Consider the following 56,438-nt stretch of genomic DNA (forward strand, 5'->3'; position numbering starts at 1 on the left):
AGGGGTGACCGGGAGCGGTTCGCATCACCGGGTGGGAAGCGATCCGCCCGTCGAAACGGGGGCCGTGCGGCTGCTGATGCCGATGATCGACGGACACCGCCGGCCCCATGGCCCCTACACCGTCGCCTCCGCACTGCTGCACCACCTCGTGCCGGGCGTCCTGGAACGTTCCCCGGAACTGGTCGCCGCCCACGACATCGAGATCAGGGCGGCGGCCCCCGGGCTGCGTCGCCTGGTCCCCGCCCGGCGCGTGAGCGTCGACGCGGCACTGCCCGAGGACGAGCGCATCCTCGTGCCCGCGCCCCGCCGCACGCTGCGGCTGGCCAACGGGCTCGCCGAGTTCGTCCGCGAGGCCGTGACGCCGGGACGCACCCTGGTCGTGTGCAACGGCGCCGAGACCGACCCGACGGACGCCGAACTGCTCGACGTCATGACCCGCCGCATCCCGCCCGGCGTGCTCACCGTCGTCGTGTACGAGGGCGGCCCCGAGCCGGCGCCGGACACCCGCGGCCCTGCCGAGCTGTGGCAGGTCGTGGACCGGTGCGTCCACGAGGGGTTCCTGCACGCCGTGGCCGAGCTGGGCCCGCGCGGGCTGGAGGCGGCCGAACCGGGAGGAGAGCTGTGGTGGCGCTTCGCGCAGCGCACCGCCACGGCGCTCGGCGGCCTCGGCCGTAGCGAGGAGGCGCGGGAGGTGTGGGCGCGGGCCCGCAGGTGCAGCCAGGACCCGGCGGTCCACGCCGCCGCCGCGTACGGCCTCGCGATGCTCGACGCCCGGCACCCCGACCCGGCGCGGCGCGACCTCGGCCGGGCGCGGGAGTGGGTCAACGAGGCCATCGCCATCTCGACGCTGCTGCCCGACCCGTTCGAGCGGGCGTTCAAGCTGGGCTTCGACCGCAACGGGCTGGCGCTCGTGGAGCTGCGCGAGGGGCGGCCGGAGGCGGCGCTCGCGCTGGTGGAGTCGGCCCTGGAACTGGCCGGCGAGCTGGGGGAGCGGCATCCGCTGCACCGCCTGGTGCTGCACGCCAACCGTGGCCGGCTGCTCGCCGGGCTCGGCCGTACGAAGGAGGCGCTCGCCGAGTACACCGCGGCCATCGCCCTCGACCCCGGCTTCCCCGACCACTACCTCGACCGGGGCAACCTGCTGGCCCGGCTCGGCCTGCCGGACGAGGCGCTGGCCGACTACGAGAGCGCCATCCGGGCCGGCCCGCCGATGCCCGAGGCGTACTACAACCGCGCCGAGCTGCGGATCTCCCGCGACGACACGGAGGGCGCGCTGGCCGACCTCGGGCGCGTGCTGGAGCTCGACCCCGGCTACGTGGACGCGTACATCAACCGGGCCGGGCTGCTGGCCGCCCTCGAACGCGACGAGGACGCCTGGGCCGACGTGCGCGCCGGACTCGCGCTGGCCCCCGGCGACCCGCACCTGCTCGTGGTCCGCGGGCAACTGGAGACGGCCGCCGGCCAGCTGGAGGAGGCGCGCGCGACGCTCGACGCCGCCATCGCCCGGGCGCCGTGGCTGGCCGCGGCGTGGGGCAACCGCGGGGTGCTGCGGTTCGCGCAGGGCGACGCCGAGGGGGCCGTGGACGACCTCGCCCAGGCGATCGGGCTGGACCCGCACCCCGACCTGTACGCCAACCGGGCGGTGGCGCTGCGCTCGCTCGGCCGTACGGCGGAGGCGGAGGCGGACGAGGAACGCGCGGCGGGAGGGTGAGAACCGGGCGGCCACCCGTGGCGGGGCTGGCAGCATGGCGGCATGACCGGCATGACCGAAAGAAGCGCTCCCGGACGCGGAGCCCGCCGTGCTCGCGCGCGGGTGGGCCGGGCGGCGGCGGTCTTCGCCGCGCTGGGCGTGCTGTGGTGGGCCAGCGTCCGCATGGCGTGGACGGCCGTCGGCTGCGACGACTGGGGGTGCCTCGCGCCGGTCTCGGGCCTGGTGGTCCTGGTGACGGTCGCGGTCCTCGCCGGCGGCGGGTGGGCCCTGGAGCGCGTGGCGGTCCGTCCCGGCCGCCGGACGGCCGCGGTGGCGGCGGGCGTGCTGGTCTCGCTCGGGCTGCTCGGCCAGGTGCTGCCGTCGTGGGCCTGGCCGCCGGCGCACGCGGTGCTGTCGGCGGCGGCGTTCGCGGCGGCGGGCGCGGCGGCGGCCTTCCTCACGGCGCCCGAACCGCCGGGACGCTGGAAGCTCGCGCTGGTCCTGGCGCTGGCGGTCCTGCCGCCGGTGATGCTCGTCCTCCTGTGGACGACCGCCTCGTGACGCGCCTTCGCCGACGACCGGCGACGGATGGACTGACGTCCGGCGACGAGGGGACTACGGTAGGGCGCGTGGGCTTCGACGAGCTGCTGCGAGAACTCCAGCCGGGCGCCGGCGCGCAGGCCGCCGGCATCAGACGCGGTTACGGGGGGCCGCCGCCGCGCTCCCTGGCCCTCACCTCGGGCCCGGACCGGCTGCGCTGCGCCTCCCTGCTGAAACCGCTGTACGCGTGGGCGACGGCCGAGCTGGTCGGCGACCACGAGCGGTGGCGCCGCCACGCGGAGCCGGCCGTGGTCGTCTCCTCCAACGCCGACACGCTCGCCCTGTGGCTGTCCGCCGGCCCGCGTGCCGTGCTCGACGGGATCCACCGGCGTACCGGTGTCCGCTGGGCGCCGCCGAACGGCGACCCGTCGAGGTTCGGATCCGTGGAGGTGTCCGCCGCCGAGGTCGCCGCCGCGTACGTGGAGCTGGCCCAGGCGGCCCTGGCGGGCGAGCCGGTGGCGGGCGCGATCCTGGAGTGGATGCGGCTGGTGGGCGGCGACCAGACGTTCGGCGCCAGGGAGGCGCTGGCGGCGCCGGAGGCGGCGGTCAAGTGCGGCTGGTACGGCGGGATGGACGAGACGTTCCTGCGCACCCACGCCGTGGGCGTGCTCACCCCGGAGGCGAACCGGGTGGTGGTCGTGGTCGGCATGACCGCGCAGCCGTACACCGACGAGCTCGAACGCGACATCTACCAGGCTCGGGTGGCCGAGGGGCTGCCGGTCGAGGCGGAGCACGAGAAGGCGGGCGGCGCACTGCTGCGCGGCCTGCTGCGCACCACCTTGACCGAGCTGGGGGAGACGCCGGACGGCTGAGCCCGGAAGGCGAGGCCGGAAGGGCGCGCGGCATACTCGCCCTGCGGTGCCCGGCGGGTGCGCGGCGCCGGATCCCTGGTGGTGGCGCACTGCCAAGACTCCCGGCGACGCGTGAGCGCTGGATTCCCGGGGAGCCGGGTGACGTGAAAGGGATCCTGGTGGGCCCGGTGACGTGAACGGGGTCGCGGCGGGGTCCGGTGACGTGAAGGAGAGCGCGTGAAGCTGACGGTGCTGGGCGGATGCGGGGCGTGGCCCGCCGCCGGTCAGGCGTGCAGCGGCTACCTGGTGGAGCACGACGGGTACCGGGTGCTGATCGACCCCGGCTACGCCGTACTGCCCAGGCTGCTGGAGTCGACGGCGGCCGAGGACGTCGACGCGGTGCTCGTCAGCCACGGCCATCCCGACCACTGCGCCGACCTCAACCCGCTGCTGCGCGCCCGGGCGCTGGGCGACAGGCCGCCGGCCGCGCTGCCCGTGCACGCGCCGCCCGGAGCGCTCGACATGGTGCTCGCCCTGGACCGGCCGGGCATGCTGGCGTCCAGCTACGTGCTGTACGAACTGGCGCCCGGCGCGCCGGTGGAGCTCGGCCCGTTCCGGGTGGACATCTGGTCGTTGCCGCACCACGTCCCGAACGCCGGGCTGCGGCTCACCGCCGGTGGCCGGGTGCTCGCCTACACCGGCGACACGGGACCCGCCGCCGAGCTGATCGACCTGGCCCGCGACGCCGACCTGCTGCTGGCGGAGGCCACCTATCCCGAACGGGTGCCCGAGGAGGACGCGCCGTTCCTGTCGAGCGCCCTGGACGCGGGCCGTACGGCGTCGCGGGCCGGCGCGGCCCGTCTGATGCTCACGCACCTGTGGCCGGACACCTTGCCGGAGCCGGCTCTGGAGGCCGCGGCCAAGGAGTACACGGGCGAGCTCACGGCGGCCGCCGGCGGCCTCACGATCTCCTTCTGACCGAACTGCACAGCGTGCAGCCCCAGGGACCTCCCCCGATCCCCGGCCGTTTCGCGCATGTCAGCCCTCGACGCAAGGACAACCATGAACATCGGCCTCCCCGAACTCATCCAGCTCCTGGTGATCGTCGTCGCGGTGTTCATCCTCGTCCGGCTGGTGACCCGCCGCCGGAAGTAGCCGGCGCTCGATCCGGTTCTTCTGTGCCGGCCTGCTGTCCACGGCCGCGGCGCCGGGACGCCGTCGCCGGGCACGGCCCGCCGATGCCGCTGCCGGGGCGCCCTCCTCGGCAGGCGGCGCGACGACGTGTGCCGGGCGCATGCCTCTGACCGCCCCCGCTGCCAGGCGGCGGCCTTGCGCCATCGTGGCTGTCAGCCGTCCTCCTCCCCGCCGGCGGTCTCGGCCGGCTCCTCGTCCAGCACGAGGGTGAGCAGGCCGGGGAAGCGGCCCTCGAACTCGTCCCGGCGCAGCCGGTTGAGACGGCGCGCGCCCTCGTCGCGCTGCTCCAGCAGCCCGACGTTGCGCAGCACCGCGAAGTGGTGGCTGAGCGTCGACTTCGCCACCGGCAGGTGGGTGAACGTGCCGCACGGCCGGGTCCAGTCGGGCACCTCGGCCAGCTCGCGCACGATCCGGCGGCGGACCGGGTCGCCGAGAGCGTCGAGGGCCGCCTGGAGCGACACCTCCGCGGGTGAGGTGTGGGTCAGGCTTCTCGACCTGCTGGACGCGGAGGTGTTCGACGAGCGTCGAACATTGGTGTAGTGTTCCATCTCGATCGAACATCCTAGTCCCCTGGAGGGCTCATGGACACCGGACACGTCGGCGTGTGGCACCCGCTGATCAACAAGGCGCCCGCCGGTGACGCTCGCGCCGCCGCCGCGGAGATCGAACGGCTCGGCTACGGGTCCGTCTGGCTCAACGAGGCGCCCGGCAGCAAGGAGCCGCTGGCCAACGCCGGTGTCCTGCTGGCCGCCACCACCCGCCTGGCCGTGGGCACCGGCATCGCCAGCCTCTGGGCGCGCGACGCCACGGCCATGGCCGCCGGAGCCGCCACGTTGGGCGACGCCTTCCCCGGCCGCTTCCTGCTGGGTGTCGGAGTCAGCCACAGCACGGTCGCCGGGCGGCGCGGCCACGATTACAGCAAGCCCTTGACGACGATGCGCGCCTACCTCGACGGCATGGACGAGGCCGCCCGCGACCTGCCGCAGGCCGGCGCGCCACGCGTCCTTGCCGCGCTACGCCCGCGCATGCTGGAGCTCGCCCGCGACCGCGCCGACGGGGCGCACAGCTATTTCGTCCCTCCGGAGCACACGGCCGCGGCCCGCGGGATTCTCGGCCCCGACCGGCTGCTCATCCCGGAGCAGGCCGTCGTCCTGGAGACCGACCCGGTGCGCGCCCGCGAGATCGCCCGCGCCCACATGGCCTACTACCTGAACCTGCCCAACTACACCAACAACCTGCGCGAGCTCGGCTACACCGACGAGGACCTCGCGGGAGGGGGCAGTGACCGGCTCGCCGACGCGATCGTGGCCTGGGGCGACGCCGCCGCGATCGCCGCTCGGGTCCGCGCCCACCTCGACGCCGGCGCCGACCACGTCGCCATCCAGCCGATCGCCTCCGGAGCCCCCGACCTGGCCGACGCGCTCACCCAACTTCGCCTGCTCGCCCCTGCCCTGGGCATCCAGCCGGCGGTCAGCGCCCAACCAGAGGGTGGCGCTCTCACGGTGGCCAGGGTCTGAGCGGTTGTCCACGCCCGAACGGCCATCAGGCTGACGGACCGCTGGGGTGAGAGCGGGGGCCGAGAGCGGGGGCCGAGAGATCGCGTTCCGGTGTGTGTCGCGGCGTTTCGGGGCGACGTGGCGGTCAGGGCGTGACGGCGTTCCGGGGCGTCCGGGGAGGAGCGGCGGTCGGGGCCTATGCGGTGGCCTGACCGTTGAAGTTTGCGCCGCCGTCCTGCGTGGGCGGGGCACGGCGGCGTTCCGGTGTCAGCGTTTCATGGCGCCGTCCGCGATGGCGTCCGCGGCCTCGCCGATCGCCATGCCGACGATCTCCAGTCGCCGCACCAGCTCGCGCTGCTTGAGGGCGTCCGCGGTGATCTCACCGGAGAAGATGCGGGAGATCTCGTACTGGTACATCCGCCGGATCTGCCCGCCCATCTTCTTGGCCTCCAGGGCGTCGTGCACCACGGCCGAGGGGCGGGAGGCGAGGTCACGCACCGCGTTCTCCAGCGCGTCGATCCCGGCGATCACCTGGTCGAGGAGGGGGCTGAAGCGGATCTGGTCCGGCACGCGGTACAGGTGCGACTCCCGCACGAAGTCGCGCAGCGAGTCCAGCACGTCGTCGATGGAGCGGGAGAGCCGGAACAGGTCCTCCCGGTCGATGGGGGTGACCAGGGCGTTGCGCAGTTCGTCGACCAGGCGGCGGCGCTCCTCGTCGCCGAGGTGCTCGATCGTGCGCATCTGCTCGTGCGCTCCGGTACGGCCGACCTCGCCGCCGATCATGGCCATGGCCAGCCAGGCACCCTGCTTGGTCGCTTCCAACTGGCCGAGCAGGGCCTCCGTCAGCGCGCTGTCCATCCGGCCGGTCATGAGATCGCGGATGCGCCGAAGTCGCTTCATCACACTCCTCCCACGGCTCTCGCCGCATCAAAGCTCGTCAGGGTTATGCCCGCAGGGGCGTGGATGATCTGTGGATTCGGACGGGGCGGACAAGGCTGAGGCGTCGGCGGACGGGGTCAGGTCGAGGAGAGGATGAAGGCGACGATTCCGGCGAGCAGGGCGCTGGCCGGGAGGGTGAGCAGCCAGGCCACCACGATCTTGACGGCGGCGTACCAGCGCACCCGCCCGCCGCCCGTGGCCACGCCGGCCCCGATGAGGCCGCCGGCCACGGACTGCGTCATGCTCACCGGCATGCCGAGCAGCGCGCAGGCGATCACAGCCGTGCCCGAGGCGAGCTCCGCCGAGACGCCGTGCAGCGGCCGGGAGGCGATGATCTCCTGGCCGAGCGTGCGGCCCGCCCTGGGCAGGCCGTACAGCGCGCCGAGCCCGAACAGGACCGCGACCAGCGACGTGTACGGCAGAGGCGCGCCCGAGAAGCCGAGCGCGATCATGAACACCGCGAGCATCTTCTGTCCGTCGTTCGCGGCGTAGGCGACGGTCTGGAGCAGGAACCCCGCCCAGTGCCAGCGCCCCAGCCCCCGCGCGCTGGACCAGCGCACCAGCAGCAGCGCGGCACCCCACGCCACCAGGCCGCCGACGAACGGCGCGGCCAGGCCGAAGGCCAGCACCAGCGCGACCGCACCGGCCGAGACGGGCAGCCCCCAGCCGATCCCGGCCCCGGTGAGTCCGCCCACGACGGCCAGGGTGAGGCTCGTCGGACGGCCTTTCGCGCTCAGCACGGTCACGACGGTGAGGGCGGCGAGCACGGCGACCGTCATAGCGGTCCGCCCGCCGGGTTCGTCGAACGTGGCCAGCCGGTGCACGAACGTCCGCGCCACCGCCTGGGTCGCCAGCGGCACCAGCGCCACCATGACGACGAGCGCCAGGATCCCGGTGGCGGGCCTCACCGTGGGCAGCTTGAGTCCCGTGGCGAGGAGGGCCCCTCCGTCGTTCATGCCGGTGACGAGCGCGAACAGGCAGGCGACGGCGACCAGTACGGCGAAGTCCAAGGGTGAACGTGCCTCCGTTCCGGCCGGCGCGCGCGACCGGCGTCGCGGGGCGCATCCCCATGATCGGCTCGATGATGGATGAACTTCCATTCTGCTGGAGAACGGGGTTCGATGGGACTACTGGGGCGCAGGCCCTCGCAAGGGGTATCGCCGTGGGCAAGGGGCATCCGCCGTGGTACGGAGTGACGGGTACGCTCGTTGGACGCGCGAATCGCGCCGAGCGTTGAGCCCCAGCCGCCGAACGGCCGGGTGGGGCCGGCCTGCGGGCGGTAACCTGCCCGGGTCGGCACCCGGGCAGGAACCTGCCCGGGCCGGCAGCGACAGCGCCCACCGTCCCACGTCCGCGAAAGTAATGACATGAGCCCAGCCGAGTACGTCCTGACCCTGTCGTGTCCCGACCGGCCAGGGGTGGTGGCCGCCGTCTCCGGGCTGCTGGCCGGGCACGGATGCAACATCACCGAGAGCCAGCAGTTCGGCGACCAGGCCGCGCGGCGCTTCTTCATGCGCGTGCAGTTCACCTCGCCGTTGGCCGAGGACGAGGTGCGGGCCGCGTTCGCGGCGCTGGCGCCGGAGTTCGGCATGGAGTTCGAGCTGCGCGACAGGGCCCGGAAGCCGCGCGTGCTCATCATGGTCAGCAAGTTCGACCACTGCCTCAACGACCTGCTCTACCGGGTGCGCAAGAAGACCCTGGACATCGAGGTCGTGGCCGTCGCCTCGAACCATCCGGACCTGCGCCCGCTCACCCAGTCGTACGGGATCGACTACCACCACCTGCCGATCACCCCGGAGACCAAGCCCCGGCAGGAGGCCGAGGTGCTGGCCCTGGTGGAGCACTACCAGGTCGATCTCGTGGTGCTGGCCCGCTACATGCAGGTGCTGTCGGAGGACCTGTGCGCCAAGCTGGCGGGCCGGGCGATCAACATCCACCACTCCTTCCTGCCGTCGTTCAAGGGCGCCAAGCCGTACCACCAGGCGCACGACCGGGGCGTGAAGCTGATCGGCGCGACCGCGCACTACGTCACGTCCGACCTGGACGAGGGGCCGATCATCGAGCAGGAGGTGGCCCGCGTCAACCACAGCCACTCGCCGGAGGACCTCGCCGCCATCGGCCGTGACGTGGAGTGCGTGGCGCTGGCCAGGGCCGTGCGCTGGCACGCCGAGCAGCGGGTGCTGCTCGACGGCCACAAGACCATCGTCTTCCCCCGCTGAGACCGGAGGCCACAGGCCCGGCGCGTGTCCCGTCATGACCTACGCGCCGTACGCCTGGTACACCCCGCCCGGTGCGGCAGTCCGGGCAGGGGCGTCGCGGCTGAAGCCCGGTGTGGCGGCTACAGCCCGGTGTGGCGGGCCAGGAAGGTCAGGGTGTCGGCCGACAGGTCCACCGTACGGCTGATCGAGCGCGCCCCGTGCCCCACCTCGGTCTCGTTGCGCAGCAGCACCGGCCGGTCCGACGCGGAGGCGTGCTGCAGCGCCGCGCACATCTTCCACGCGTGCAGCGGATGCACCCGCGTGTCCGACTGGAACACCGTGAACAGCACCGCCGGGTACTCCACGCCCTCGCGCACGTGGTGGTACGGCGAGTACGCCCGCAGCCACCCGAACTGCTCGGGGTCCTCGGCCGAGCCGTACTCGACGTTCCAGGTGGCCCCCAGCCCGAACAGCTCGTAGCGCACCATGTCGAGCAGCGGCGCCGAGCAGGCCACGGCCGCGTACAGGTCGGGCCGCTGCGTCAGGGCGGCGCCGACGAGCAGGCCGCCGTTGGAGCCGCCGGAGATGGCGAGCTGCTCGCGCGTGGTGACGCCGGTGGCGATGAGGTGCTCGGCCGCCGCGTGGAAGTCGTCGAAGACGTTCTGCTTGTGGGCGAGCATGCCGGCGCGGTGCCAGTCCTCGCCCTCCTCGCCGCCGCCGCGCAGGTTGGCGATGGCGTACACGCCGCCCGCCTCGACCCAGGCCAGGATGGAGGCGGAGTAGCCGGGGGTCATCGACAGGCCGAAGCCGCCGTATCCGTACAGGATGGTGGGGCGCGGTCCCTCGGCGTCGACCGGGGAGATGACGAGCATCCGCACCTCGGTGCCGTCCTTGGACCGGTAGACCTCCTGGGAGGTGCGCACCGCCGGCACCTGGACCGCGCCCGGGGAGGCCGCCCACAGCGTGGTCTCGCCCGTGCGGGCGTCGTAGCGCTGGATGGTCGGCGGCGTGGTGTTGTCGGTGTAGCCGAACCACGCCTCGAACCCGCCCTCGGGCCGCTCCGACAGGCCGCCGATCGAGCCGAGGCCCGGCGTGGGCACCTCGCCCAGGCGCTCGCCCGTGGCCAGGTCGTGCACCGAGATCTCGCTGATGGCGTGGCGCGTCCAGCTCACCAGCATGACCGGGCGTTCCAGGTCGTCGAGGATGGCGTAGTCGGACAGCACCGCCTCGGGGTCCTCCGGGATCAGGTCGCGCCACCCGCCGGCCCCGGGCGTCGCCGGGTCGGTCACGCAGACGCGGCCCCGGGGCGCGTCGCGGTCGGTGTGGACGTACAGCCGCCCGTCGCGGCCGAACGTCAGCCCGGTCTGCGCGTCCACGCCCTCCTGGACGACCACGAGCTCCGGCCGCTCCGGCGGCGAGGCGGTCAGGTCGGCGACCCACAGGTCGTTGCGCGGGGCCGTGCCCTCGTGGGCGGAGACCTGCAGCCACCGGCCGTCGCGCGAGACCGAGACGCCGTAGTAGTTGGTCATCTTCAGGCCCTGCCCGAAGATCAGGACGTCGTCCTCGGTGGACGTGCCGACCCGGTGCAGGTAGACGCGGCGGTGGAACTGCGACTCGTTCTCCGGCACCTCGGTGCTGGGCAGCCGGCGCACGTAGTAGAACGCCTCGCCGCCCGGGAGCCAGGCCACGGGGGAGTAGCGGCAGCGGTCGATCGGGCCCTCGACGCGGGAGCCGGTCGCGACGTCGATGACGTACAGGACCGACTCCTCGGTGCCGCCCACCGAGATCTGGTACGCGAGGAGGCGCCCCTCCTTGTCGGGCTGGACGGCGTCGAGCGTGGTCAGCCCGGACGGGTCGAGCTCCATGGGGTCGATCAGCGCCCGCTCGGTGCCGTCGGGCTCGGCGACGTAGTAGACCGCGTGCTCCTGGTCGGGCGTGCGGCGGCTGAAGAACGCGCGCCCGCCGCGCCAGGCCGGGGTGCCCACCGAACCGGACCTCAGCAGCTCGCCGATGCGCTCCCGGAAGCGCTGCGGCTCGCTCTCCCGCTTGAACAGGTCGGCCTGAGCCAGCAGCCACCCTTGCGTCTCGGGGCTGTCGGGATCCTCCAGCCAGCGGTAGGGGTCGGGGACGGGCGTCTCGTGCAGGACGTCGACGGTGTCCGCACGGCGCGCGGTGGGATACGGCTCTCGCGTCATGCCCCGAACCCTACTGCGAAGGAACGCGCGTAAAGTCCGGGTGTTACGGGCATAAAACGTATCGTGCGTCCCTCTGGTCATTCCGGGCTGGAGGTTATGGGGTGGCGGGGACCACGCGGGAAACGCCAAACTGGGTGACAGGACGGTGCCGTGGTGTTCATCCGCTGGACCGTCCGGCGGAGGTCCACGTGACGGAAGCATCCATGCCCCAGGAGGGGCCGACAGCAGGGACATGCCATGGCATGTCCCCTTTGATACGCGCGCGGCGGGATGAGGCCCGATGATGCGCCAGGTCCTGCTGCTGAATGCCACCTACGAGCCGCTCACCACTCTGTCGCTGCACCGGGCCATCGTGCTGGTGCTGCGGGAGAAGGCCGAAGTCGTGCACCGAGACGGGCGGGGCGCGGTCCTGCGCTCGGCCAGCCGTACGCTGGACGTGCCGTCGGTGATCCGGCTGAGGCGATATGTCCGCATCCCTTACCGATCACGCATTCCCCTGACCAGGGCGGCGCTCATGCGCCGCGACGACTACCGCTGCGCCTACTGCGGCCAGCGGGCCGAGACCATCGACCACGTCATCCCCCGATCCCGTGGCGGGGCGCACACGTGGGAGAACTGCGTGGCCTCGTGCACCACGTGCAACCACCGCAAGGCCGACAAGTACCTGGAGGAGCTGGGGTGGACGCTGCGCGTCACCCCGGCGGTGCCACGGGGCGCCCACTGGAGGCTGATCGGCGCCTCGCTCGTCGGCGACCCCCAATGGGCGCCCTACCTGGAAGAGGCCGCGTAGCCCAGGGGCCCGCACCCCCGAGGTGCGGGCCCTTCGCTCATCGGCTCATTCGGCGGGCAGCTCGTCGGTCCATTCGGCGTCGATCGTGGCCCCCTCGCCGGTGGTGGTGAACGCGAGACCTCCGGTCAGGGGCGCCCAGACGGGCGTGTTGCGCACCCGCGCCGTCTCCGGGTCCACGACCACCTCGCGGTCACCGCCATGCATCGGGATCCGCAGGCGCCGCCCGTCGTCGGTCTCGCCGAGGTCGGTGACGCCCGGCCGGGAGGCGAGCGCACGATAGGCGGCGGCGCGGACCTGGGGGGAGACCGGCGCCTCGCTGACCAGCGAGACCAGTGTCTCCACGGTGAAGCCGTCCAGGTCGCTCTCGCTCGGCGCTCCCGCGCTGGTGCGCACGTCACCGTCGGCGATGGCCGACCGCAGCCGCGTGTAGAGGGCGTCCTCGTCGACGGGCAGTCCGCGCAGTTCGTCGAAGCTCATGCGCAGCGGCCCCACGATGAACGGCTGCGACTTGGTGGTGAAGCGGAAGAGCTTCCCCTCGCCCTTCAGGCCTTTGCCCTTGATCCAGAACTGCCCGTCCCGGCGGTACCAGTACTCACTCGGCGGCCGGCTGCCCACGGTGACCGTGATGTGCCAGTACGTCCCCGAGCCCTCCGGGGTGCGCTCGGCGGTGGTGGCGGCGACGAGCAGCACGTCGCGCGCGGTCGTGACCGCGGGCGGGGGCCCGCCGGGACGGGCGACGGCGACCACGACCGCGGCGGCGACGGCCGCCGCGGCCACCGGGACCAGCAGCAGGCGCGCCCGCCGCCGGGGGGCACGACCGCTCATCGCGGCGTGGAGCTGCCGGCGGCGCCGGGCGACGACCTCGGGGGACGGCTCGGGCTTGGCGAGCACGGTCCGGATCTCGCGCAGGTCATCCATGGTGGTCCTCCTTGGCCATCGCGTGGTGGATCTTCTTGCGGGCCCGGCTGAGCCGGGACCCGACGGTTCCGTAGGAGACGCCGAGCGCGTCGGCCACCTCCTGATGGGTCAGCTCCGCCAGGTAGACCAGCGTCACCACGTCACGCTCGCCCCGGTTGAGCGTGGCCAGTGCGCCGGCCAGGCGGGGCGCCATGCGCTGCGCCGCCACGGACTCCACGACCCGGCCCTCATGGCTGTCGGCGGGAGGCTCGGCGACCGTACGGGCCAGCGCCCGGTAGTGGCGCGCCTCCTTGCGCCGGTGGCGGGCGATCAGGTTCGTGGCGATCCCGAACAGCCAGGGCCGCAGCCCTCCGCGCGCCGGGTCGAAGCGCCCGCGGTCGCGGAAGGCCAGGCAGAACGTCTCCGCCGCGATGTCCTCACCGGCCTGCACGTCCACGCGTCCGGCCGCGTACAGGTACACCTCGCGGAAGTACCGGTCGTAGACGGCCGTGAACTCCTCCGCGTCCAGCCGGAAGCGGGCGACCAGATCATGGTCGTCCACCTCCGCGCGCGTCTCGGTCGACACACTCTCACCCTCCTGTGAACGGTTGTCATCCTCCCTTCGCCGGACCCCGGCGGAGCTTTCCCGCCCGGCGCCGAAACCCGGATGCCCGTGGCGCCGCCGGATGGCAGGATCCCGGGCATGTGGACCTTCACGACGGACGTCGCCGAGTACGCCGCGGCCGCGGAGCCGTTCCTGCTGGCCGATCCCGTGCGCAACACCGTCCCGCTGACCGTGCTGGCCAACATCCGCGACGGGATGCCGGCCCAGGGCGCGGTCTTCGGCTGGTGGACGTCCTGGGGTGAGGTGTGCGGCGCCGCGTTCCGGACGCCGCCCCGCGCGCTGGTGCTCGCCGACATCCCGGTCGAGGCGGCGGCCGCGCTCGCCGAGGAGTACGACGGCGAGATCCCCGGGCTTGTCGGGCCGCGCGCGGCGGTCGACGCGGCCTGCGCGGCGCTCGGCCGCTCCGGTGACGTCCGCGCCGAACGCCTCTACCGGCTCGGCACGCTCAAGCCGCCCGGGACGCCGGGGCGGGGCCGGGTGGCCACGGGCGGCGACCTGCCGCTGATGGTGGCGTGGCTGGACGCGTTCGGCGCCGAGGTCGGCATGGACCTCGGTGACACGGTGGAGGCCGCCACCCGTCGGCTGACCCGGCGTGAGCTCGTGGTGTGGGAGACGGACGGCGTGCCCGTCTCGATGGCCGGGGTGTCGCCCGCGATGGGCGGGGTCTGCCGCACCGGGCCCGTCTACACGCCGCCGGCGTGCCGGGGACGCGGCCACGGCTCGGCCGTCACCGCGTACGCCAGCCGCCTGGCCCTCGACGAGCGGGGCGAGGAGGTGGTGCTGTTCACCGACCTGGCCAACCCGACGAGCAACGCCATCTACCAGGCCATCGGCTACGAGCCGGTGGGCGACTACGCGCACGTGACGCTGGCCGGCTCGTCGTAATCTGTGCTCATGCCACGCTACGAGTTCCGCTGCCGCGCCTGCGGCTCCACCTTCGAGGTGTCCCGTCCCATGTCCGCCTCCGGTGACCCGGCGACCTGCCCGGAAGGCCACGACGACACGGTCAAGCTGCTGTCGACCGTGGCCATGACCGGCGGCGGCTCCGCCCCGCGCCCGGCGGCCGGAGGCGGCGGCGGGTGCTGCGGAGGCGGCTGCTGCTCCTGACCCGGAGTCGCGCCCGGCCGTCGGCAGGGGCCTGCTGACCTGCGCATATGCTGGTGCGCTCAGGGCAGCGTGCACAGGCTCCGGCGCACCGGCCGGGCGCCGCGCACAGTTCGGCGGGAGGAGGGCTGACCTATCGTGCGGCCACACGTCGCGCCCTTCTCCGAGGAGCTGCTCATGACAGCCGTCGAGCAACGCACGCTGCCCATCGGGGCGGCCTTCGACCGAATGCCGTTCACCCGCCGGCACGCGCTCATCGCCCTGGCCCTGTTCATCGCGTTCGTCATCGAGTCGTGGGAGCAGCTCGCGCTCATCTACGTCTCCGGTGACCTGAGCACGCGCTTCGGCATCGACGAGGGAGGCGTCGGCATCGTGCTCTCAGCCGTCGCGTTCGGCATGATCCCGGGCGTGCTCGTGTGGGGGCCCGTCGCCGACCGCGTCGGGCGCAGGCCGGCCGCGTTCTGGTCGCTGCTGGCCTACGGGGTGTGCGCGTTCGCCTCGGCCTTCGCGCCGGGCACGGCCGCGCTGGTGGGGATCAGGGTGCTGTCCGGCCTGGCCCTGGCGGGCGTCTACACCATCACCTTCCCCTACTTCCTCGAACTGCTGCCCACCCGGCACCGCGGGCGCGCGGCGGTGTACCTGTCGATCGGGTGGCCGATCGGCATGCTGGCCGCGATCGGCGCCTCGGTGACGCTGGGCGACCTGGGCTGGCACGTCGTGGTGCTCGCCAGCGCGGTGGCCGGGCTGTGGGCGTTCGCCGTCCGGGCCTGGGTGCCCGAGTCGCCGTACTGGCTGGCGGCGCGCGGCCGGCAGGACGAGGCGCGGGCCGTGCTGCGCACCCTGGGCAGCCCCGACGCCGACGCCGCGTTCACGGTGGCGACCACGCGGGTGGGCCGCCCGCTCGACCTGCTCCGCGGCGGGCTCGCCCGGATCACCCTCGTCATGCTGGCGCTCAACTTCGTCTTCAACTGGGGGTACTGGGGGCTGCAGACCTGGCTGCCGACCCTGCTGCAGGGCAAGGGGCTGAGCCTGTCGGCCTCGCTCGGGTTCGCCGCGCTCAGCGCGCTCATGATGATCCCCGGGTACGTGAGCGCCTCCCTGCTCACGGGCCGGTTCGGCCGCAAGCGGGTCTTCCTCGTCTACGTCGTCGCGGCGGCGCTCGGCGGTTTCTGGTTCGCCACCGCCGACACCACGTTCGAGCTGTACGCGGGCAACTTCGTGCTGTCGTTCTTCAGCCTGGGCGCCTGGGGCGTCTGGAACACCTGGAACGGCGAGTTCTTCCCCACGGCGCTGCGCGGCACCGGCTACTCCTGGGCCACGGCCGCGCAGCTCGTGGCGACCACCGCCGCGCCGTCCGTCGTCGGGCTGCTGCTGGCCCGGGCCACCGGGTTCACCGCGGTCATGCTCATCATCAACGCGTTCATGGTCGTGACCGCGCTGCTGGCCCTGCCGCTGCCGGAGACCGAGGGCCGGGAGCTCGAATGATCGTCGGCGTCGCGCTCGCCCGGCCCGCCCCCGTGGTGGTGGCCGTGCGGGACGGCGCCCTTCTCCGGTCCGCGACCGCGCGCGCCGTCACCGGGACGGCGCGCGCGGTCTGCGTGGCCGCCGACCTCGACACGGTGCCGCTGGCGCCGGTGGCCGCGATCCGGGTGGGCGGCCCCTGCCCGCCGGCGCTCGGCCCGGCTGCGGGCCTGGGCGGTGGCGCGGCGGAGTCCACGGAAGCGGTGGGTCAGGGTGATGTCGCGGAGGCGGCGGTCCGTCCGCCCGCGGCCGTGATCGTGCGCGGCGGGCACAGCCTCACCGGCCGGCCGCTGGCCCCGCTCGACCTCGACGCGGTCCGCCGGTTCGCGGCCGGGTGCGGGCTGCGCGACTTCGCCGTCACGGCCACCGGCTCTCCCGTCCTGGCCGATCACGAGCTGGCCGTCGCCGCGGCCGTCGCGGCCGAGGTGCCGGGGGCGCGGATCACGCTGTCGTACGAGTTCGGCCGGCCGGGACTGCGCGAGCGGGAGCGCAGCGCGATCCGCAACGCCGCGCTCGGCCCCGGCGCCGGCCGCCTGGCCGACCGGCTGGCCCACGACTTCCCCGGGGCGCCCCTGTACTTCGCCCGCTCGGACGGCGGGCTGGTGTCCGCCCACTACTTCCGCCGCTACCCGGCGGCCTGTGACGGTGGACACGCCGTGAGCCTGGCCGCGGGCCGCACCGCCCTGGCCGGCGCCCCTGGGGAGGCGGAGGTGTCCGACGACGTCGTGGCGGCGTACGGGGCGACGCTCGGACGGCCCCAGGCGCGGGTGGAGCGCATCGTGCAGGCGCGCGGGCGCGCGGAGCTGGACCGGGCGCTCGCGGACGTCGGCGACGAGGCGCTGACCCGGGCGGTGAGCGCGGGGGCGGCGCCCGGCTCGGCCAGGATCACCGAGACGACCGTGAACCCGCTGTCCTACCTGCCCGACGGCCTCTACCGGGTGAGGGTGACCGCGGAGGGAGGCCCGCCATGAGTGCGCGTGACCCTCGCGCCCGAAGCGGGGCCCGGAGCAGGCGCCACGCGAGGGGAGGTCGCGGGTGAGCCGCCTGATCGGGCCGGCCGAGCTGGACCTGCTGGCGGCGGGGGCGCGGCTGCTCGCCACGGGGGCGTCCGAGTCGTCGTCCGCGCTGGTGCGCGACTGGGCGGCGTCCGTGATCGGGGCAGGCGTGGAGCTCGTGGCGGCGGGCGAGCTGGATCCCGGCACCTGGTGCGCGGCCGTGACCCTGGTGGGCTCCACGACGGCCCTGTCGGAGCAGCTCCCGCGCGGGGACGAGCCGGCGCGGGCCGTACGGGCCCTCGAAGGGCGGCTGGGCCGGCGGGCCGGGGCGGTGGTGGCGCTCAACCTGGCGGCCGAGAACGCTCTGATGCCGCTCGTCGCCGCCGCGGCCCTGGACGTGCCGGTGGTGGACGGAGACGGCACCGGCCGGGTGTTCCCGCTGGTGGAGCAGTCGACGTACACGCTGGGCGGGGTGAGCGCGGTGCCGCTGGCCATCGCCGGCGCCTCGGGGGAGCTGGCGGTGCTGGAGACCGCCCCCGACCGGGTCGAGGAGCTGCTGCGGCCGGTCGTGCTGGCGATGGGCGGCTGGGGCGTGGCGGCCTGCTATCCGATGGAGGCGGGCGAGCTGGCCCGGGTGCTGGTGCCGGGCACGGTGAGCCGGCTCCTGGAGGCCGGCGAGAAGGGGGCGCCGCGCGAGGTGGCCGCGCCGTTCGGCGTCCGTACCCTGTGCCGGGGCCGGATCCTGGCGGTGGAGGGCAGCAGCGGACACGGCGGCGAGCTGGCGATGCCGTCGCTGCCGTCGAGCATCGTGGTGCAGGAGCTGGAAGGGCTGCGCCGCCTGGTACGGCTGGAGGCGCACAACGAGATCGTGCTGGCCCTGGCCGACGGCGCGGTGGTCGCCAGGGCGCCCGACCAGATCTGCATGATCGCGTGCGGTGACGGGCTGGTCGTGGACGTCGACAAGGCCGAACCGGGGCTGGAGGTGGAGGTCATGACCGTGACGGCCGCGCCGGTCTGGCACACGGAGGCGGGACTGGCGCTCGGCGGTCTGCGCGCGTTCGGGATCCGGCTGTGAGCGGCGGGTTGCGTGCGGAAGGGGGCCGGCTGTGAGCGGCGGGTTGCGCGCGGACGGGGGCCGGCTGTGAGCGCGGCCGGGTTTCCCGGGCGGCCCGGCGCCGGCTGGGAGGCCCCGGTGACCGTGGCCGAGCTGGTCGAGGGCGGTCCGCTGGCCGGGGCGCGCATGTACGGCGCCGGACGCGACCCGGTGCGCCAGGTGCGGATCGTGGACGAGCTGGCGGTGTTCGGCACGGTCGCCCCGCACACGGCGGTCGTGCTGATCGGCGCGGCCGCGGCGGGCGGCTGGGCCGTCGAGATGGCCGTGCGCCGGGCGTGGGAACAGGCGGCGGCCTGCGTCATCGCGCCGTCCGGAGGGCTGGACGAGGGCTCGGGCGAGGCGCTGGCGGAACGGCTCGGCGTGACCCTGGTCTTCGTCGACGAGGACCCGCTGGTCACCGCCGTCCACGTCGCGTCGGCCGCCTCCCGGCCGGAGGCGGCCCGCACGCAGCTCGTCGCCCGCTGCGCGACGCGGCTGGCCGGGGACCGCCCGTCCGTGCGGCGCGTGCTCGGGGTGCTCAACGCGGAGCTGCCCGGCACCTCGGTCGCCTTCCTCGACCCGTACGGCGACCACCTGGCGGGCAGGCGAGCCACGGGCCGGGGGCGGGACGGCTGGACCGTCGAGGTGGACGTGGCCGACGCCGACGGCGCCACGCTGGGCAAGCTGGTGGCGGGCGGGTCGTCCCGTTCGCCCGGGTGGCCGGCGGTGGTGCGCACGGTGCTGGAGCTCGCGCTGGCGCCGCTGGCGGCGTGGGCGGCCACCGAACGGCTCCGCGCCTGGCAGGACTTCACCGTCCAGGAGGCACTCGCCGAACGCCTCCTGACCCTCCCTCCCGAACCCGCGCATCACGGGCCGGTATCCCGTCAGGCGGCCCCTCATCAGGTCGCTTCCCGTCAGGTGCCCCCTCACGAGGTCGCACGGCAGGAGGCTGCACGTGAGGAGGTCGCCCGTGAGGTGGCCGCGCGTGAGGTGGCCGCGCGTGAGGTGGCCGCGCGTGAGGAGGTCGCGCGTGAGGAGGTCGCAGTCCGTGAGCCCGGCATTCGCGAGGGCGTCTCTCACGATCCCGCGTCTCACGATCCCGGGTCTCACGACCTCGCGTCTCACGAGGCGGCGTCTCACGGGGCGGCCTCTCGTGAGGCTGGGCTTCCTCGTGGGGCCGGGCTTCCGGGGCGGCGCGGGGGTACGTCCTCCCCGACCCCTCGGGAAGAGCCCTCCGGGGCCGAGGAGGGCGCGTACGAGCAGGTGACAGACGAGGTGCGGGCGGCGGCGGCCGCGCTCGGCTGGGCGGTGCGCGGGCCTCTCACCGCCTACCTGGTCCGCCCGGCCGGGGGACGGCCCGACGCCGTCCGCGCCCGCGCCCTGATCGCCGCCGCTCTCGGCCCCGTGCCGGTGGTGCGCCGGGGCGAGGGATGGGCCGGCTGGTCGGGGGTGTCCCCGGACGAGCTGGCCGTACGGCTGCGGCGGTGCGTCGAGTCGACGCCGTGGCCGTGCGCCGCCGGAGCGGGCGCCCCCGTCGGCGGGCTCGGCGCGGCGGAGGAGTCGCTGCTGGGCGCCGAGGCCGCCGCCTTCGTGGCGGGACCGGGGACGGTCGCGCGCGCCGACCGGATGGGACCGGCCGAGCTGCTCGGCGCCATCCCGGCGGACGCGCTGCGGGCGCCCGCGTCGGTGGTGCTGCGACCGCTGCTCGCCGTGGACCGCGATGGCACGCTGCTGCGCACGCTGGCCGCGGTCCTCGACGAGGGCGGGGCGCTGAAGGCGGCCGAACGCCTGGGCGTCCACCGCAACACGGTCACGACCCGCATCGAGCGGATCAGGGCCGCGGGCTTCGACCTGGAGGACGCCGCCACCCGCCTCGCCCTCCAGCTCGCCTGCCGTGTCCTGCTGCCCTGATCCCCGGCGCGACGTGATCGTCCACAGGCGGCCTCACACCCGCGCGCCGCAGGCGGGAAGGAGATCTCGCCTTCCCGCCGGTCAGGAGCCCGCCGGTCAGGAGGCGTGGGTGCTCGTCGCGGTCGCGGCGCCGTAGCCTCCGCCGCCGCCCGACTCGCAGCGCAGCACGTCCCCCGCTGTCACGGGCAGCGCGTTCACCTTGAGCATCCGGCGCTCGTCCGCCCGGCCGGGGTTGAGGGTGACGCTCGGCGGGGCGCCCGCCTCGCCGCCCGCCAGCCCCCACGCCGGGGTGACCGACCGCTCGAACCACAGCGACAGCGAGGTGTCGGCGCAGAACTCGTACTCGCGGACCACGCCGTCGCCGCCCCGCCACCGGCCCGCGCCGCCGCTGCCGGGCCGCACCTCGTAGCGGGTGACCCGGACAGGGAAGAGCGTCTCCAGCACCTCGATCGGCATGTCGCGCAGCGAGCCGTTGACGTTGTTGATCAGACAGGTCTCGCCGTCGCCGCCCTCCCAGGCGCCCCAGCCGCCGACCGTGGCCTCCTGCGAGACGTACAGCTTGCCGGTGCGCGGGTCGGTGCCCGTGAACTGGACGATCATGGAGTCGCCGTACGAGGCCGCGGCGGCCCGCTCCGGCATCACCGGCGCCAGCGCCTTGACCACGAGGTCGATGAGCAGCCCGAGGTGCGAGTAGTAGTACTGGCAGGCGGCGGGGGAGCGGGCGGCCAGCATGGACCCGGGCCGGGTCTCCACCGTCAGCGGCCGGAACGAGCCGCCGTTGAGCGGCACGTCGCCCGACACGAGCAGCTTGTAGCCCACCCGCACGGCGGCCACCGCCTGGGCGGCGCCGCAGTTGACCGGGCCGAGCGCCTGGTCGGCGCAGTCGGTCAGGTCCACGCGCATCGACTCGCCCGTCACCGTGATCGTGACGTTCACCGGGAGGGGCGTGGCGAGGTCGATGCCGTCGTTGTCGAGGTGGCCGCCGGCCCGGTACACGCCGTCGGGGATGGCGGCGATCGCGGCCCGCTCCATGCGCTCGGTCTGGGCGAAGATCTCGTCGCGGGCGGCCATGACCGTGCCGAGGCCCCACCGGGTGACGATCTCGCTCAGCCGCCGCTGCCCCATGAGGACGCAGCTCACCTGGGCGCGCAGGTCGCCGAGCGTGGCGTGCGGGAAGCGGACGTTGGCCCCGATCACCTCGTGCAGGTCCACGCAGGGCCGCCCGCCCTCGTACACCTTGACCGGGCCGAGCCGCAGCCCCTCCTGGAAGATGGAGGTGGAGTCCATGGAGCCGCCGGGGTCCTTCGAGCCGACGTCCAGCCAGTGCGCCCGCGACGCCGCGAACCCGGCCAGCTCGCCGCCCACGAAGATCGGCCCGTACACGGTGACGTCGTTGAGGTGCGTGCCGCCGATGTAGGAGTCGTTCAGCACCCACACGTCGCCCTCGCGCCAGACCTGCGGCCCGTGGCGGCGCTCGGTCTCGCGGGTGCACACCTCCAGGTTGCCCAGGAAGATCGGCAGGCCGGACGACTGCCCGAGCACGTTGTGGTCGCGGTCGAGCAGCGCGACCGCGCAGTCCTTGGCCTCGTAGATGACCGGCGTGTAGGAGCTGCGGATGAGCGTGGTGTTCATGTCCTCCGCCGCCTGGACGAGCGCGCAGCGGATGATCTCCGTGGTCACGGGGTCGATCACTGGTCCACCTTCACGATGAGGAAGCCGTTGTCGTCGACCGTGGCCAGGCACCCGGGCGGGACGACCGTCGTCGCGGTCTCCTCCACCACGATGGCCGGCCCGGTCAGCTCTCCGTCGAGGTGCGCGCGGCGCAGCACCGGCGTGCGATGCACGGCGCCGTCGAACACCACGTCCCGTACGGCCGGCGCCGCCTCCCCGGTGACGTCCGGGGCGCCGGCCGCGGCGCGCGGGAAGGAGCCGAGCCCGGTGCTGCGGACCATGACGAACTCCACCGGCGCCTCGGGCGTGGCGTGGCCGTAGCGGCTGGTGTGGGCCTCGGCGAAGCGGGCCGCGATCTCGGTGAGGAAGCCGGGCGCGGCCGGTTCGCCGGCATCGCGCAGCGGGATGGTCAGCGTGTAGTCCTGGCCCTCGTAGCGCATGTCCACGGCGTGCTCGACCCGGCGCCGCTCCGCCGGCACGCCCTGCTCGGCCAGCGCCTCCAGGGCCTCGGCCTCCAGGGCGGCGAGGCGGCCGGCCAGGTCGGCCCCGTCGAGGACGTCCTGCGGCCGGAAGTACGGGTGCGTCAGGTCCCGCCGCACCTCGGCCTCCAGCATGCCCCACGCGGAGAACGCGCCGGGGAAGCGCGGGATGACCACCTCGGAGATGCCCAGCTCGCGGGCGATGAACACGGCGTGCATGGCGCCCGCCCCGCCGAAGGCGACCAGCGAGAACTCCCGCGGCTCCACCCCGTGCTCCACCGTGAGCGTGCGGATGGCCTGGGCCATCTTGGCGTTGGCCACGGCGCAGATCCCCTCGGCCAGGTCGAGCGGGTCGAGGGCCAGCTTTTCGGCGAGCGTGGCGACGGCGGCGCCGGCCGCCTCCACGTCGAGGTCCATGAGGCCGCCCGCGAACCACTCCGGGTCCACCCGGCCCAGCACCACGTTGGCGTCGGTGACCGTGGGCCGTGTGCCGCCCCGGCCGTAGCAGGCGGGCCCGGGAACGGCGCCGGCCGACTCGGGGCCGACCCGCAGCGCGCCCGCCTCCGCGTACGCGATGGAGCCGCCGCCCGCGCCGATCGTGTGCAGGTTGACGATGGGCATCAGCACGGGATGGCCCTCGATGCGCGCCTCGGCGCTGACGTCGGGACGGCCGTCGACGACCAGCGACACGTCGAACGACGTGCCGCCCATGTCCACGCAGATCGCGTTGCGGCGGCCGAGCAGCCGGGCCGCGGCGACACCGCCCATGGTGCCGCCCACCGGCCCGGACAGCAGCGTCTGCAACGGCCTGCGCATGGCGTAGGCGGCGTTGACCAGCCCGCCGGACGACTGCATGACGTGGACGGGCACGCCCAGCCCGCGCTCGGCGAAGCGCCGCTCGATCTCGGCCAGGTAGCGGCGCACGACGGGCCCGGTGTACGCCTCCAGCACCGCCGAGGAGGTGCGCTCGTACTCGCGCCACTCGCGGGCCACCTCGTGCGACAGCACGACCAGGACGTCCTCGCCCAGCTCGGCCCGCAGGATCTCCCCGGCGCGCACCTCGTGGCGCGGGTCGGCGTACGAGAACAGCAGGCACACGGCGACCGCGTCGAACCCCTCCTCGCGCACCCGGCGGGCCGCCCGCCGCACGCCCTCCTCGTCCAGCGGGACGAGCTCCTCGCCGCGCCAGTCGAGCCGGCCGTCCACCTCGGCCACGTCCTCGGCGGGGACCAGCGGGGCGGGCTTGCGGTAGCGCAGGTCGAACATGCGGTCGCGGTTGCCGCGGGCGATCCGGTAGACGTCGCCGGCTCCCGTGCTCGCCAGCAGCAGCACCCGCGCGCCCTTGCGCTCCAGCAGGGCGTTGAGCCCCTGGGTGGTGCCGTGCACGAAGTACGAGATCCGCGAGGGGTCGTCGACGACCCGGCTGAGGGCGGCGAACACGCCCTCGGCCAGGTCGTGGGGCGTGGTGGACGCCTTCGACGCCACGACGGACCCGGTCGTCTCGTCGTAGCGGACGACGTCGGTGAAGGTGCCTCCGATGTCCATGGCGACGCGATAGCTCATGCCGTGAACGGTATGCGCTCGGCGCCGCGCCGGCATGTGCGGCGTGCACAGCCGGACGCGGCCCGCGGTGCGCCGCGCTCAACGGCGGGCTTGATGCCTCGGCCCTGCCCGCCGGGCTCGGCGCGTCGGGAGCTACGCCGCCCTGGCGCGCTTGCGGCGCTGGAACGGCAGGAAGCGGTCGGCCAGGTGGGGGCGCGACGGGGTCAGCGTCGGCTCGACCGCGAGGATGCGGTCGAACCGGAACGCCCGGATGGCCCGGCGCATCCGGCACACCCCGACGAGATACCAGTATTCGCGGTGGACCAGGCACGTCACCGGCTCGACGTCGCGGACCGTCACGTGGCCCCCGGCGTCGCAGTAGTGGAGGCGGATCATCATGCGGCTGGTGATGGCGTCGGCGATGAGCCGGGCCCGGGAGGCGACCTCCACGGGCAGCGGGTCGGTGAGCGTCGAGAGCGTGGTGGCGATGACGTCGTCGTCGAGCTCCAGGTGCTCGAGCGCGTGCTGCAGGCCGCGCCTGGCGGTGACGGCCTGGGGGCCCGTGCCGAGGTGGGCCAGGGAGAGGGCGAGGGCGGCGATCTCGGCGGTCGTCAGCGGGCGGGTGGTGGGCTTCACGACTCTAGCCATACCCCCACGATAGAGAGCGCCACCGACAATTTTCGAAAGCGTGTACGCAAGGAAGGGGACACTGACCCCCGGGACAGCCGCGCCCGGCACCCCTCGGACGGGGGCGCCGGGCGGCGGTGAGCGGAGGTCAGCGGGAGAGCTGGGTGAGGTCGCGCGAGGCGCCGGTCGAGGCGGACGTGGTCATCGCCGCGTACGCCTGGAGCGCCACGCTGACCGGCCGGTTGCGGTCGCGCGGGCGGTAGCCCCCGAGGTCGGCCAGCAGCTTCTCACGCCGCGCCGCCAGCTCGGCCTCCGGCACCCGCAGCTCCATCGTGCGCGCCGGGATGTCGATGTCGATGATGTCGCCGTCCTCGACGAGCGCGATCGCGCCGCCCTCGGCGGCCTCCGGGGAGGCGTGGCCGATCGACAGGCCGGACGTGCCGCCGGAGAAGCGCCCGTCGGTCACGAGCGCGCACGCCTTGCCCAGCCCCTTGCCCTTGAGGAACGAGGTCGGGTAGAGCATCTCCTGCATGCCGGGGCCGCCCTTCGGGCCCTCGTAGCGGATGACCACCACGTCGCCCTCGCGCACCCGCCCGCCGAGGATGCCCTCGACGGCCTGCTCCTGCGACTCGAACACGACGGCGGGCCCGCTGAAGCGCCAGATCGACTCGTCGACGCCGGCCGTCTTGACCACGGCGCCGTCGCGGGCGATGTTGCCGTAGAGCACGGCCAGGCCGCCGTCGGCGGTGTAGGCGTGCTCGCGGTCGCGCACGCAGCCCTCGGCCCGGTCGAGGTCGAGGGAGTCCCAGCGGTTGTCCTGGGAGTACGGCTTGACCGTGCGGACGTTGCCCGGCGCGGCGTGCCACAGCTCGACGGCCTCGGGCCGCACCTCGGGCGAGCGCGGGTCCCACTGGGCCAGCAGCTCGCCCAGCTTCAGCCCGCTGACCGTGGGCAGGTCGCGGTGGAGCAGCCCGGCGCGGTCGAGCTCGCCCAGGATGGCCGGGATGCCGCCGGCGCGGTGGACGTCCTCGACGTGGTACTTGCTCGTGGCGGGCGCCACCTTGCACAGGCAGGGCACGCGCAGTGAGATCTCGTTGATCTCCTTGAGGCTGAAGTCGACGCCCGCCTCGCGGGCCGCGGCCAGGATGTGCAGGATCGTGTTGGTCGAGCCGCCCATGGCCACGTCGAGCGCCATCGCGTTCTCGAACGCCTCGCGCGTGGCGATCGAGCGCGGCAGCACCGACTCGTCGTCGTCCTCGTAGTAGCGCCGGGTGATCTCGACGAGCTGCCGGCCGGCGTCCTGGAAGAGCTGCTTGCGCGCCCGGTGGGTGGCCAGGATCGTGCCGTTGCCGGGCAGTGCCAGGCCGATGGCCTCGGCCAGGCAGTTCATCGAGTTGGCGGTGAACATGCCGGAGCACGACCCGCACGTCGGGCAGGCCTGCTCCTCCATCTCCAGCAGCTCGGCGTCGGAGACCGAGTCGTCGGCCGCGGCGATCATGGGGTCGACCAGGTCGAGCTTGCGGCCGGGCGTCTTGCCGGCCTCCATCGGGCCGCCCGAGACGAAGATCGTCGGGATGTTGAGCCGGAAGGCGGCCAGCAGCATGCCCGGGGTGATCTTGTCGCAGTTGGAGACGCAGATGAGCGCGTCGGCGCAGTGGGCGTTGACCATGTACTCGACCGCGTCGGCGATCAGCTCGCGCGAGGGCAGGGAGTAGAGCATGCCGCCGTGGCCCATGGCGATGCCGTCGTCGACGGCGATCGTGTTGAACTCGCGCGGGATCGCCCCGGCCTCGCGGATCGCCGCCGACACCACGTCGCCGACCTCGCGCAGGTGAACGTGGCCGGGGACGAACTGGGTGAAGCTGTTGGCCACGGCGATGATGGGCTTGCCGAAGTCGCCCCCGGCTACACCGGTGGCGCGGAGCAGGGCCCGCGCGCCGACCATGTTCCTGCCGTGGGTGACCGTTCGTGACCTGAGGGCCGGCATTGTGCTACTCCCATCGCTTTCCGATCCTCACATCGTACGGCCATCGCCCGGCTGCTGAGACAGCGCGTCCAGCACTCGGACATTCCTCTCCCGCCTCCTGGGACGCCGCGGAATCGGCACCGGCACGGCCCGCACCCCCAAATCAGTCAAAAGTCGGCGTAAGCTATTCTTTGTACTGACCGGTCAGTTCAAAGAAGGAGGGACCGTCGTGATCGTCGCCAAGGGCCTGTCCGTGGAGGGGGTGTACGCCGGCGTCTCCTTCGAGGCCGGGGCCGGCACCCTCACCGCCGTCGCCGGTCCCGCCGGCAGCGGCCGCACCAGCCTGCTCCTCACGCTGGCCGGGCGGATGAAGCCCACGGCGGGCACTCTTGCCGTGGCCGGGCACGTCAAACCTCGCGCCATCCGCAAGGTGGCCGCCCTGGCCCTCGTGGACGGCGTCACCGACCTCGACCGGTCGCTGACGGTGGGGGAGCACCTGCGCGAACGCGGGCGCGGCCCGTACCCGAAGCTGCTCAAGCAGGCCGGTCTGGACGCGGGCGAGCGGACGCTCGTCCGCGAGCTCGACCGGGAGGGGCAGGTGCGGCTCGGCGTCGCCCTCGCCCTGCTCGACGACCCGAAGGTCATCGTCGCCGACAACGTGGACGCCGGCCTGCCGCCCGACCGGCAGGAGGCGCTGTGGACCCTGCTCGCCGGGCTCGACCGCGCCGTGGTCGCCTCGTGCGTGACCCCGCCCGCCCGCTACGACCACCTCGTGGAGCTGTGATGAGAGGAATGCTGCGGTCGAGACTGCCCCGGATGGCGCTGGCGGCCGTCGTCGTGCTGCCGCTGCTGTACGCGGGCCTGTACCTGTGGTCGTTCTGGGACCCGCAGGGCAACCTGGACCGCGTGCCCGTCGCGCTGGTCATGGAGGACCGGCCCGCCACGGCCGGGAACAAGAACCTGCACGCCGGCCAGGACCTCGCCGAGGAGCTGCGCGAGCGGCACGTCTTCAACTGGCACGAGGCCACGCCCCAGCAGGCCGCCGACGGCGTCAGGGACGGCAGCTACTACCTGTCGCTGACCATCCCCGCCGACTTCAGCTCCCGGCTGGCCTCGCCGTCGGACGACGCCGCCACCCCCGCGCCCGCCCAGCTCGGCGTCCGCGTCGACACCGGCCGCAGCTACATCATCGGCAGCATCTCCGACGCCGTGTTCAACGAGGTGCGGGCCGCCGCCGAGCGCACCGTCGTGCACGACTACTTCGACCGGGTCTTCATCTCCATCGGCGACATCCACGACAAGACCACCGAGGCCGCCGACGGCGCCGACAAGCTGCACGCGGGCACGGTGAAGGCCGGCGACGGCGTCTCCAAGCTCAACTCCGGCCTGGGCACCGCAGAGAGCGGCGCCCGGCAGCTCTCCACCGGTCTCGACACCGCCGGGAACGCCACCGCCCGCCTGCGCGACGGCTCCGCCAAGATCACCGACGGCATCACCCAGGCACAGCGCGGCATCGGCGCGCTGCGCGGCGGCCTGACCAAGCTGCGCAGCCAGGGCACCGTCCCGCTGCGGCGGGGCGCCCGCGAGGCGTCGAACAAGGTCCACGCCCAGACCCGTACGGTCGACCAGCTCGCCGACAGGTACGTCCCCCTCCTCAACCAGTACGGACCCGAGGTGGCCCGCGCCGCCGAGCGCGTCGCCGACCAGGCCGACAAGCTCCAGGACCCCGAGGCCGCCGAGCTGAGCGCCGCCGCGCGCGACCTGGCCGCCACCGCCCGCAAGATCGCCCAGGTGGCCCCGCAGCTCGGCCCCCGGGTGAGCCAGGTCAGGAAGCAGGTCGACCAGCTCGACGCCGGCCTGGCCAAGCTCGCCGCCGGAGCCGCCAAGATCGACAGCAGCGTCGGCAAGGCCGGCCAGGGCGCCGACAAGCTGTACCAGGGCGCCACCCGGCTGCGCTCCGGCTCGGCCCAGGTCACCAACGGCCTCACGCAGCTCGGCGGCGGGCTGACCCGGCTCGGCGACGGCGCCGACCGGCTCACCTCCGGCGTGGACCGGCTGCACGACGGCGCCGGCCGGGTCGACAAGGGACTGTCGAAGCTCGCCGAGGGCTCCAAGGACCTCGCCACCGGCCTCGGCGACGGCGCCAGGAAGATCCCCGACTACGACGCCCAGGAGCGCGACGCCCGCGCCGACATGATGAGCGACCCCGTGCGCCTGGACAAGGACGTGGACAACGAGGTGCCCAACTACGGCACCGGCTTCGCCCCGTTCTTCCTGCCCCTGGCGCTCTGGGTGGGTGCGATGATCGCGTACATGGTGCTCAAGCCCCTCAACCAGCGGCGGCTGGCCGGCACGACGGGCGCGGTGCGGATCGCGCTGTCCGGCTGGGTCCCGGCGCTCGCGCTCGGCGCGGCGCAGGTCGGCGTGCTGGCGGCCGTCCTGCGCTTCGGCCTCGGCCTGCAGGCGGCGAACTGGGCCGGCGTGATCGGCCTGCTGCTGCTGGCCGCCGCGGCCTTCCTGGCGGTGGTGCAGGCGGTCAACGCGCTGCTCGGCCCGCCCGGCCGGGTCGTCGCGCTGGCGCTGCTCATGCTCCAGCTCACCTCCGCGGCGGGCACGTACCCGATCGAGACGTCGCCCGGCTTCTTCCAGACGATCTCGCCGTGGCTGCCGATGAGCTGGGTCGTGGCCGCGCTGCGCCGGCTGATCAGCGGCGGCGACCCGACCGTGGTCTGGCAGGCGTGCGGCGTGCTCACCGCGTTCCTCGTGCTGGGGCTCGCGCTCACCACGCTCGCCGTCGAGCGGAGCCGCACCTGGACGGTCAAGCGGCTGCACCCGGAGCTGTCGCTGTGAGCCGCCAGGACACCCGCTCGAAGGTGTTCGCCGCGGCCGTGGACCTGATCGCCGAGCAGGGCTACACCGCCACGACGGTCGAGGCCATCGCCGAGCGGGCCGGCGTGGCCAAGGGCACCGTCTTCTACAACTTCGGCAGCAAGGAGGCGCTGTTCGGCGCGCTGCTGGAGCACTCCATCGGACGGCTGGCCGACGCCCTGGCCGCCGCCGACACCGGCGCGAGCGCGCTGGAGGCGCTCGACTCGGTCGTCCTCGGCCAGCTCCGCTTCTTCGAGGAGCACGGCCCGCTCGCGCGGGTGCTGCTGGCCGAGATGTGGCGGACCGCCTGGCAGCAGGCCGTGGCGCAGCTGCGCGAGCGGGCGCTCGGCGTCTACACGGGCGTGCTGCGCCGGGCCGTGCAGGCCGGCGAGGTCAGGGCCGACCTCGACGTGGAGACCGCGGCCACCGCCGTGTTCGGCATGGTGCTCACGGTCTCCATCGAACGGCGCGCGCTCTACCCCGACCGGCCCGTGGAGCGCACCCACGCCACGCTGGTGGAGCTGCTGCACGGCCGGATCAGGTGAGAGCGGTCGCGGGGACGGTCAGTCCTCGCCGTAGCGCGGCGGCAGCACCTCGGCGGCGATCTCGTACAGGCGCTGGATCTCCTCGTCGGTCAGCGCCCGCTCGCGCTTGGTGATCCACTTGCGGGCGCGCCCGCCCTCGTAGACGTCCACGCCGCGGATCGTCATGATCTTCCAGGGCACGGCCGGGCCGTAGATGGCCAGGGAGGGCACGACCTGCACGTCGCGGCCGTACGCCTTGCTGATCAGCTCGCTGGCCGCCGACGCCTCCATCTTCGCCTCGGCGAGCCGGGCCTTCTTGTCGAACGGGCCGTGGAAGAGCTTCTTGCCCATCTGCACGCGGACGGGCAGCTGCTTGTCCCACTTCTCGGAGTCGACCGCGTACACGCCCGTCGGCCCGACGACGAGGTGGTCGATCTGCGCCTCGGTGTCGGGGATCGCCCGCGCGTGCAGGGTGCGGTAGCCGTTGCGCTCCAGCTTGCGCAGCTGGGCCTCGGTGCGCCGCTCCGCGACGGAGGCGCGCCGCCAGGCCGGCACGGTCGAGTGGGACCGGGCGCGGTAGACCGCGTCGGCGATGGCCGCCACGATGCCCGCCGTGACGCCCAGCCGCCAGTCGTTCAGCAGGAAGCCCGCGACCAGCGCCACGGCCACCGTCAGCAGCGCGCGGTTGCGCAGGTTGCGGTAGCGGGGCTGCTCGATCAGGCTGCGCAGGGGCACGCGCACGACCGGTACGGACGCGGGGTCGGCCTGGCCGGCGCCGGTCCGCGCGGCACCGGCCGGCTCGGCGTCCGTGCCGGTGTCGGCGTCGGTGTCGGGTCGGTCGCTCACCCAGATGGGCGACGTGCTGTGACCGTCATCACGCTGGTGGTCGGAGTCCACGCGACTCACCGTAGCCGGTGGCGATCGTCGATTCCTAGTGTTGCCCCGTCCATAGTTTTATGGCTCAGGTCACCGTGTCCTGCGCCGGATTTCCGGGTATCTATTACGTTCTTCGCCGCAGATCCCTAGTGTGCGTAACGTGCGAGACCTTCACGAGCTATCCGCGCTGGAGCAGGCGCGGGCCGTGCGCGACCAGGTCGTCTCACCGGTCGAGCTCGCCCGCCACTACCTCGACCGGATCGAACGCATCGACCCGCGTGTGGGCGCCTACGTGACCGTGACCGCCGAGCGGGCCCTCGACCAGGCGCGGCACCTGGAGAAGGAGCTGCCCGACGGGCCGCTCGCCGGGGTGCCGATCCCGGTCAAGGACCTCAACCTGGTCAAGGACGTGCCGATCATGTTCGGCTCGGCGACGTACCGGGAGTTCGTCTCGCCCGTGGACGACACGGTCGTCGAGCGGCTGCGCGACGCCGGGACGGTCATGCTGGGCAAGACCGCCACGCCCGAGTTCGGCCTGCCGTGTTACACCGAGACCGCGCTCTCGCCGCCGGCGCGTTCGCCGTGGGACCCCGCCACCTCCGCCGGCGGGTCGAGCGGCGGCGCGGCGGCCGCGGTGGCGGCCGGCCTCGCGCCCGCCGCGCAGGGCAGCGACGGCGCCGGCTCCATCCGCATCCCCGCCTCCGTGTGCGGGCTGTACGGCATCAAGCCGACGCGCGGGCGCATCAGCTTCGCGCCGATCATCCCCGACCTCGCGGGCCTGTCCACGAACGGGCCCATCGCCAGGACCGTCGCCGACGCCGCCGCGCTGCTCGACGTCATGACCCACAACACCCCCGGCGACCACTACCTCGCGCCGCCGCACGAGGGCACGTTCCTGGAGGCCGCCCGCCGCGAGCCCGGCCGCCTGCGCATCGCCCGCCACGCCGACCCGGTCGTGCCCGGCGCCGTCGTGGAGCCCGAGGTGCTCGCCGCGTACGAGGAGGCGAGCGCCACGCTCGCGGCGCTGGGCCACGAGATCGTCGACATCGTCCCGTCGTACGGGCCCGACCTGGTGCCGCATTTCGTCACCCTGTGGTGCTCCTTCGCCTGCATGCACCCGGTCGCCGACGACAAGGCCGGGATGCTGCGGCCGCTCACCGCCTGGCTGCGAGAGCGCGGCTTCGCCACCCCCGCGCCCACCTTCCTGCAGGCGCAGGCGGCGCTCCAGCTCGCCACCCGCGCCGCCCTGGCCGCCACGGCCGACTACGACGCGATCCTCACCCCGACCGTCACCCAGCCGCCCCGGCCGGTGGGCTGGTTCGAGGACGTGGACGGGCCCGAGGAGACGTTCGAGCGGATGAGCCGGTTCGCGGCCTTCCCGGCCCTCTACAACGTCACCGGGCAGCCGGCGGTGAACCTGCCCCTGCACTGGACGGACGGCGGGCTGCCGATCGGCGTCATGCTGGCCGGGCGCGTCGGCGGCGAGGACACCCTGATCTCGCTGTCGGCCCAGGTCGAGGCGGCGCGCGGCGGCTTCTGGGGAGAACGCCGCCCGCCCCTGTGGTAGGAGGCCCGGGAGGGGTCTGGCCGGGGCCGGGAAGCCGGTCTACGGTCGAGGGGTGAACAGCGCGCTGGGAAGCATGGGCGCACTCTTCGGGGTGTCGCTGGGGCTGTTCGTCCTGATCAGCCTGATCGTGATGGCGGCGGGGCAGGGCGCGCCGCGCGGGCAGGAGCCCGGGCCCGTGTGGCTCGGCGGCCCGGGCCGCGGCGAGCACGGCGTGAGCACCTCCGGCATCGTGCTCGTCGACCGGACGCCCGCCTGGGCGCCCGGCACCGCGACCGACTGGGTGGCCGCGGCCCGGACCGCCGAGCCCGGCCGGCGCACCGGCGGCGCCTGCGCGGGGTGGTGACGGCGATGCGCGGGCTCAGCACGGCGCAGGCCGACGACGTCAGGCGGGCCCTGCGCGCCGCCGAGCGGCGCAGCGGGCTCCGTTTCGGCCTCTTCCTCGGCCCGCCCGCGGGCGGCCGGCGGCACTTCGCCGAGCGCCTGCACGCCGCGCTCGGCGACGAGGCCCCCGACGCGGTCGTCGTCCTCGTGGACGTCACCGGGCGGGCGCTGGAGATCGTCACGGGTGAACGCGCCCGGCGGCGGCTGCCCGACGGCGCCTGCCGGCTGACCGCCATGTCCATGGCCACCGCGTTCGGTGCGGGCGACCTGGTGGGCGGGCTGCTGTACGGCATCGCGGCGCTGGGGGAGCAGGCCGCCACGGCAAGGAGATGACCGCGCAGGGAGGGCCGGAAGAGATGACCGCGCCGGGGCGGCGGGCCTCAGACGGCGTCGGAGGGCATGCGGTCGAGCAGGGTCACGACGTGCTCGCTCACCCCGGCCAGCAGCGTCGAGGGCTCGATGGGCGCCTCGGCCACGGCCGCGAACAGCGACGGCAGCCCCGGCAGCGGGAACCCGTCGTCCTTGGAGGCCGCCGCGCCGATCGCGTTCTTGTCCAGGGCGACGCGGCTGCGCTCCCAGGCCTCCAGCACCTCCTCGGGCGACGGCACGCCGAACCCGTGGCCGACGGGGGCCGCGTGGCGCAGCCGTACCAGCGGGGTGTCGGCGAACGCCAGCGCGGTGCGGGCCCGCACGGACAGGCCCGCGCGCGGCTCCGGCGGGATCCAGTGCATCGCCGTGCAGGGGTTGCGGCACGTGGCGACGCACACGGCCAGCGCGCCGGCGACCTGGCTGTGCTGCCGGTCGAAGTACGCGCGCCAGCCCTCGGCGGGCTCGATCGAGACCCGCAGGGTCCGGTTGGTGGCCGACTGCTCGGACTTGGTGTGGTCGCAGTCGCGGTCGCCGATCACGCCGAAGCGGCTGCCCGGGGCGCTCAGCCCGTCGGGCCAGCGCGCCGGGTCGCCCGCGTGGCCGAGGTGGGGCTCGAAGGCCAGCAGCGGGAGGTACTCGCTGGCGATGTGCACGGCGGCGATCATCGGGCTCAGCTCGCGGCGCTGCCAGCGCACGGCGATGACCTCCAGCAGGAGCCCGTACGCCGGACGCAGCGACTCCAGCGCGCCCCGCGGCTGCTCGCGCGGGGTCTGCGGCATGTGGCACGCCCGCGCCCGCCGCCTCAGCTCCGCCGGGACCGACCGCGCCTCGGCCGCGAAGTCCTCGGCGTCGAGGGAGAGCAGCCGGTGCCCGAACTCGCACACGTCCGCCACCTCCGCCGAGGGGGCGAGCGCGGCGAGGTCGGCGAACGCGTGACGGCGGGCCAGAGCGACGAGCAGATCGTGCGTGGACTTCACCCGATCACCCTCTCACGCGCCGGACCGTTCCCCGGCAAAGCGGACGTCACCGTCACGAACGTCTTGCCGCGCTGTGCCCGCGCCGCCCGCACGGGTGTTTTGTCGTGCTGTGCCCGCACCGGCGTCTTGCCGCGCTCTGCCCGTGCCGCCCGCACGGGCGTTTCCCGGGCGGCTCCCCGCGCCTGCCGGACCTGTGCCGACGGACCGGACGGACACTGCGCGGGCCCCAGGACCACGCGCGACCCAGGGGCACGCGACCCAAGGGCACGCACGACTCAGGGGCAGGGGGAGCGGACGCACTGGATGTCGCCCGGATCGCGGGTCAGCGTCGGATCCGGGGTCGGCTCCTGCGGATCGGGCGTCGTCGGCTCCACGGTCGGCTCCGGCTCACGCGTGGTGGGCGTCGCCGTGGGAGCCGTCGTGATGGGGCTCGCGGTGGGCGTGGCCGCCGTCGGCGAGGCCGTGGGCGTGACGGGGGTGCGCGTGCCGCTCGGCCGCGGACCGGCGGTCGTCTTGGCCGGCGGCGCCGAGTGGCGCCGGGGCGCGGGCGGCTCGGCCGCGCTCGTCGTACGGCTGTGCGTGGTGGGCGCCGGCAGGACCGTGCCCGGGTCGGCGGCGCTCTCCTGACGCGTCCAGACGGACCCGGCGACGGCCATGGTGACCGTGACGGCCGCCGCCACCGACGCCAGCGCGCTCAGCAGCCCGCGACGGCGCCGCGACGAGGGCCGCGAGCCCGGCTCGGCCAGCGCGCGGCGCGCCGCCGCGGCCAGCTCGGCGGCCGACCGCCAGCGCATGTCGGGCGCCTTCTCCAGCGCCCGCTGCACCACCTGCCGCGGCCCCGCGGGCACCTCCGGCGGCAGCGCCGGCACCGGCGCGTGGAGGTGCTTGTAGATGATCTGTACGGGCGTGTCGCCCTCGTACGGCAGGCGCCCCGTCAGGCACTCGTAGGCCACCACGCCCAGCGCGTAGACGTCGACCGCGGGCGTGACCTCGCTCGCGGTGGCCAGCTCGGGAGCGCAGTAGCCGGCCGAGCAGAGCATCGCGCCGGTCGCGGTGAGCTGCCCGGCCGAGACGGAGTGCGCGATGCCGAAGTCGGTCAGCGCCACCCGCCCGTCGGGCCTGACCATGAGGTTGGCGGGCTTCACGTCGCGGTGGACGATGCCCTGCTCGTGGGCCGCGGCCAGGGCGTCGGCCACCTCGGCGACGAGCCGCATCGTCTCGGCCGGGGAGAGCGCCCTCGCGCGCAGGATCCGGTCGAGCGACTCCCCCTCGACGAACTCCATCACCAGGAAGCTGACCCGCCGCCCGCCGACCTCGCACGTGCCGTAGTCGTAGACGTCGACCACGCCCGGATGCCGCAGCGTGGCCATGGCGCGCGCCTCGTTCTGGAACCGGCGGGCGAACGCCGGGTTCTCGGCCAGCGCGGGCATCATCACCTTGACGGCGACGGTGCGGCCGAGAACCGTGTCGGCGGCACGCCAGACCTCGCCCATGCCGCCACCGCCGACGCGGTCGGCGAGCACGTAGCGGTCGTTGAGCGTGGTCCCGGAGCCGAGCACGCCATCGAGGCTAACACCGGCAGGCCCATGACCTGGCCGGAATCCGCGACGCAGCCCGGCCTCCCGGACGCCGAGGGCCCCGGCGCGCGAACGCGCCGGGGCCCTCGGACAACCGGAGATCAGGAACCGGACGACGCCGATTCCGCGCCGGTCCCTACGACGCCGATTCCGCGTCCATCCCTACGACGCCGATTCCGCGTCCTTGGCGCGGTTGCGCAGGGCGCGGCTCACGCCGTCGGCGCCCTCCAGGATCAGGCGGCGCAGCGCCTGCGGCGGCTGGTGCTCGGCGAGGTAGCGCTCGGCCGCCTCCACCGTCTCCTGCTCGATGAGCAGCGCCGGGAAGCACCCCACCGCGAACGTCGACGCCTGGTCGAAGGTCCACTCCTTGTAGATCCGCCCGACCTCCGCGAAGTACTTGTCGCGGTACGCCTCCAGCAGCTCGACGTGGTTCGCGTCCTGGAAGCCGTTGATCGTGGTGCGGGCGATGTGGTTGGCCAGCTTGCCCTCCACGATCCGCTCCCACGCGGCCGCCTTCGCCTCGGCCGTCGGGACGGCGGCCCGGCACATCGCCGCCGAGCGCTCGCCGGTCGCGGTCGGGTCGCGGCGCAGCTCGGCCTCGATGTCGGCCTCGCCCAGCACGCCGCCCGACACCAGCGCGTGGACGAGGGTCCAGCGCAGGTCGGTGTCGACGGTCACCCCCTCGGGCACCGCCGAGCCGTCCAGGATGCCGCCGAGCAGCGCGAGGTCGCCCTCGGAGGTGGCCACCGGCGCGAACGCCTGCAGGAACGCGAGCTGCTGGTCCGAGCCCGGCTCGGCGCCCTCCAGCAGCGAGCGCAGCTCGGTGGCGAGCAGGGCCAGGCCCTCCGCCCGCCAGGCCGGGTCGGCGTACTGCTGCACGGCCAGCCGCGCCTGCCGCAGCACGGCCTGCAGGACCGTGATGTCCTTGACCGTGGACACGCCCGACACCACGAGCCGCACGTAGTCGCGGGTGGACATCTCGCCGTCACGCGTCATGTCCCAGGCCGCCGACCAGCACAGCGCGCGCGGCAGCGACTCGGTGAAGCGGGCGATGCCGCCGTCGACCAGCGTGCGCAGCGACCGCTCGTCCAGGCGGATCTTGGCGTACGTCAGGTCGTCGTCGTTGATCAGCACCAGGTCGGGCTGCTCCTCGCCGACCAGGTCCGGGACGGCCGTGCGCGCGCCCACGACGTCGAGCTCGACCCGCTTGACCCGGGTGAGCGCGTCGCCGTCCAGCTTGTACAGGCCGATCGCGACGCGGTGCGAGCGCAGCGTCGGGTAGTCGGCCGGGGCCTCCTGGAGCACCTCGAAGGTGTCGTAGCGGCCGTCCTCGGTCAGCGTGAAGGAGGGGCGCAGGGTGTTGACCCACGCGGTCTCCAGCCACTCCTTCGACCAGGACGACAGGTCGCGGCCGGAGGTCCGCTCCAGGGCGTTGAGCAGGTCCTTCAGCTCGGTGTTGCCCCAGGCGTGCTCGTTGAAGTAGTCGCGCACGCCGGCCAGGAAGTTCTCCAGCCCGACGTAGGCGACGAGCTGCTTGAGCACCGAGGCGCCCTTGGCGTACGTGATGCCGTCGAAGTTGACCTCGACCGCCTGCATGTCAGGGATGTCGGCGGAGATGGGGTGCGTGGACGGGAGCTGGTCCTGGCGGTAGGCCCAGGACTTCTCCACGTTCGCGAACGTCGTCCACGCGCCCTTGCCCCAGCGCGTCGCCTCGGCCTGCGCGAGCACCGACATGTAGGTGGCGAACGACTCGTTCAGCCACAGGTCGTCCCACCAGCGCATGGTGACGAGGTCGCCGAACCACATGTGCGCCATCTCGTGCAGGATCGTCTCGGCGCGCCGCTCGACCACCGCGTCGGTGACCCGGGAGCGGAAGACGTAGTCCTCCAGGAAGGTGACGCACCCGGCGTTCTCCATCGCGCCGGCGTTGAACTCCGGCACGAAGAGCTGGTCGTACTTGCCGAACGGGTAGCGGAAGCCGAACACCTTGTGGAAGAAGTCGAAGCCCTGCCGGGTGACCTCCAGGATGTTGTCGGCGTCGAGGTGCTCGGCGAGCGAGGCGCGGCAGTAGACGCCGAGCGGGATGCCGTCGTGCTCGGAGGTCACCTTGTGGTACGGCCCGGCCACGAGCGCGGTGATGTACGTGGACATGACCGGCGTGGGCGGGAACTCCCACCGCTTGGCGGCCTGCACCGACCCGTGCCGGCCGTGCTCCTCCGCCAGCTCCTCCACCTTGGCGGCGGCGGCGTTGGAGACGACCTCCCAGTCGGCCGGGGCCAGCACGGTGAGCTGGAAGGTGGCCTTGAGGTCGGGCTGGTCGAAGCACGCGTACATGCGGTGCGCGTCGGCGGTCTCGAACTGGCTGTGCAGGTAGACCTTCTGGTCGACCGGGTCGACGAAGCGGTGCAGGCCCTCGCCGGTGCGCATGTAGGCGCAGTCGGCGTCGACGCGCAGCTCGTTGGAGGCGGCCAGGCCGGGCAGCGGGAAGCGGCCCTTCTCGGCGTCGTAGGCCGAGACGTCGAGGTCCTCACCATTGAGGGTGACGCGGCGTACCCGGGCGCCGTGCAGGTCGATGAAGGTGGACGCGCCGGGTTGCGTGCCGGTGAAACGGACGGTGGTGATGCTCTCGAACCGCTCGTCCCCCTCGGTCAGATCGAGGGCGACCTCGTATGACTCGACATTCAGCAGCCGGGCGCGCTCGCGAGCCTCGTCCCGAGTCAGGTTGCCTGCCAAGTTGTGCTCCTTTTCACCACTCCGTCGGGGTTGTCGGTATCCTGTCATGCTGGAATAGGCACCGACGCACCCAGGTTATGGCCCCACATGACTACCAGGACTCCTGTCGATCTGTGGTTCGATCCTTCCTGTCCGTTCGCCTGGGCCACGTCCCGCTGGCTGATCGAGGTCGGGGACGTCCGCTCGATCGAGCCGCGCTGGCGTCTCATGAGCCTGAAGCTGCTCAACCAGGACAAGGACGTCCCTCAGGACTACAAGGACCGCACGGTCCGCGCCATGGGGCTCGTCCGCGTGATCGCCGCCGCCCAGCAGAAGTACGGCGACCACGTCACCGGCACGCTCTACACCGAGATGGGCACCCGGCTGCACAACGAGGGCCGCTCCAAGCAGGCCGACTCCTACCGGGAGATCGCCGAGGAGTCCCTGGTGGCCGCCGGTCTCGACGCGGAGCTCGTCTCCGCCATGGACTCCGATGAGCACGACGAGGCCATCGCCGCCTCGCACGAGGAGGGCATCGGCCTGGTCGGCGACGACGTCGGCACCCCGATCATCCGCGTCGGCGCCAACGCCTTCTTCGGCCCCGTCATCACCCGCGTCCCGCGCGGCGAGGAGGCGGGCCGCCTGTGGGACGGCGTGCTCCTGGTGACGGCGTTCGAGGACTTCTTCGAACTCAAGCGCACCCGTACGCGCTCGCCGCGCTTCGACTGAGTCCCGTCAACCGGTCCGAGTCAACTCCGGTCAGGCCGGCAGCGGTGCCCGGGGGCGGTTTCCTTACCTCCCGGGCACAAGTTCGTACGCTTCTGACGAACTCCCGTCATCCGCGTGGCCTCGCAATGCCGATGGAGGCGCGCCACCATGGGGCCATGCGCAAGCTCTACATCGGCGGCGCCTGGACCGCGTCGGTCTCGGGCGAGGCGATCGACGTCGTCAACCCCGCCACGGAGGAGATCATCGACCGGGTTCCCGCGGGCGCGCCCGCGGACGTCGAGGCCGCGGTCATGGCGGCGCGCGGGGCCTTCCCCGCGTGGTCGGCCGCCGGTCCCGAGGACCGCGCCAAGGTCCTCGCCGCCGCGGCCGAGCTGCTCGAACGGCGCTCCGCGGACGTCGCGGAGACCATCGCGACCGACATGGGCGCCCCGCTGCGCTTCGCGCTCAAGGTGCAGACGCTGATGCCCGCCGGGGTGCTCGCCTCCTACGCCCGGATGGCCGCGAGCCACCCGCGCGAGTCACGCGTCGGCAACTCCCTGGTGCTCAGGGAACCGGTCGGCGTCGTCGCCGCGATCACCCCGTGGAACTACCCGCTGCACCAGGTCATCTGCAAGGTGGCCCCGGCGCTCGCGGCAGGCTGCACGGTCGTGCTCAAGCCGAGCGAGGTGGCGCCGCTGGCCGCGTACGCGCTGGCCGAGATCCTCGACGAGGTCGGCCTGCCGCCCGGGGTGTTCAACCTGGTGAGCGGGCGCGGCCCGGTCGTCGGCGAGGCCATGGCGGCGCACCCCGAGGTGGACATGGTGTCCTTCACCGGCTCGACCGCCGCGGGCCGCCGGGTCGCCGCCCTCGCGGCCGAGGGCGTCAAGCGGGTCGCGCTGGAGCTGGGCGGCAAGTCGGCCAACATCATCCTGCCCGACGCCGACCTGACCAAGGCCGTCACCGCGGGCGTGGCCAACTGCTTCGTCAACTCCGGCCAGACCTGCACGGCCTGGACCCGCATGATCGTCCACCGTGACCAGTACGACGAGGCGGTCGGCCTGGCCGTCGAGGCGGCCCGCACGTACACGGTCGGCGACCCCTTCGACGACGCCACACGCCTCGGCCCGCTCGTCTCGGCCGCCCAGCGCGACCGCGTCGTCCGCTACATCAACCGCGGCCAGGAGGAGGGCGCCCGGCTGGTCACGGGCGGCACCGAACGGCCCCTGCCCCGCGGCTACTACGTCGAGCCGACGGTCTTCGCCGGGGTCGAGCCGGGCATGGCCATCGAGCAGGAGGAGATCTTCGGCCCGGTGCTGTCGGTCATCCCGTACACCACCGAGGACCAGGCCGTCCGCATCGCCGACGGCACCCGCTACGGCCTGTCGGGCGCGGTGTGGGCGGGCACGGAGGAGCGCGCCGTCGCCGTGGCCCGCCGCCTGCGCACGGGGCAGGTCATGGTCAACGGCGGCCGGTTCAACCCCTCGGCCCCCTTCGGCGGCTACAAGCAGTCCGGCCTCGGCCGCGAGCTGGGCGAGGCCGGACTGGAGGAGTACTTCGAGCTCAAGAGCCTTCAGCTCTGACCCGTCCGCGCGGGTCAGAGCATCAGCCCGCCGGTGGCCAGGAGGTTCTGCCCGGTGATCCACCCGCCGTCCGGCCCCGCCAGGAACGCGACCACCGAGGCGATGTCGTCCGGCCGGCCCAGCCGGCCCAGCGCCGTGAACGCCGTCGCCCGCTCCAGCGCCTCCGGCGGGTTGCTGCCCCGCAGCATGTCGGTGTCCGTGGCGCCGGGCGAGACGGTGTTGGCCGTGATGCCGCGCGGGCCCAGCTCGCGCGCCGCCACCTTGGCGAACTGCTCGACCGCCGCCTTGCTGGCCGCGTACAGGCCGACGCCCGGCGCGGCCATCGCGGTGTTGAGGGTGGAGATGTTGATGATCCGGCCGCCGTCGCGCATGACGCGGGCGGCCCACTGGATCGCCAGGAACGTGGCGCGGGTGTTGACGGCGAACACCCGCTCGTACGTCTCGTCCGTCACCTCCGTGAGGAGCCCCTGGCCGGTCTCGGCCGCGTTGTTGACGACGATGTCCACGCCGGGCAGCAGCTTCTCCGCCTCGGCGAACAGCGTCTCCAGGTCGTCGCGGCTGGCCTGGTCCGCCCGGACGGCGTGCGCCCCCGTCTCCTCGGCGACCCGCGCCGCCGCCTCCGCGTTGCTGTGGTAGCTGAAGACCACCTCGGCGCCGTCGGCGCGCAGCCGCTCGACGATCGCCCTGCCGATGCCCCGGGACCCGCCCGTGACCAGTGCGCCCTTGCCGGAAAGCTGGATCATGGGGCCAATCTATGCCTTCGACATGATCTTGCGCGCTTCGTCCCTGGGCAGCCGGTCGACGTACAGCCTGCCGTCGAGGTGGTCGGTCTCGTGCTGGAAGCAGCGGGCCAGCGAGCCCCGGGCCTTGATCCGCACCGGGCGGCCGAGCCGGTCGAGCCCCTCGACGGTGACCCCGGCGGCCCGGGCGACCGGCGCGTAGATGGGCTTGCCGCTCTGCCGGTCGGGCACCGACAGGCAGCCCTCCTGGTCGAGGACCTCCTCGGGGTCGTCCACGGTCAGCACCGGGTTGATCACGTGCCCCTTGCGGCCGCTGATGTCGTAGACGAACAGCCGCCGCGACACGCCGATCTGCGGGCCGGCCAGGCCGACGCCGTCCACCGCGTACATCGCCTGGAACATCTCGTCGATCAGGCGGCGCAGCTCCTTGTCGAAGCCCTCGACGGGCTCGGCGGGCGTACGCAGGACCGGGTCGCCGATCGCGCGGATCTCACGCATGGACGCTCAACTTCCGTAAGGGGCGGTCATGGTTGGCAGTCCTTACTGTAGCGAGTGGCCGCGCCGCCCACATCTCCTCGCGGCGGCCTGTGGAAGACTGGTCGCGTGCGCGTCTACATCGGTGCCGACCATGCCGGCTATGAGCTCAAGAACCATCTCGTGTCGTGGCTGAAGGACCACGGCCACGAGGTGACCGACTGCGGTCCCTTCGTCTACGACGCCGAGGACGACTACCCGGCGTTCTGCCTGCGGGCGGCCGAGGGCGTGGCGGGCGACCCGGCGAGCCTGGGCGTGGTGATCGGCGGATCCGGCAACGGCGAGCAGATCGCCGCCAACAAGGTGCGCGGCATCCGCGCGGCGCTCGCCTGGAGCGAGGAGACGGCCAGGCTCGCCCGCGAGCACAACGACGCCAACGTGGTCAGCGTCGGCGCCCGCATGCACTCCACCGAGGAGGCGACCAGGTTCGTCGAGGTCTTCCTGGCCACGCCGTTCTCCGGCGCCGAGCGGCACAGCCGCCGCATCGCCCAGGTCGAGAGCTACGAGACGATCGGCCAGCTCCCCTCGCTGCCGTAGCGCCGGGCGGCCGGGACCGCCCCCGGGGCACCGCGTCCGGCGGGCGGCCGGGCCGCTATGTCCGTCGCCGGGGCTCGCGCCTCGGCATCTCGTCACGCAGGGGCCGCCGGTCGGCGGCCTCCTGCTGCTCCTTCGACGGTCGTGACACGTCGCGGGCCCGCATCGCGGTGACCGCCGTGATCTGCAAGCTCTGCAGCGCCATGCCGTCGAGACTACGTCAGAAGGTCAGCCCCGCCCACGCTCCGGGCTCCAGGCCATGGCGGTGGCAGGCTCCCGCACCGCGCCGGGCGTGCGCTCCCGCGCCGGGTCGTGCGGCGTCCCCGGGACGAAGGGCGGCGACGCTCACCCCGCGCTCGCGCACGCCGGCGAGCCGGCGGCGCGTCAAGGAGGATCATCCGTCCGCCGTGGGAGCGGCCGAACGGGCACGGCCACCCAATAACCGCTGGATGATGATCAAGGCGTTGGTCAAGTGGGCTGCCCAAACCGGGGTCAGACCGATACAGTCACACGCATCATGAGTTCCCGACCGGCGCCGCTGATCCCGCCACGGCTCCGCGCGCTCCTGGTACGGGTGCCGCTGCTGGTGCCCGCTGTCCGATTCCTTCGCCGCACCCTGTCCCGCGACCGCAACCTGCTCGTCACCCTCATCATGCTGACGCTCCTCGTCGGCCTGCTGGCGGCGCGCGTGTCCACCGAGTGGTTCTCGCCGTCGCTGCTCATCCTCATCACCCTCGTGGGCGGGCTCCAGCTGCGGCTGGCGAGCCTGGCCAAGCTGCTCGGCGCCGTCGCGGTCGCCCTGGGCTACATCGCCCTCACGCTGGGCGTGGGCCGCATCGGGCTCGGGCTCATGGTGACGATCGGGTTCACGACCGTGCTCGCCGTGCTCATGGCGCGCACCCGCGGCAAGCTCGGCGTGCAGGGGCTGCGCGGCGACGCGATGCTGCTGGAGCTGCGCGACCGGCTGCGCGGCCAGGGCGAGCTGCCGCCCCTGCCCAAGGACTGGGGCGGGCGGGTGGTGCTCAAGCAGGCGGGCGGCTCCTCCTTCGGGGGCGACTTCCTCGTCTCCAAACGTGACGGCGACCAGGTGGACATCGCGCTGGTCGACGTCTCCGGCAAGGGCGTCGACGCGGGCACCAGGGCGCTGATGCTGTCGGGCACGTTCGGCGGCCTGCTCGGCTCGGCGGACGACTTCCTGGCCGCCTGCAACGCCTACCTGCACCGGCAGCACGGCGACGAGGGCTTCGTGACCGCCGTCCACGTACGCCTCGACCTGGCGACGGGCGACTACACGATCACCTCCGCCGGGCACCCGCCCGTGGTGAAGTTCGACGCGGGCACCGGCAACTGGCAGGTCGCCTCGGCCAAGGGCGTGGTCCTCGGCGTGGTGCCCGACCTGCACTGCGAGCCCGACAGCGGCACGCTGCGCAAGGGCGACGCCCTGATGTTCTTCACCGACGGGCTGATCGAGCAGCCCGGGCGCGACATCGACGCGGGCCTGGACAAGCTGCTCGGCGAGGCGGAGCGGCTGCTCACCTCGGGCTTCCACGACGGCGCGCGGGCCCTGGTCAACGCCATGTCCTCCGGCCACAACGACGACTGCGCGCTGGTGCTCATCTGGCGGCCGTGACCGCCGGCGGCCCCCGCGCCGCGACCGCCCGACCATGACGAACCACACGGGTGAATGGTGAACACCGTCACTGGCCGAAGGATCTCCGTCCTGGGATCGTCGTACTGCTTGCCCATGTGCCCGGGCCCCGGGGGAGCGGCGCGGCTTCTTCCGGGGCCCGGCTTGTCCTCCTGCGGTACGCCCCGGACTCCGGGGTCAGAGCCAGCCGGAGTCGCTGGCGATGCGGATGGCGTCGACGCGGTTGCGGGCCCCCGTCTTGCAGATGACCCGCGACAGGTGGTTGCGCACCGTGCCGACCGACAGGCAGAGCTGGTCGGCGATCTCCGCCGAGCGGGCCCCGCCGGCGGCGGCGCGCAGCACGTCCAGCTCGCGCCGGGTCAGCGGGTTGGCCGCCGACTGCAGCGCGGCGGCGGCCAGCTCGGAGTCGACCGCGCGCCGGCCCGCCGCGACCTGCCGCAGCCCGTCGGCCAGCCGCTCGGGCGCCACGTCCAGGCTCATGAAGCCGAGCGCGTGCGCGGCGAACGCCCGGCGCACCTGCCCAGGGCTGGGCTGCGCGGACAGCACCAGCGCCCGGCAGCCGGGGGCCTTCTCGTGCAGCGCCGCCACCACCGGCAGGCCGCCCGCGCCCGGCAGGTCGAGATCGACGACCGCCGTGTCGGCCGCGGAGGCCAGCGCCGCCGGCACCACGTCCTCGGCGCCGCCGACCTCGGCCACGACCCGCATCCCGGGCTCGGCGCCCAGGGCGGCGACCAGGCCGCGCCGTACCAGGGGCAGATGCTCGGCGACCAGGATCCGGATCAAGGCGCTCCCTTCGTCATACCCCAGGGTGATCGTATGATCGCATACTGTCAACGAAGTCTCTCGATTCCCCAAAGGGGGCGCAAGCCAATCAGGTGTGGAGAGTTCGACTAGTCTTGGGTGGTCGGGACCTTCCGTTTACCTGGAGAGCGCCTAGATGAACTGGCTGTTCGTCGCCGGGATCGCCGTCTTCTTCATCGGACTGATGGCCTCCATCGCGCTGCACGAGATCGGACACCTCGTGCCGGCCAAGATCTTCGGCGTCCGGGTGCCCCAGTACATGGTCGGTTTCGGCACGACCGCCTGGTCGATCCGCCGGGGCGAGACCGAGTACGGCATCAAGTGGATCCCGCTGGGCGGCTACATCCGCATGATCGGCATGCTGCCGCCGCGGCCGGGCGACGCCCCGGGCAAGCTCCGCGGCACCTCGACCGGGCCGTTCCAGGGCCTCATCGAGACCGCCCGCGAGGCGTCCATGGAGGAGGTTCGTCCCGGCGACGAGGACCGGGTGTTCTACCGGAAGAAGTGGTGGCAGAAGGTCATCATCATGTCCGGCGGCCCGGCCATGAACTTCGTGCTGTCGTTCATCCTGTTCTCGATCCTGCTCGTCGGCGTCGGCCTGCCCACCCTGGCTCCGATCGTCTCGCCGAGGACCCACACCTGCGTCATCCCGGCCGGCGAGAACCGCGCCGACTGCCGTCCCACCGACCAGCCGACCCCCGCCGCCAAGGCCGGGCTCAAGCCGGGCGACCGGATCGTCTCCTTCGACGGCCAGAAGATCGCCACCTGGGACGACGCCACCCGCCTCATCCGGGGGCACGGCGCCGGCGCCGTCCAGCTGGGCATCGTGCGCGACGGCAAGCCCATGACGCTGCCCGTCACGCTCATCGCCCAGGACCGGCCCTCGCTGACCGACCCGAACAAGATCGACAAGGGCGTCGGCTTCCTCGGCGTGCTGCCCGACCAGGTCATGGAGAAGCAGAGCTTCGGCATGGTCGTCGGCTACATGGGCGAGCTGACCGGCCGGGTCGCCGGGTCGCTGCTCAACCTGCCGCAGAAGATGGTCGGCGTCTGGCACGCCGCCTTCTCCGGGCAGGAGCGCGACCCCGAGGGCCCCGTCGGCGTCGTGGGCGCCGGGCGGCTGGGCGGCGAGATCCTCTCCTCGGACATGACCACCGAGATGAAGATCTACAACGTGCTGAACCTGCTGGCCGGGTTCAACCTGGCGATCGGCATGTTCAACCTCATCCCGCTGCTGCCGCTCGACGGCGGCCACATCGCGGGCGGCCTGTGGGAGGGCCTCAAGCGGGCCTTCGCCCGGATCACCCGCCGGCCGGAACCCGCGTACGTGGACATCGCCAAGGTGCTGCCGCTGACGTACACGCTGGCCCTCGTGATGATCGTCATGGCCGGGCTGCTCGTCTACGCCGACCTGTTCAACCCGCTCAAGCTCACCGGCTAGGCCGCCCCGCGCCACCGTGCCGGGCGGCCCGCCGGGTCAGGCCGCCCGCCGCCCGCGGCGGGCTCGTGGGCGGCGGAACAGGAAGAACGCGCCGACCCCGCACAGCAGGCCGACGCCGATCGCCGCGCCGCCCACCCAGAGCAGGGACTGCTCGATCGGCGGGTGCCCGACGGGCGAGCCGACCGGCCCGTTCCCGAAGTACTGCTTCCCCTTGTACGGCACGGCCACGGTCTTCGCCGCCTTGGCGCCGGCCGCCGCCTTCACCGCCGCCTCCGCGTTCACCAGCCCGAAGCCGAGGAACGGGGTGTAGCCGGCCGGCGGCTTGCTGGCCGTCTTGATGAGGATGTCGCGCACCTGCCGGGGCGTCAGCTTCGGGTTGGCCGACAGCATCAGCGCCGCGGTGCCCGCCACCAGAGCGCAGGCCGGCGAGGTGCCGTCGCCCGCCTCGTAGCCGCCGGTGTTGCGGGCGGCGTAGATGTCGACGCCCGGCGCGGCGATCGTGTTGTACGTGTGCACCTGCGAGAACTCCGCCCGCGCGCCCTCCGGCGCCATCGCCGCCACCGCGATCACGCCCGGATAGCCGGCCGGGTACGACATGGTGTTGTTGGCGTCCACCTCCAGCGGGTCGGTGGAGCCTCCGTTGCCGGCGCTGGCCACGAGGATCGCGCCCTTGCCGACGGCGTAGTCGACGGCCGCGGCCGTGTCGTCCTCGTAGCCGCCCCAGCCCCACTCCGAGGTGCCCAGCGACATGGAGACGACCCGGGCGCCGTGGTCGACCGCGTAGCGGATGCCCTTGGCCAGGGCGTTGCCGGCGCGCTCGCTCTCCTTGTCGGCTCCGGTCCCGCCGTCCTTGGCCGCCTTCTCCGCCCGCTTGCGCGCCGGGTCCTCGCGGTCCCAGATCACCCGTACGGACAGCACCCGCGAGCCCGGCGCCACGTGCAGGACGCTGGAGGCCATGGCCGTGCCGTGCCCGCCCCAGTAGCTCTGACCGGGACGGGCGCCGCCGCCGATGAAGTCCGGGCCGCCGGTCACCCTGCCCCTGAACTCCGGGTGGCCCTTCATCACGCCCGTGTCGAGGACCGCGACGGTGACGCCCTTGCCCTCGGTGAGCCGCTGGGCGCCCGGCACGCGCATGGCCGTCCGCTCCCAGCCGCGCGGTGCGTCGGCCACGCCCGGGACCGCCGCGCCGGCGACGAGCCCGGCGGTCAGGACGGCCGTGGCCGCCACTCTGCTGATCATGCGCCCACCTTCGGGATCTCGTCGGTCAACCGGTAGGCCAGGTTCTCGGCCAGCCCCTCGGCCGTGGAGGTCCAGGCCGAGCGGTCGTCCTTCTGCTCCAGCGGCCGGTTGCCCCAGGGGTCGGGCAGCCTGCCGGGGCGCCTGCCGTCGGCCGGGCCGGCGGTGACCGCCACGAACAGCGGCGTGTACATGTCGAACACGGCCGTGCCGCCGTCGCCCGTGCGGGCCGCGTCCTTCCACTGGGTGCCGGGGGCCGCCAGGGCGCGCACGACGTGGTCCTGCTCGTCCTGTCCGTCGCGGACGTGGTCGCCGAGGTCCTCCTTGGCGGAGATGTCGCGGAAGGCGATGATCGCGGCGGTCGCGGCGGTGCCCCCGGTGTCGTCGAGGTAGGTGGCGCGTAGGGCCGCGACGCAGCCGCGCTGGGCGGCGAGCTTGGCCAGGCCGCCGGACAGCGCGGCGTCGCACGAGGTGCTGGAGGAGATGGCGACCCTGGTCCAGCCGCGCTCGTCGTCGGGGTCGTCGCTCTTCTTGTCCGGGTCCTGGCGGCCGATCGCGGCGGGGAACAGCTTCTCGACGGGGACGTTGCGCCACAGCTCCATGGAGAACTGCTTGTTGCGGATCTTCTGCTGGCTGTTGCTGACGGCGTGCTGGACGAGCAGGCCGCCGCCGAGCGCGGAGACCAGGCCGAACCCGGCCACGAGCACCCCGGCGACGATCCGTCCCGCCCCGCGCCTGCGCGGGGCGGGTTCGGGCGGCTGCGGAGGCGGTCCGTAGGGTCCGGGCGCGCCCTGGGGTGGTCCGTACGGTCCCGGTCCGCCCTGCGGGGGTGCGTACGGTCCCGGCGCGCCCTGGGGCGGTCCGTACGGTCCCGGTCCGCCTTGGAGCGGTCCGTACGGTCCCGGCGCGCCCTGGGGCGGGTAAGCCTGCGGCTGGTACGGGGCGGGATGCCCGCCGGACGGCTGCGGGGCGGGATACCCCGGCCCTGGACCGGGCGGGGGGTACGTCATCGTCTCTCCAGTGGTGCGTCACAGGCGCCCCCCAGACCACAGGCGGCGCTTCAGGCTTTTTGACCTTATCGGTCACAAACGACATCTCCGGCTCAGGGGTTCCCGGCTCGTGGTGTGGGTCCAAAACTGGTACAGGCGCGGGCAAACGCCATGCAACCGCCACGCAAGCGCTCTCGTGTCTCCTGTGACCACACAAGTCGTACAGGCCAGTGAGGAACACGCAGATGGCACAGAAAGGAAAGCTGCTCCCCCTCGGGGTGGCTGTCGTGGGGAGCGGCCTCGTCCTGCTGGGCGCGGGCGTCATGGGGATGACGATGTGGCCCATGCCCGGATGGGCCGGCGTGGCCTTCTCGGTGGGCATGACGCTCACCGTCCCGGGAGCCTTCCTGGTCGTCTTCGGGCTGATCAACCGGTCGATGGGCACGGCCATGTCGTCCATGGACGGAGCCCTGCGGCCGGCCGGCTCGGGCGGCGTGCTCGGCCTCATCAAGGACCTGGCCGGGGGCAATCGCGACCTCCTCCTGAACGGGTCGCCGGCGAGCGCCGTCGTCCTGTCGATGCGCGACACGGGCGTGACGGTCAACGACCTGCCCGTGGCGGTGTTCGAGCTGGAGGTCCACCGGCCGGGCTCGGAGCCGTACCGCGTGGCGCACCGCGAGCCGATCCCTCGCCTGCTCGTGGGCGCCGTCCTGCCCGGCTCCCCCCTCGCCGTCCGCGTCGACCCGAACGACCCCGGCCGCCTGGCGGTCGACTGGTCCCAGGCCGCGGGCCCGGCCGCGCGGCCGCCGGTGGCCGGTCAGCGGGTGTCGGCCGCCGACATCCTGGCCCGTGGCGTGCCCGCCACCGTGACGATCCTCGGGACGTTCTCGATGAACGGCACGACCACCGACGACGGCGACCCGGTCGTGGGCTTCGACCTGCGGGTGACCGGGCCGTACCGGCCGTACGAGGTGCGCCTGGCCCACCGGGTCCCGCGGCCGCACCTGACCCGGCTCGTGCCGGGCAACGTGCTCCCGGCCAAGATCGCCCCCGAGGACCCGCAGAAGGTCGCCATCGACTGGGAGGCGGACAGCTTCGTCGGCGAGCCGCAGACGCTCTGAGCCCGGGCGGCCGCCCCGGGTACACCTGGGGGGAAGGACCCTGGGGGAGGGGGTGGCCGGGGCATGACGACGCTGCTGGTCACCGCTGCGGCGATCTTCCTGTGGGGCGTCGTGTCGGGGCGCCTCCAGCGCGCCGACCTGACCGCGCCGATCGTCTTCGTCGCCGCCGGCTGGCTCGTCGCCGGAACCGGCCTGGCCGGTCCGCCGTCGGTGACGGCGCGGACGCTGAAGCCCCTGGTCGAGATCACCCTGGTCTGGGTGCTGTTCTCCGACGCCGCGGGCGTGCCCCTCAGCCAGGTGCGCCGCGACCTCGGCCGGTACCTGCGCCTGCTGGCCGTCGGGCTGCCCCTCACCGTCCTGGCCGGCTGGGCGCTGGCGGACCGGCTCTTCCCGGCGCTCGGCGGCTGGCTCGCCCTCCTGGTGGGGGCCGCCCTCGCGCCGACCGACGCCGCTCTGGGACTGCCGGTGGTCACCAACCCCGCGGTGCCGGCGGACGTCCGGCGGCTGATCACCGTCGAGAGCGGCCTCAACGACGGCGTCGTAACCCCCGTGGTCGTCCTGGCGATCGCCGGGGCCGCCACCGCGGAGGGGCTCGGCGGCGCGCACGGCTGGGCGGCGCTCGCCGAGCTCGGCATCGGCGTGCTGGCGGGCGCCGGCAGCGGCCTGGCCGGCGGCGGGCTGCTGCGGTGGGCGCGCCGACGGGGATGGGCCGCCGACGACTGGACCGGCATCGCCGTCCTGGCCCTCGCGATCGTCGCCTACACGGCCGCGCTCGGCCTCCACGGCAACGGGTTCGTGTCGGCCTTCTGCGGAGGTCTCGCCTTCGGCGCGGCGACCGGTCCGCGGGGCCCCGCCGAGCTGGTGTTCCTGGAGCAGGCGGGCGGTCTGGTGTCGCTGCTGGTCTGGCTGGCGTTCGGCGCGGTCGCGGTGCCGATCGTGGCCGGCGGGGTCCACCTCGCCGTCGTGGCGTACGCGGTCCTGAGCCTGACCGTGCTGCGGATGGCGCCCGTCGCGCTGGCCTGCGCCGGCGCCGGGCTCGGCCGCGCCACCGTGCTGTTCGTCGGCTGGTTCGGACCCCGGGGGCTCGCCTCGCTGGTCTTCGCCCTGCTCGCGGTGGAGGAGCTCGGGAGCGCCGCGGGCGAGGCCGCCGCCGTCATCGGCGTGACCGTGCTCATGAGCGTCCTGCTGCACGGCCTCAGCGCCAGGCCGCTGGCCGCCCGGTACGCACGGGCCGTCACGCGGTCCGGCGACGGCCGTGACACGCCATGAGACGGCGCGGTGGCCGCCGCGGCCCGCCTCACGCACCGGGCCGCGTCAGTTCATCGAGATGTGCACGTGGTCGTAGTGGTTCTCGGTGATGCTGCCGCGGTCCTCCATGGCCCGCCAGCCGGAGCCCATGTTGATGCGTTGCTGCCAGATGACGTACTTCACGCCGAGCTTGGCGCGGTTCTCCAGCGCCCAGGCCGCGATGCGGTCGCCGAGCGCCTTGTTGGCCGAGCTCGGCATGGTGCCGCCCGTGCTCATCATGAAGTCGCAGGCCCGCCCCAGCGGGTGCTCGCCGCTCGACCCCGAGCGGAAGCAGCCGACCGTGAACGGCAGGGAGAAGTTCTTCTCGACCAGCGCGCGCATCGCCCGGGTGCGGGGGGTGATGTTGTCGGAGCCCGAGGGCAGCTCGGGCGCCCAGGTGCCGTCGGAGCGGCGGCCGGTGCTGACCGGGACGAGGTCCTTGAGCTTCTGCTCGATGTCGTCGATGACGTCCTGCGCCTCGTCGCGCCGCTTGGCGACGTCCGCCGTCTCGGTGCGGATCCGGGCGGCCAGCGCGGTGGCCTCCTCGGCCGCCTTCCGCTGCTCGTCGCGGGCCTGGGCGACGTTGCGCACGACCGCCTGCTGCTCGGCGATCATCTGCTCGAGGACGGCGGCGCCGGTGGTGTTGCCGGGGAACACGAAGCCGAGCACGGCCGGGTCGCCGCTCTGGTAGCGCATCTGGGCGATCTGGGCGACCCGGCTCTCCGCCGCGGCGACGGCCCGCTCCGCGGCGGTCAGCCGCTCGCCTGCCGTCTCGGCCGCCTGCTGGGCCTTGGCCAGCTCGACCCGCTTGAGGTTGTAGCTCTCGATCAGCTTGTCGACCTTGGCGTTCAGCTTCTTCAGCTCGGCGCGCAGCTCGGACTCGCTGGGCTTGGGGGCCGCGGTCGCGCTCGCCGCGCCGAAGGCGACGACGGCGATGACCAGGCCGATGACGAAGTTGATGGCAAAGCGCGTGGGGGGCGCGGACGCCACGAAGGATTCCTCTCCCTCTGCCGGCCGGGTTAGCTGACGGGTTCGGGATGGGAGGTCCCTACCACGGACGACGTGGATTCACCCCAGGTACGGTGGGTCCCCGGCTCCCGGGCGACGCGCCCGGGATTAGGCGGGTCCCGGCCGTGACGACCGGGACAAAAGGGATGCTAGTGGTAAAACTCCAGTAATGCGACTCCAAGCGGAGATCAATCAGTGATCTACCTGTGATCGAATCAGCCGCGCGGCCTCCTCGGGCAGCACGTCGTTGACGAACGCGCCCATCGCCGACTCCGACCCCGCCAGGTACTTCAGCTTGCCGGGCGCCCGCCTGATGCTGAACAGCTCCAGGTGCAGGTACGCCAGCTCGCGATCCTGCCGTACCGGAGCCTGGTGCCAGGCCGCGACGTACGGCATGGCGACGCCGAACATCCCGTCCAGCGCCCGCAGCACCGAGGTGTAGAGCGGCGCGAAGGCGGCCCTCTCCTCCTCCGTCAGCGCGGCCAGGTCGGGCACCTGCCGGTGCGGATACACGTGCACCTCGTACGGCCAGCGCGCCGCGGCCGGCACGAACGCCGTCCACAGCTCGTTGGCCGCCACCACTCGCGTCCCGGCGGCGCGCTCGGCCGCCAGCACGTCCGCGAACAGGTTGCTCCCGTGCCGGGCCGCGTGCCGCGCGGCGGCGCCGAGCTGCAGCCGCGTGCGCGGCGTGACGTACGGGTAGGCGTAGATCTGGCCGTGCGGGTGGGTCAGCGTGATGCCGATCTCCTCGCCGCGGTTCTCGAAGCAGAAGACCTGCTCCACGCCGTCGATCGCGGACAGCTCCGCCGTCCGGTCGGCCCACGCCTCCATCACCAGCTCGACCTGCGCGTCGGAGAGCCGGGAGAACGAGGAGGAGTGTTCCGAGGTGAAGCACACCACCTCGCACCTGCCCACGCCCGGACGGACCTCGCTCAGACCGCCCACATCCCCATATGTCCCGAGATTCATGGAGAAGGAGGGGAAGCGGTTCTCGAAGACGACCACGTCGTAGTCGTGCGCCGGGATCTCCGAGGCGCGCGTGTCCGACGACGGGCACAGCGGGCACTCGTCCGCCGGCGGCATGAAGGTGCGCGTCTGCCGGTGCCCCGCGACCGCGATCCACTCCTCGGTCAGCGGGTCGTAGCGCAGCTCGGAGGCCACCGGTCGTGGATCGAGCGGCCGGCGATCGATCGCGCCACGGTCGGCGTCGTCCCGCCGGTCGAAGTAGATCAGCTCCCGGCCGTCGGCCAGATGGGTGATGGTGCGCTTCACGGCTACCCCTCAGCGATGATCAGTTGCCCGGCTCGTTCGGCCAGGTCGGTACGTGCGTCCTCGGGCAGCCCCGCGTCGGTGATGACGACGTCGGCCTCGGCCAGCTCGGCGATCGTGCTGATGCCGACCGTGTTCCACTTCGTGTGGTCGGCGGGGACCACCAGCCGGTGCGCCGCGGCCACCAGCTCCCTGTCGGTCTCCGCCTCCAGCAGGTTCGGCGTGGTGAACCCCGCCCGCACGCTCATGCCGTGCACCCCGAGGAACAGCGTGTCCACGTGCAGCCTGCGGATCGCGGCCACCGCGACCGGCCCCACCAGCGCGTCCGACGGGGTGCGCACGCCACCGGTCAGCACGACCGTGCGGTCGGGACGCGGGTTGCGGTGGAAGACGTCGGCCACGGGCACCGAGTTCGTGATGACCGTCAGCTCCGGCACGCCCGTCAGGTGGTGGGCCAGCGCCCACGTCGTGGTGCCCGCCGACAGCGCCACCGCGGTGCCGGGACGCACGAGCTCGGCGGCGGCGCGCGCGATGGCCTCCTTCTCCCGCTGCTGGCGGGCCGACTTGGCGGTGAAGCCCGGCTCCTCCGTGGACCCCTGGTCCAGGGCCGTCGCGCCGCCGTGGACCTTGGCCAGCAGGCCGCGCTCGGCGAGCACCTCCAGGTCACGGCGGATCGTCATGTCGGAGACGCCGAGCTCGCGCACGAGGTCCGCGACCCGGACGCCGCCGCTGCTGCGCACGCGCTCGAGGATCGTCTGCTGCCGCTGCTGTGCGAGCACGCCCGCTCCTTCCAACAGATTCCACCAAATTATGACATGACGGTGTTGGGGAATGTTGACCAGCCTCACTCTTGTGCCGCGAGCGGCGGCGGGAGACGTTGGAGACGCACGCGCATCCGCTCCGGCACGAGGAGGCCCGCATGGCCAGGCGCGCACGCAAGGGCAGGGCACGCAAGAAGAAGAGGGCCAACCACGGCAAGCGCCCCACGGCACGCTGACACCCGCCCGGCTGAGGGCGCCGCACGGGCTCGCTCAGCCGGGAAGGGGTTCCCTCCGCTGGAAAGGGCGGGGCGGGTCAGCCGGGAAGGCGGGCCAGCGCCTCGTCGATGCGCTCCTGCGGCAACGCGAAGTCCTCCATCGCGCCCGACAGGTAACGGTCGTAGGCGGCCAGGTCGAAATGGCCGTGACCGCACAGCGCCGTCAGGATCACCTTCGCCTCGCCGCTCTCCTTGCAGCGCAGCGCCTCGGCGATGGTCTCGGCCAGCGCGTGCGTCGGCTCGGGCGCGGGGACGATCCCCTCGGTACGGGCGAAGCGGACACCGGCCTCGAAGCACTCGGTCTGCGACTTGCTGACCGCCTCGAACATGCCCAGCTCGTACATGTGCGACAGCAACGGCGACATGCCGTGATAGCGCAGGCCGCCCGCGTGGATCGGGTCCGGCACGAAGTCGTGGCCCAGCGTGTGCATCTTGAGCAGCGGGGTGAACCCGGCGGTGTCGCCGAAGTCGTAGGCGTACACGCCACGCGTGAACGACGGGCAGGCGGCCGGCTCGACGGCCCGGATGACCGGGTCGATGCGGCCCGCCAGCTTCTCCCGCAGGAACGGGAACACCAGCCCCGCGAAGTTGGAGCCGCCGCCGGTGCAGCCGATGATGACGTCGGGCGCCTCGCCGAGCTGCGCGAGCGCCTCCTCGCCGATCACCGTCTGGTGCAGCAGCACGTGGTTGAGCACCGAGCCGAGCGCGTACCTGACGTCCTCGCCCGCGCCGGCCACCTCGACCGCCTCGCTGATCGCGATGCCCAGGCTGCCGGTCGAGTCGGGCGCGTCGGCCAGCACCCTCGACCCCGCCTTGGTGACGGGCGACGGGCTGGCGTGCACCGTCGCGCCGTACACCTGCATGAGCGAGCGGCGGTACGGCTTCTGGTCGTAGGAGGCGCGCACCATCCAGACCTCGCACTCCAGCCCGAACTGCGCGCACGCGAACGCCAGCGCGCTGCCCCACTGCCCGGCGCCGGTCTCGGTGGTCAGCTTCCGCACGCCCTCGCGGGCGTTGTAGTACGCCTGCGGCACGGCGGTGTTCGGCTTGTGCGAACCGGCGGGGGAGCCGCCCTCGTACTTGTAGTAGATGCGGGCGGGGGTGCCGAGCGCCTTCTCCAGCCGGCGCGCCCGCAGCAGCGGCGTCGGCCGCCACAGCCGGTAGACGTCCAGCACCTCCTGGGGGATCGCGACGAACCGCTCGCCGCTCACCTCCTGACCGATCAGCTCCATCGGGAAGAGCGGCGCGAGATCGCCGGGACCCACGGGCCGCCGGGTCGCCGGGTGCAACGGCGGCGGAGGCGGCGCGGGCAGGTCCGGCACGATGTTGTACCAGTGGCTCGGGATCACCCCTCCAGTCTGCGCCCGAGCAAGCCGTCGTACCAGGCCACGCGCCGTGTCAGCCCGGCTCTTCGAGCGCCGGCCGTCCCGGGCGGTCCGCCCGCACGACGACGTCGGCGCGTTCGCGGGGCCGCGCCTCGCGCTCGTAACGCGCGTAGGCGGGCAGCCGCCACCGCTCGTCCTCGCCGGTGCCGCGCGCCAGCGCCGCCTCCGACAGCCACAGGTGGACGCCCAGCTCGGCCGGCAGCCCCCGTCCCAGCAGCAGCGTCCCGTCGAGCAGCAGCACCCCGCCCTCGGGCAGGCTCTCGTACGGCAGGCGGTACGCCCGGTCGGCCCGGCTGTCCCACAGCGCCGGCAGCACCTTGCCCGTGCCGCCCGGCTCCAGCGGCCCGAGCACCTCCCGGACCAGCGCCCCGGTGTCGAGCCAGTCGTCGTAGAACACGTCGGGATCGGTCCGCCCGTACTCCAGGCGCAGCGACGCGGGCCGCAGGAAGTCGCCGGCGGACACCCGCACCACCGCCCGGCCGCGCACCCTGAGCGGCGCTACCAGCGCGTCGGCCAGCCGTCCCGGCCCGCTGGGCGGCGCCCCGTCGATCAGCACCCGAGCCCGCCGGTCGCGCGGGAGGGCGTCGATCCGCTCGGCCAGCTCCTCCGCCAGCGCCTCCGGCGAGATCGGTCGCACACGCATCGCCCCGAGCCTACGCGCTCTTCCGGGCGCGATCAGTTCCAGGAAGCGACGGCGAGCGGCGTCCAGACGTACTCGATCACGGGAAGCTCGAAGCCCGCGGGCAGGCGCTCCACGAACTCCCGCGCGGGCGTGCCGCCGCACCGCTCGTAGAAGGCGATGGCCGGCGCGTTGTCCCTGAGCACCTCCAGGTAGACGGCCCTGCCGGGATGGCGCTCGGCCGCCCACGCGAACGCGCGCCCCATGAGCAGGCGGCCGATGCCGGAGCGCTTGCGCGCGGGACGTACGTGGAGGTTGTCCAGCAGG

At 73.6% G+C, this 56,438-nt stretch carries 53 protein-coding genes and 1 riboswitch (1 of these 54 only partly in view); of the genes, 27 read left to right on the top strand and 26 right to left on the bottom strand.

The genetic code is table 11. The annotated features are described in order from the left end of the window. The first annotated feature begins 31 nt into the window (after positions 1–31). The 4 genes from HT134_RS21235 (at position 32) to HT134_RS21250 (ending at position 4,059) form a co-directional block, all read left to right on the top strand. Positions 32–1,711: a tetratricopeptide repeat protein gene (locus HT134_RS21235; RefSeq protein WP_312888287.1), complete on the top strand. Its 1,680-nt coding sequence runs from the start codon at positions 32–34 to the stop codon at positions 1,709–1,711. Between the two features lie 51 nt (positions 1,712–1,762). After that, entirely contained in the window at positions 1,763–2,251 is a 489-nt protein-coding gene (locus HT134_RS21240; RefSeq protein WP_175602139.1) for a hypothetical protein, read from the top strand. A 68-nt stretch (positions 2,252–2,319) separates the two neighbouring features. Next, positions 2,320–3,102, top strand: a complete 783-nt coding sequence (locus tag HT134_RS47070) for a hypothetical protein (RefSeq protein WP_175602140.1) — start codon at positions 2,320–2,322, stop codon at positions 3,100–3,102. 216 nt (positions 3,103–3,318) lie between these two features. Next, positions 3,319–4,059: an MBL fold metallo-hydrolase gene (locus tag HT134_RS21250; RefSeq protein ID WP_175602141.1), complete on the top strand. Its 741-nt coding sequence runs from the start codon at positions 3,319–3,321 to the stop codon at positions 4,057–4,059. A 368-nt stretch (positions 4,060–4,427) separates the two neighbouring features. Here the strand turns inward: HT134_RS21250 and HT134_RS21255 are convergent, their stop codons facing one another. Then, positions 4,428–4,823, bottom strand: coding sequence for an ArsR/SmtB family transcription factor (locus HT134_RS21255; RefSeq protein ID WP_175602142.1), 396 nt, complete (start codon positions 4,821–4,823; stop codon positions 4,428–4,430). 33 nt (positions 4,824–4,856) lie between these two features. On the opposite strand from HT134_RS21255, the gene HT134_RS21260 reads away from it, so the two are divergent. Next, entirely contained in the window at positions 4,857–5,792 is a 936-nt protein-coding gene (locus tag HT134_RS21260) for a TIGR03620 family F420-dependent LLM class oxidoreductase (protein WP_175602143.1), read from the top strand. Positions 5,793–6,038: 246 nt separating this feature from the next. Here HT134_RS21260 and HT134_RS21265 read toward each other — a convergent pair whose 3' ends face one another. Both HT134_RS21265 and HT134_RS21270 read right to left on the bottom strand, forming a co-directional pair. After that, positions 6,039–6,671 carry a DUF47 domain-containing protein gene (locus HT134_RS21265; protein ID WP_175602144.1) on the bottom strand — a complete coding sequence of 211 codons (633 nt, stop codon included), beginning with the start codon at positions 6,669–6,671 and terminating at the stop codon, positions 6,039–6,041. 116 nt (positions 6,672–6,787) lie between these two features. After that, entirely contained in the window at positions 6,788–7,720 is a 933-nt protein-coding gene (locus HT134_RS21270) for an inorganic phosphate transporter (protein ID WP_175602145.1), read from the bottom strand. Between the two features lie 357 nt (positions 7,721–8,077). Between HT134_RS21270 and purU the strand changes: the two genes are divergently transcribed. Continuing rightward, on the top strand, positions 8,078–8,929 hold the full coding sequence (gene purU / locus HT134_RS21275; RefSeq protein ID WP_175602146.1) for a formyltetrahydrofolate deformylase: 852 nt from the start codon (positions 8,078–8,080) through the stop codon (positions 8,927–8,929). 119 nt (positions 8,930–9,048) lie between these two features. Here purU and HT134_RS21280 read toward each other — a convergent pair whose 3' ends face one another. Then, the gene (locus tag HT134_RS21280) at positions 9,049–11,103 is read right to left on the bottom strand and encodes a prolyl oligopeptidase family serine peptidase (protein ID WP_175602147.1); all 2,055 of its coding nucleotides are present in this window, start codon (positions 11,101–11,103) and stop codon (positions 9,049–9,051) included. Between the two features lie 283 nt (positions 11,104–11,386). Here HT134_RS21280 and HT134_RS21285 point away from each other — a divergent pair, with 283 nt between their 5' ends. Beyond that, entirely contained in the window at positions 11,387–11,893 is a 507-nt protein-coding gene (locus tag HT134_RS21285) for an HNH endonuclease (RefSeq protein ID WP_175602255.1), read from the top strand. Positions 11,894–11,938: 45 nt separating this feature from the next. On the opposite strand, the gene HT134_RS21290 is transcribed toward HT134_RS21285, so the two are convergent. Beyond that, positions 11,939–12,811, bottom strand: a complete 873-nt coding sequence (locus HT134_RS21290; RefSeq protein WP_175602148.1) for a CU044_5270 family protein — start codon at positions 12,809–12,811, stop codon at positions 11,939–11,941. Further along, positions 12,804–13,376 (bottom strand): RNA polymerase sigma factor, encoded by a 573-nt coding sequence (locus tag HT134_RS21295; RefSeq protein WP_175602149.1) that lies wholly within the window; start codon positions 13,374–13,376, stop codon positions 12,804–12,806. The genes HT134_RS21290 and HT134_RS21295 overlap by 8 nt, the downstream gene beginning before the upstream one ends. A gap of 117 nt (positions 13,377–13,493) precedes the next feature. Between HT134_RS21295 and HT134_RS21300 the strand changes: the two genes are divergently transcribed. The 6 genes from HT134_RS21300 to HT134_RS21325 all read left to right on the top strand — a co-directional run bounded on the left by HT134_RS21300 (position 13,494) and on the right by HT134_RS21325 (position 20,039). Beyond that, on the top strand, positions 13,494–14,300 hold the full coding sequence (locus tag HT134_RS21300) for a GNAT family N-acetyltransferase (RefSeq protein WP_175602150.1): 807 nt from the start codon (positions 13,494–13,496) through the stop codon (positions 14,298–14,300). A gap of 9 nt (positions 14,301–14,309) precedes the next feature. Beyond that, positions 14,310–14,522, top strand: coding sequence for an FmdB family zinc ribbon protein (locus tag HT134_RS21305; protein ID WP_175602151.1), 213 nt, complete (start codon positions 14,310–14,312; stop codon positions 14,520–14,522). A 135-nt stretch (positions 14,523–14,657) separates the two neighbouring features. After that, the gene (locus HT134_RS21310; RefSeq protein WP_312888289.1) at positions 14,658–16,004 is read left to right on the top strand and encodes an MFS transporter; all 1,347 of its coding nucleotides are present in this window, start codon (positions 14,658–14,660) and stop codon (positions 16,002–16,004) included. Further along, the gene (locus HT134_RS21315) at positions 16,001–17,011 is read left to right on the top strand and encodes a hypothetical protein (RefSeq protein ID WP_175602152.1); all 1,011 of its coding nucleotides are present in this window, start codon (positions 16,001–16,003) and stop codon (positions 17,009–17,011) included. Before HT134_RS21310 ends, HT134_RS21315 begins: the two co-directional genes overlap by 4 nt. 64 nt (positions 17,012–17,075) lie before the next feature. Then, positions 17,076–18,110 carry a DUF917 domain-containing protein gene (locus HT134_RS21320; protein WP_175602153.1) on the top strand — a complete coding sequence of 345 codons (1,035 nt, stop codon included), beginning with the start codon at positions 17,076–17,078 and terminating at the stop codon, positions 18,108–18,110. Between the two features lie 117 nt (positions 18,111–18,227). Then, positions 18,228–20,039, top strand: coding sequence for a helix-turn-helix domain-containing protein (locus HT134_RS21325; protein WP_175602154.1), 1,812 nt, complete (start codon positions 18,228–18,230; stop codon positions 20,037–20,039). Positions 20,040–20,135: 96 nt separating this feature from the next. On the opposite strand, the gene HT134_RS21330 is transcribed toward HT134_RS21325, so the two are convergent. The 4 genes from HT134_RS21330 to ilvD form a co-directional block, all read right to left on the bottom strand. Continuing rightward, on the bottom strand, positions 20,136–21,731 hold the full coding sequence (locus HT134_RS21330) for a hydantoinase B/oxoprolinase family protein (RefSeq protein ID WP_175602155.1): 1,596 nt from the start codon (positions 21,729–21,731) through the stop codon (positions 20,136–20,138). Further along, entirely contained in the window at positions 21,728–23,752 is a 2,025-nt protein-coding gene (locus tag HT134_RS21335; RefSeq protein ID WP_175602156.1) for a hydantoinase/oxoprolinase family protein, read from the bottom strand. The genes HT134_RS21330 and HT134_RS21335 overlap by 4 nt, the downstream gene beginning before the upstream one ends. A 132-nt stretch (positions 23,753–23,884) precedes the next feature. Beyond that, entirely contained in the window at positions 23,885–24,379 is a 495-nt protein-coding gene (locus tag HT134_RS21340) for a helix-turn-helix transcriptional regulator (RefSeq protein ID WP_175602157.1), read from the bottom strand. Positions 24,380–24,506: 127 nt separating this feature from the next. Continuing rightward, entirely contained in the window at positions 24,507–26,345 is a 1,839-nt protein-coding gene (ilvD, locus tag HT134_RS21345; protein ID WP_175602158.1) for a dihydroxy-acid dehydratase, read from the bottom strand. A 208-nt stretch (positions 26,346–26,553) separates the two neighbouring features. Between ilvD and HT134_RS21350 the strand changes: the two genes are divergently transcribed. From HT134_RS21350 to HT134_RS21360, 3 genes are read left to right on the top strand one after another with little or no spacing between them, the layout of a single operon-like run. Next, complete coding sequence (locus tag HT134_RS21350) at positions 26,554–27,108, top strand: ABC transporter ATP-binding protein (RefSeq protein ID WP_175602159.1); 555 nt, start codon at positions 26,554–26,556, stop codon at positions 27,106–27,108. Then, positions 27,108–29,174 carry a YhgE/Pip family protein gene (locus HT134_RS21355; RefSeq protein WP_175602160.1) on the top strand — a complete coding sequence of 689 codons (2,067 nt, stop codon included), beginning with the start codon at positions 27,108–27,110 and terminating at the stop codon, positions 29,172–29,174. Before HT134_RS21350 ends, HT134_RS21355 begins: the two co-directional genes overlap by 1 nt. Continuing rightward, positions 29,171–29,737, top strand: coding sequence for a TetR/AcrR family transcriptional regulator (locus HT134_RS21360; RefSeq protein ID WP_175602161.1), 567 nt, complete (start codon positions 29,171–29,173; stop codon positions 29,735–29,737). The genes HT134_RS21355 and HT134_RS21360 overlap by 4 nt, the downstream gene beginning before the upstream one ends. Positions 29,738–29,755: 18 nt before the next feature. Here the strand turns inward: HT134_RS21360 and HT134_RS45780 are convergent, their stop codons facing one another. Next, entirely contained in the window at positions 29,756–30,613 is an 858-nt protein-coding gene (locus HT134_RS45780; RefSeq protein ID WP_175602162.1) for a nuclease-related domain-containing protein, read from the bottom strand. A gap of 139 nt (positions 30,614–30,752) precedes the next feature. On the opposite strand from HT134_RS45780, the gene HT134_RS21370 reads away from it, so the two are divergent. From HT134_RS21370 to HT134_RS21380, 3 genes are read left to right on the top strand one after another with little or no spacing between them, the layout of a single operon-like run. Beyond that, complete coding sequence (locus HT134_RS21370; RefSeq protein WP_175602163.1) at positions 30,753–32,159, top strand: amidase; 1,407 nt, start codon at positions 30,753–30,755, stop codon at positions 32,157–32,159. A gap of 52 nt (positions 32,160–32,211) precedes the next feature. Next, positions 32,212–32,502: a hypothetical protein gene (locus HT134_RS21375; protein ID WP_175602164.1), complete on the top strand. Its 291-nt coding sequence runs from the start codon at positions 32,212–32,214 to the stop codon at positions 32,500–32,502. 5 nt (positions 32,503–32,507) lie between these two features. Further along, on the top strand, positions 32,508–32,873 hold the full coding sequence (locus HT134_RS21380) for a DUF5130 family protein (protein ID WP_175602165.1): 366 nt from the start codon (positions 32,508–32,510) through the stop codon (positions 32,871–32,873). Positions 32,874–32,920: 47 nt separating this feature from the next. Here HT134_RS21380 and HT134_RS21385 read toward each other — a convergent pair whose 3' ends face one another. From HT134_RS21385 to pepN, 3 genes are all read right to left on the bottom strand, one after another. Further along, positions 32,921–33,886: a hypothetical protein gene (locus tag HT134_RS21385; RefSeq protein WP_175602166.1), complete on the bottom strand. Its 966-nt coding sequence runs from the start codon at positions 33,884–33,886 to the stop codon at positions 32,921–32,923. A 275-nt stretch (positions 33,887–34,161) separates the two neighbouring features. Further along, on the bottom strand, positions 34,162–35,445 hold the full coding sequence (locus HT134_RS21390; RefSeq protein ID WP_217708130.1) for a serine/threonine-protein kinase: 1,284 nt from the start codon (positions 35,443–35,445) through the stop codon (positions 34,162–34,164). A gap of 180 nt (positions 35,446–35,625) precedes the next feature. Then, entirely contained in the window at positions 35,626–38,196 is a 2,571-nt protein-coding gene (pepN, locus tag HT134_RS21395) for an aminopeptidase N (protein WP_175602167.1), read from the bottom strand. Positions 38,197–38,283: 87 nt separating this feature from the next. Here pepN and HT134_RS21400 point away from each other — a divergent pair, with 87 nt between their 5' ends. Both HT134_RS21400 and HT134_RS21405 read left to right on the top strand, forming a co-directional pair. Then, complete coding sequence (locus HT134_RS21400) at positions 38,284–38,904, top strand: mycothiol-dependent nitroreductase Rv2466c family protein (RefSeq protein ID WP_175602168.1); 621 nt, start codon at positions 38,284–38,286, stop codon at positions 38,902–38,904. A 155-nt stretch (positions 38,905–39,059) separates the two neighbouring features. Then, complete coding sequence (locus tag HT134_RS21405; RefSeq protein WP_175602169.1) at positions 39,060–40,463, top strand: aldehyde dehydrogenase family protein; 1,404 nt, start codon at positions 39,060–39,062, stop codon at positions 40,461–40,463. A gap of 14 nt (positions 40,464–40,477) precedes the next feature. On the opposite strand, the gene HT134_RS21410 is transcribed toward HT134_RS21405, so the two are convergent. Beyond that, positions 40,478–41,206, bottom strand: a complete 729-nt coding sequence (locus tag HT134_RS21410) for an SDR family oxidoreductase (protein WP_175602170.1) — start codon at positions 41,204–41,206, stop codon at positions 40,478–40,480. Positions 41,207–41,215: 9 nt separating this feature from the next. Next, a complete protein-coding gene (gene def / locus HT134_RS21415; RefSeq protein ID WP_175602171.1) occupies positions 41,216–41,701 on the bottom strand; it encodes a peptide deformylase in 486 nt (161 codons plus the stop codon). A 105-nt stretch (positions 41,702–41,806) separates the two neighbouring features. Here def and HT134_RS21420 point away from each other — a divergent pair, with 105 nt between their 5' ends. Beyond that, complete coding sequence (locus HT134_RS21420) at positions 41,807–42,274, top strand: ribose-5-phosphate isomerase (protein WP_175602172.1); 468 nt, start codon at positions 41,807–41,809, stop codon at positions 42,272–42,274. Between the two features lie 55 nt (positions 42,275–42,329). Here HT134_RS21420 and HT134_RS21425 read toward each other — a convergent pair whose 3' ends face one another. Next, on the bottom strand, positions 42,330–42,476 hold the full coding sequence (locus HT134_RS21425) for a hypothetical protein (RefSeq protein ID WP_175602173.1): 147 nt from the start codon (positions 42,474–42,476) through the stop codon (positions 42,330–42,332). A 312-nt stretch (positions 42,477–42,788) separates the two neighbouring features. On the opposite strand from HT134_RS21425, the gene HT134_RS21430 reads away from it, so the two are divergent. Then, entirely contained in the window at positions 42,789–43,901 is a 1,113-nt protein-coding gene (locus HT134_RS21430) for a PP2C family protein-serine/threonine phosphatase (protein ID WP_175602174.1), read from the top strand. 195 nt (positions 43,902–44,096) lie between these two features. Here HT134_RS21430 and HT134_RS21435 read toward each other — a convergent pair whose 3' ends face one another. Next, on the bottom strand, positions 44,097–44,702 hold the full coding sequence (locus HT134_RS21435; RefSeq protein ID WP_175602175.1) for a response regulator transcription factor: 606 nt from the start codon (positions 44,700–44,702) through the stop codon (positions 44,097–44,099). 154 nt (positions 44,703–44,856) lie between these two features. Between HT134_RS21435 and HT134_RS21440 the strand changes: the two genes are divergently transcribed. Then, complete coding sequence (locus HT134_RS21440; RefSeq protein WP_175602176.1) at positions 44,857–46,161, top strand: M50 family metallopeptidase; 1,305 nt, start codon at positions 44,857–44,859, stop codon at positions 46,159–46,161. 36 nt (positions 46,162–46,197) lie between these two features. Here HT134_RS21440 and HT134_RS21445 read toward each other — a convergent pair whose 3' ends face one another. Further along, positions 46,198–47,400: a S8 family peptidase gene (locus HT134_RS21445; RefSeq protein ID WP_175602177.1), complete on the bottom strand. Its 1,203-nt coding sequence runs from the start codon at positions 47,398–47,400 to the stop codon at positions 46,198–46,200. Continuing rightward, complete coding sequence (locus tag HT134_RS21450; protein ID WP_175602178.1) at positions 47,397–48,104, bottom strand: hypothetical protein; 708 nt, start codon at positions 48,102–48,104, stop codon at positions 47,397–47,399. The genes HT134_RS21445 and HT134_RS21450 overlap by 4 nt, the downstream gene beginning before the upstream one ends. A 527-nt stretch (positions 48,105–48,631) precedes the next feature. Here HT134_RS21450 and HT134_RS21455 point away from each other — a divergent pair. Further along, a complete protein-coding gene (locus tag HT134_RS21455; protein ID WP_175602179.1) occupies positions 48,632–49,507 on the top strand; it encodes a hypothetical protein in 876 nt (291 codons plus the stop codon). A 63-nt stretch (positions 49,508–49,570) separates the two neighbouring features. After that, positions 49,571–50,776 carry a cation:proton antiporter domain-containing protein gene (locus HT134_RS21460; protein WP_175602180.1) on the top strand — a complete coding sequence of 402 codons (1,206 nt, stop codon included), beginning with the start codon at positions 49,571–49,573 and terminating at the stop codon, positions 50,774–50,776. Positions 50,777–50,821: 45 nt separating this feature from the next. On the opposite strand, the gene HT134_RS21465 is transcribed toward HT134_RS21460, so the two are convergent. The 3 genes from HT134_RS21465 to HT134_RS21475 form a co-directional block, all read right to left on the bottom strand. Beyond that, a complete protein-coding gene (locus tag HT134_RS21465; RefSeq protein ID WP_175602181.1) occupies positions 50,822–51,784 on the bottom strand; it encodes a coiled-coil domain-containing protein in 963 nt (320 codons plus the stop codon). A gap of 4 nt (positions 51,785–51,788) precedes the next feature. Next, positions 51,789–51,927, bottom strand: a riboswitch (cyclic di-AMP (ydaO/yuaA leader). Positions 51,928–51,994: 67 nt separating this feature from the next. Beyond that, on the bottom strand, positions 51,995–53,074 hold the full coding sequence (galT, locus tag HT134_RS21470) for a galactose-1-phosphate uridylyltransferase (protein WP_175602182.1): 1,080 nt from the start codon (positions 53,072–53,074) through the stop codon (positions 51,995–51,997). 2 nt (positions 53,075–53,076) lie between these two features. Continuing rightward, positions 53,077–53,850 carry a DeoR/GlpR family DNA-binding transcription regulator gene (locus HT134_RS21475; protein ID WP_175602183.1) on the bottom strand — a complete coding sequence of 258 codons (774 nt, stop codon included), beginning with the start codon at positions 53,848–53,850 and terminating at the stop codon, positions 53,077–53,079. 140 nt (positions 53,851–53,990) lie between these two features. On the opposite strand from HT134_RS21475, the gene HT134_RS48110 reads away from it, so the two are divergent. Beyond that, a complete protein-coding gene (locus HT134_RS48110; RefSeq protein ID WP_376768103.1) occupies positions 53,991–54,068 on the top strand; it encodes a 50S ribosomal protein bL37 in 78 nt (25 codons plus the stop codon). Positions 54,069–54,145: 77 nt separating this feature from the next. Here HT134_RS48110 and HT134_RS21480 read toward each other — a convergent pair whose 3' ends face one another. The 3 genes in view from HT134_RS21480 to HT134_RS21490 are tightly spaced (at most 49 nt apart) and all read right to left on the bottom strand, a layout consistent with a single transcriptional unit that may run on beyond the window. Further along, complete coding sequence (locus tag HT134_RS21480) at positions 54,146–55,456, bottom strand: TrpB-like pyridoxal phosphate-dependent enzyme (RefSeq protein WP_175602184.1); 1,311 nt, start codon at positions 55,454–55,456, stop codon at positions 54,146–54,148. 49 nt (positions 55,457–55,505) lie between these two features. After that, on the bottom strand, positions 55,506–56,135 hold the full coding sequence (locus HT134_RS21485) for a nucleoside/nucleotide kinase family protein (RefSeq protein WP_175602185.1): 630 nt from the start codon (positions 56,133–56,135) through the stop codon (positions 55,506–55,508). Between the two features lie 32 nt (positions 56,136–56,167). Next, on the bottom strand, positions 56,168–56,438 hold the 3' portion of the coding sequence (locus HT134_RS21490) for a GNAT family N-acetyltransferase (protein WP_175602186.1). The gene runs 257 nt beyond the window's last position; 271 of the gene's 528 nt are visible here — the last part of the coding sequence; its start codon lies beyond the right edge, outside the window; its stop codon occupies positions 56,168–56,170.

This window comes from Nonomuraea rhodomycinica, assembly GCF_013363995.1.
Classification (GTDB): Bacteria; Actinomycetota; Actinomycetes; order Streptosporangiales; family Streptosporangiaceae; genus Nonomuraea; species Nonomuraea rhodomycinica.

Coding starts and splice junctions, on each gene's coding strand:
- HT134_RS21240 (WP_175602139.1), top strand. CDS start 1,763: ATGACCGAAAGAAGCGCTCCCGGACGCGGAGCCCGCCGTGCTCGCGCG.
- HT134_RS21255 (WP_175602142.1), bottom strand. CDS start 4,823: ATGGAACACTACACCAATGTTCGACGCTCGTCGAACACCTCCGCGTCC.
- HT134_RS21260 (WP_175602143.1), top strand. CDS start 4,857: ATGGACACCGGACACGTCGGCGTGTGGCACCCGCTGATCAACAAGGCG.
- HT134_RS21265 (WP_175602144.1), bottom strand. CDS start 6,671: ATGAAGCGACTTCGGCGCATCCGCGATCTCATGACCGGCCGGATGGAC.
- purU (WP_175602146.1), top strand. CDS start 8,078: ATGAGCCCAGCCGAGTACGTCCTGACCCTGTCGTGTCCCGACCGGCCA.
- HT134_RS21280 (WP_175602147.1), bottom strand. CDS start 11,103: ATGACGCGAGAGCCGTATCCCACCGCGCGCCGTGCGGACACCGTCGAC.
- HT134_RS21285 (WP_175602255.1), top strand. CDS start 11,387: ATGCGCCAGGTCCTGCTGCTGAATGCCACCTACGAGCCGCTCACCACT.
- HT134_RS21290 (WP_175602148.1), bottom strand. CDS start 12,811: ATGGATGACCTGCGCGAGATCCGGACCGTGCTCGCCAAGCCCGAGCCG.
- HT134_RS21300 (WP_175602150.1), top strand. CDS start 13,494: ATGTGGACCTTCACGACGGACGTCGCCGAGTACGCCGCGGCCGCGGAG.
- HT134_RS21305 (WP_175602151.1), top strand. CDS start 14,310: ATGCCACGCTACGAGTTCCGCTGCCGCGCCTGCGGCTCCACCTTCGAG.
- HT134_RS21315 (WP_175602152.1), top strand. CDS start 16,001: ATGATCGTCGGCGTCGCGCTCGCCCGGCCCGCCCCCGTGGTGGTGGCC.
- HT134_RS21335 (WP_175602156.1), bottom strand. CDS start 23,752: ATGAGCTATCGCGTCGCCATGGACATCGGAGGCACCTTCACCGACGTC.
- HT134_RS21340 (WP_175602157.1), bottom strand. CDS start 24,379: ATGGCTAGAGTCGTGAAGCCCACCACCCGCCCGCTGACGACCGCCGAG.
- ilvD (WP_175602158.1), bottom strand. CDS start 26,345: ATGCCGGCCCTCAGGTCACGAACGGTCACCCACGGCAGGAACATGGTC.
- HT134_RS21355 (WP_175602160.1), top strand. CDS start 27,108: ATGAGAGGAATGCTGCGGTCGAGACTGCCCCGGATGGCGCTGGCGGCC.
- HT134_RS21380 (WP_175602165.1), top strand. CDS start 32,508: ATGCGCGGGCTCAGCACGGCGCAGGCCGACGACGTCAGGCGGGCCCTG.
- HT134_RS21400 (WP_175602168.1), top strand. CDS start 38,284: ATGACTACCAGGACTCCTGTCGATCTGTGGTTCGATCCTTCCTGTCCG.
- HT134_RS21405 (WP_175602169.1), top strand. CDS start 39,060: ATGCGCAAGCTCTACATCGGCGGCGCCTGGACCGCGTCGGTCTCGGGC.
- HT134_RS21410 (WP_175602170.1), bottom strand. CDS start 41,206: ATGATCCAGCTTTCCGGCAAGGGCGCACTGGTCACGGGCGGGTCCCGG.
- def (WP_175602171.1), bottom strand. CDS start 41,701: ATGCGTGAGATCCGCGCGATCGGCGACCCGGTCCTGCGTACGCCCGCC.
- HT134_RS21425 (WP_175602173.1), bottom strand. CDS start 42,476: ATGGCGCTGCAGAGCTTGCAGATCACGGCGGTCACCGCGATGCGGGCC.
- HT134_RS21430 (WP_175602174.1), top strand. CDS start 42,789: ATGAGTTCCCGACCGGCGCCGCTGATCCCGCCACGGCTCCGCGCGCTC.
- HT134_RS21440 (WP_175602176.1), top strand. CDS start 44,857: ATGAACTGGCTGTTCGTCGCCGGGATCGCCGTCTTCTTCATCGGACTG.
- HT134_RS21445 (WP_175602177.1), bottom strand. CDS start 47,400: ATGATCAGCAGAGTGGCGGCCACGGCCGTCCTGACCGCCGGGCTCGTC.
- HT134_RS21455 (WP_175602179.1), top strand. CDS start 48,632: ATGGCACAGAAAGGAAAGCTGCTCCCCCTCGGGGTGGCTGTCGTGGGG.
- HT134_RS21460 (WP_175602180.1), top strand. CDS start 49,571: ATGACGACGCTGCTGGTCACCGCTGCGGCGATCTTCCTGTGGGGCGTC.
- HT134_RS48110 (WP_376768103.1), top strand. CDS start 53,991: ATGGCCAGGCGCGCACGCAAGGGCAGGGCACGCAAGAAGAAGAGGGCC.
- HT134_RS21485 (WP_175602185.1), bottom strand. CDS start 56,135: ATGCGTGTGCGACCGATCTCGCCGGAGGCGCTGGCGGAGGAGCTGGCC.